This window comes from Labrys sp. 22185 (assembly GCF_052045555.1).
Classification (GTDB): Bacteria; Pseudomonadota; Alphaproteobacteria; order Rhizobiales; family Labraceae; genus Labrys; species Labrys neptuniae.
Genome location: NZ_JBQEPH010000002.1, coordinates 506,823 through 562,967, shown reverse-complemented (window position 1 = coordinate 562,967; position 56,145 = coordinate 506,823). Strand labels below are relative to the sequence as shown.

Annotated in this window: 54 protein-coding genes and 2 tRNA genes (2 of these 56 running past the window's edge); 45 read left to right on the top strand and 11 right to left on the bottom strand. The window is 63.1% G+C overall.

The genetic code is table 11. The features are described 5' to 3' along the window. Window positions 1-362: the beginning of a glycerol-3-phosphate dehydrogenase gene (gene glpD / locus ACTJKX_RS07245; protein ID WP_440724842.1), read on the bottom strand. Its footprint begins 1,168 nt before the window's first position; the window shows 362 of its 1,530 coding nt (coding positions 1-362); the start codon lies at window positions 360-362; the stop codon falls past the left edge of the window. A gap of 66 nt (window positions 363-428) precedes the next feature. Here glpD and ACTJKX_RS07240 point away from each other — a divergent pair, with 66 nt between their 5' ends. Next, window positions 429-623: a hypothetical protein gene (locus tag ACTJKX_RS07240; RefSeq protein WP_440724841.1), complete on the top strand. Its 195-nt coding sequence runs from the start codon at window positions 429-431 to the stop codon at window positions 621-623. Between the two features lie 231 nt (window positions 624-854). On the opposite strand, the gene ACTJKX_RS07235 is transcribed toward ACTJKX_RS07240, so the two are convergent. Both ACTJKX_RS07235 and mazG read right to left on the bottom strand, forming a co-directional pair. Beyond that, window positions 855-1,658: a DeoR/GlpR family DNA-binding transcription regulator gene (locus tag ACTJKX_RS07235; RefSeq protein WP_311938122.1), complete on the bottom strand. Its 804-nt coding sequence runs from the start codon at window positions 1,656-1,658 to the stop codon at window positions 855-857. Window positions 1,659-1,799: 141 nt separating this feature from the next. Beyond that, complete coding sequence (mazG, locus tag ACTJKX_RS07230) at window positions 1,800-2,612, bottom strand: nucleoside triphosphate pyrophosphohydrolase (protein ID WP_367623414.1); 813 nt, start codon at window positions 2,610-2,612, stop codon at window positions 1,800-1,802. Between the two features lie 311 nt (window positions 2,613-2,923). Between mazG and ACTJKX_RS07225 the strand changes: the two genes are divergently transcribed. Next, a tRNA-Ser gene (locus ACTJKX_RS07225) sits at window positions 2,924-3,014 on the top strand. A gap of 857 nt (window positions 3,015-3,871) precedes the next feature. Here ACTJKX_RS07225 and ACTJKX_RS07220 read toward each other — a convergent pair. Then, window positions 3,872-4,000, bottom strand: a complete 129-nt coding sequence (locus ACTJKX_RS07220; RefSeq protein ID WP_245197435.1) for a YgdI/YgdR family lipoprotein — start codon at window positions 3,998-4,000, stop codon at window positions 3,872-3,874. A gap of 531 nt (window positions 4,001-4,531) precedes the next feature. Between ACTJKX_RS07220 and ACTJKX_RS07215 the strand changes: the two genes are divergently transcribed. After that, the gene (locus ACTJKX_RS07215; RefSeq protein WP_440724840.1) at window positions 4,532-6,067 is read left to right on the top strand and encodes a hypothetical protein; all 1,536 of its coding nucleotides are present in this window, start codon (window positions 4,532-4,534) and stop codon (window positions 6,065-6,067) included. A 206-nt stretch (window positions 6,068-6,273) separates the two neighbouring features. On the opposite strand, the gene ACTJKX_RS07210 is transcribed toward ACTJKX_RS07215, so the two are convergent. Beyond that, window positions 6,274-6,714, bottom strand: coding sequence for a hypothetical protein (locus ACTJKX_RS07210; protein WP_311938128.1), 441 nt, complete (start codon window positions 6,712-6,714; stop codon window positions 6,274-6,276). Between the two features lie 420 nt (window positions 6,715-7,134). Here ACTJKX_RS07210 and ssb point away from each other — a divergent pair, with 420 nt between their 5' ends. Further along, entirely contained in the window at window positions 7,135-7,623 is a 489-nt protein-coding gene (gene ssb / locus ACTJKX_RS07205; protein WP_068290831.1) for a single-stranded DNA-binding protein, read from the top strand. 140 nt (window positions 7,624-7,763) lie between these two features. Here ssb and ACTJKX_RS07200 read toward each other — a convergent pair whose 3' ends face one another. After that, a complete protein-coding gene (locus ACTJKX_RS07200) occupies window positions 7,764-8,399 on the bottom strand; it encodes a MarC family protein (RefSeq protein WP_440724839.1) in 636 nt (211 codons plus the stop codon). A 155-nt stretch (window positions 8,400-8,554) separates the two neighbouring features. Here ACTJKX_RS07200 and ACTJKX_RS07195 point away from each other — a divergent pair, with 155 nt between their 5' ends. From ACTJKX_RS07195 to kdsA, 5 genes are all read left to right on the top strand, one after another. Further along, window positions 8,555-10,252, top strand: a complete 1,698-nt coding sequence (locus ACTJKX_RS07195) for a lysine--tRNA ligase (protein ID WP_311938131.1) — start codon at window positions 8,555-8,557, stop codon at window positions 10,250-10,252. Between the two features lie 122 nt (window positions 10,253-10,374). Beyond that, a complete protein-coding gene (gene secG, locus ACTJKX_RS07190; RefSeq protein WP_440724838.1) occupies window positions 10,375-10,770 on the top strand; it encodes a preprotein translocase subunit SecG in 396 nt (131 codons plus the stop codon). Between the two features lie 225 nt (window positions 10,771-10,995). Beyond that, a complete protein-coding gene (locus ACTJKX_RS07185) occupies window positions 10,996-12,624 on the top strand; it encodes a CTP synthase (protein ID WP_311938135.1) in 1,629 nt (542 codons plus the stop codon). An 88-nt stretch (window positions 12,625-12,712) separates the two neighbouring features. Then, a complete protein-coding gene (locus ACTJKX_RS07180) occupies window positions 12,713-13,588 on the top strand; it encodes a VOC family protein (RefSeq protein WP_440724837.1) in 876 nt (291 codons plus the stop codon). A gap of 94 nt (window positions 13,589-13,682) precedes the next feature. Continuing rightward, window positions 13,683-14,516: a 3-deoxy-8-phosphooctulonate synthase gene (kdsA, locus tag ACTJKX_RS07175; protein ID WP_440724836.1), complete on the top strand. Its 834-nt coding sequence runs from the start codon at window positions 13,683-13,685 to the stop codon at window positions 14,514-14,516. A gap of 90 nt (window positions 14,517-14,606) precedes the next feature. Here the strand turns inward: kdsA and queF are convergent, their stop codons facing one another. After that, the gene (gene queF / locus ACTJKX_RS07170) at window positions 14,607-15,068 is read right to left on the bottom strand and encodes a preQ(1) synthase (protein WP_068290819.1); all 462 of its coding nucleotides are present in this window, start codon (window positions 15,066-15,068) and stop codon (window positions 14,607-14,609) included. Window positions 15,069-15,310: 242 nt separating this feature from the next. Between queF and ACTJKX_RS07165 the strand changes: the two genes are divergently transcribed. The 9 genes from ACTJKX_RS07165 (at window position 15,311) to lipA (ending at window position 25,116) form a co-directional block, all read left to right on the top strand. After that, on the top strand, window positions 15,311-15,841 hold the full coding sequence (locus ACTJKX_RS07165) for a hypothetical protein (RefSeq protein ID WP_440724835.1): 531 nt from the start codon (window positions 15,311-15,313) through the stop codon (window positions 15,839-15,841). A 97-nt stretch (window positions 15,842-15,938) separates the two neighbouring features. Continuing rightward, window positions 15,939-17,219: a phosphopyruvate hydratase gene (eno, locus tag ACTJKX_RS07160; protein WP_440724834.1), complete on the top strand. Its 1,281-nt coding sequence runs from the start codon at window positions 15,939-15,941 to the stop codon at window positions 17,217-17,219. 187 nt (window positions 17,220-17,406) lie between these two features. After that, window positions 17,407-17,721 (top strand): FtsB family cell division protein, encoded by a 315-nt coding sequence (locus ACTJKX_RS07155; RefSeq protein WP_068290812.1) that lies wholly within the window; start codon window positions 17,407-17,409, stop codon window positions 17,719-17,721. A gap of 264 nt (window positions 17,722-17,985) precedes the next feature. Next, window positions 17,986-19,044 carry a pyruvate dehydrogenase (acetyl-transferring) E1 component subunit alpha gene (gene pdhA / locus ACTJKX_RS07150; protein ID WP_311938146.1) on the top strand — a complete coding sequence of 353 codons (1,059 nt, stop codon included), beginning with the start codon at window positions 17,986-17,988 and terminating at the stop codon, window positions 19,042-19,044. A 57-nt stretch (window positions 19,045-19,101) separates the two neighbouring features. Next, on the top strand, window positions 19,102-20,472 hold the full coding sequence (locus ACTJKX_RS07145) for a pyruvate dehydrogenase complex E1 component subunit beta (protein WP_440724833.1): 1,371 nt from the start codon (window positions 19,102-19,104) through the stop codon (window positions 20,470-20,472). 10 nt (window positions 20,473-20,482) lie between these two features. Continuing rightward, a complete protein-coding gene (locus ACTJKX_RS07140; RefSeq protein ID WP_440724832.1) occupies window positions 20,483-21,850 on the top strand; it encodes a pyruvate dehydrogenase complex dihydrolipoamide acetyltransferase in 1,368 nt (455 codons plus the stop codon). Then, on the top strand, window positions 21,847-22,398 hold the full coding sequence (locus ACTJKX_RS07135) for a hypothetical protein (protein WP_440724831.1): 552 nt from the start codon (window positions 21,847-21,849) through the stop codon (window positions 22,396-22,398). Before ACTJKX_RS07140 ends, ACTJKX_RS07135 begins: the two co-directional genes overlap by 4 nt. Window positions 22,399-22,582: 184 nt before the next feature. Continuing rightward, window positions 22,583-24,022, top strand: coding sequence for a dihydrolipoyl dehydrogenase (gene lpdA, locus ACTJKX_RS07130; protein WP_440724830.1), 1,440 nt, complete (start codon window positions 22,583-22,585; stop codon window positions 24,020-24,022). Between the two features lie 134 nt (window positions 24,023-24,156). Beyond that, a complete protein-coding gene (lipA, locus tag ACTJKX_RS07125; RefSeq protein WP_440724829.1) occupies window positions 24,157-25,116 on the top strand; it encodes a lipoyl synthase in 960 nt (319 codons plus the stop codon). A 115-nt stretch (window positions 25,117-25,231) separates the two neighbouring features. Here the strand turns inward: lipA and ACTJKX_RS07120 are convergent, their stop codons facing one another. Continuing rightward, window positions 25,232-26,146, bottom strand: a complete 915-nt coding sequence (locus tag ACTJKX_RS07120; RefSeq protein ID WP_440724828.1) for a bifunctional helix-turn-helix transcriptional regulator/GNAT family N-acetyltransferase — start codon at window positions 26,144-26,146, stop codon at window positions 25,232-25,234. A gap of 158 nt (window positions 26,147-26,304) precedes the next feature. On the opposite strand from ACTJKX_RS07120, the gene ACTJKX_RS07115 reads away from it, so the two are divergent. Beyond that, window positions 26,305-26,775: a type II toxin-antitoxin system RatA family toxin gene (locus ACTJKX_RS07115; protein ID WP_440724827.1), complete on the top strand. Its 471-nt coding sequence runs from the start codon at window positions 26,305-26,307 to the stop codon at window positions 26,773-26,775. Window positions 26,776-26,922: 147 nt separating this feature from the next. Here ACTJKX_RS07115 and ACTJKX_RS07110 read toward each other — a convergent pair whose 3' ends face one another. Next, complete coding sequence (locus ACTJKX_RS07110) at window positions 26,923-27,432, bottom strand: CinA family protein (RefSeq protein ID WP_415087252.1); 510 nt, start codon at window positions 27,430-27,432, stop codon at window positions 26,923-26,925. Window positions 27,433-27,549: 117 nt separating this feature from the next. Beyond that, on the bottom strand, window positions 27,550-28,743 hold the full coding sequence (locus tag ACTJKX_RS07105) for a bifunctional 2-C-methyl-D-erythritol 4-phosphate cytidylyltransferase/2-C-methyl-D-erythritol 2,4-cyclodiphosphate synthase (protein WP_394309222.1): 1,194 nt from the start codon (window positions 28,741-28,743) through the stop codon (window positions 27,550-27,552). A gap of 22 nt (window positions 28,744-28,765) precedes the next feature. Between ACTJKX_RS07105 and ACTJKX_RS07100 the strand changes: the two genes are divergently transcribed. The 5 genes from ACTJKX_RS07100 (at window position 28,766) to ACTJKX_RS07080 (ending at window position 33,771) form a co-directional block, all read left to right on the top strand. Beyond that, window positions 28,766-29,959 (top strand): Ppx/GppA phosphatase family protein, encoded by a 1,194-nt coding sequence (locus ACTJKX_RS07100; RefSeq protein WP_394309220.1) that lies wholly within the window; start codon window positions 28,766-28,768, stop codon window positions 29,957-29,959. Then, window positions 29,956-30,705, top strand: a complete 750-nt coding sequence (locus ACTJKX_RS07095) for an RlmE family RNA methyltransferase (protein WP_311938175.1) — start codon at window positions 29,956-29,958, stop codon at window positions 30,703-30,705. The genes ACTJKX_RS07100 and ACTJKX_RS07095 overlap by 4 nt, the downstream gene beginning before the upstream one ends. Window positions 30,706-30,915: 210 nt before the next feature. Further along, entirely contained in the window at window positions 30,916-32,241 is a 1,326-nt protein-coding gene (locus ACTJKX_RS07090; RefSeq protein ID WP_440724874.1) for a homoserine dehydrogenase, read from the top strand. Window positions 32,242-32,329: 88 nt separating this feature from the next. Beyond that, a complete protein-coding gene (gene glpX, locus ACTJKX_RS07085; RefSeq protein ID WP_311938179.1) occupies window positions 32,330-33,328 on the top strand; it encodes a class II fructose-bisphosphatase in 999 nt (332 codons plus the stop codon). Then, the gene (locus tag ACTJKX_RS07080) at window positions 33,328-33,771 is read left to right on the top strand and encodes a GNAT family N-acetyltransferase (protein WP_311938180.1); all 444 of its coding nucleotides are present in this window, start codon (window positions 33,328-33,330) and stop codon (window positions 33,769-33,771) included. The genes glpX and ACTJKX_RS07080 overlap by 1 nt, the downstream gene beginning before the upstream one ends. A 24-nt stretch (window positions 33,772-33,795) precedes the next feature. Here ACTJKX_RS07080 and ACTJKX_RS07075 read toward each other — a convergent pair whose 3' ends face one another. Beyond that, window positions 33,796-34,869, bottom strand: coding sequence for a class I SAM-dependent methyltransferase (locus tag ACTJKX_RS07075; protein ID WP_440724826.1), 1,074 nt, complete (start codon window positions 34,867-34,869; stop codon window positions 33,796-33,798). Between the two features lie 410 nt (window positions 34,870-35,279). Here ACTJKX_RS07075 and ACTJKX_RS07070 point away from each other — a divergent pair, with 410 nt between their 5' ends. The 21 genes from ACTJKX_RS07070 to ACTJKX_RS06970 all read left to right on the top strand — a co-directional run. After that, complete coding sequence (locus ACTJKX_RS07070; RefSeq protein ID WP_394309215.1) at window positions 35,280-36,086, top strand: glycosyltransferase family 2 protein; 807 nt, start codon at window positions 35,280-35,282, stop codon at window positions 36,084-36,086. A gap of 75 nt (window positions 36,087-36,161) precedes the next feature. Further along, window positions 36,162-36,353, top strand: coding sequence for a DUF4089 domain-containing protein (locus ACTJKX_RS07065; RefSeq protein ID WP_394309213.1), 192 nt, complete (start codon window positions 36,162-36,164; stop codon window positions 36,351-36,353). Beyond that, window positions 36,350-37,768 carry an AtzE family amidohydrolase gene (locus tag ACTJKX_RS07060; protein ID WP_311938185.1) on the top strand — a complete coding sequence of 473 codons (1,419 nt, stop codon included), beginning with the start codon at window positions 36,350-36,352 and terminating at the stop codon, window positions 37,766-37,768. The genes ACTJKX_RS07065 and ACTJKX_RS07060 overlap by 4 nt, the downstream gene beginning before the upstream one ends. A 104-nt stretch (window positions 37,769-37,872) precedes the next feature. Next, window positions 37,873-38,574, top strand: a complete 702-nt coding sequence (locus tag ACTJKX_RS07055) for a hypothetical protein (protein WP_440724825.1) — start codon at window positions 37,873-37,875, stop codon at window positions 38,572-38,574. A 96-nt stretch (window positions 38,575-38,670) separates the two neighbouring features. Then, a tRNA-Asp gene (locus ACTJKX_RS07050) sits at window positions 38,671-38,747 on the top strand. 482 nt (window positions 38,748-39,229) lie between these two features. After that, window positions 39,230-39,595, top strand: a complete 366-nt coding sequence (locus ACTJKX_RS07045; protein WP_068282520.1) for an NADH-quinone oxidoreductase subunit A — start codon at window positions 39,230-39,232, stop codon at window positions 39,593-39,595. Further along, on the top strand, window positions 39,586-40,173 hold the full coding sequence (locus tag ACTJKX_RS07040; protein WP_068282522.1) for a NuoB/complex I 20 kDa subunit family protein: 588 nt from the start codon (window positions 39,586-39,588) through the stop codon (window positions 40,171-40,173). The genes ACTJKX_RS07045 and ACTJKX_RS07040 overlap by 10 nt, the downstream gene beginning before the upstream one ends. A gap of 11 nt (window positions 40,174-40,184) precedes the next feature. Beyond that, complete coding sequence (locus ACTJKX_RS07035; RefSeq protein ID WP_440724824.1) at window positions 40,185-40,796, top strand: NADH-quinone oxidoreductase subunit C; 612 nt, start codon at window positions 40,185-40,187, stop codon at window positions 40,794-40,796. An 86-nt stretch (window positions 40,797-40,882) separates the two neighbouring features. Next, the gene (locus ACTJKX_RS07030) at window positions 40,883-42,070 is read left to right on the top strand and encodes an NADH-quinone oxidoreductase subunit D (protein WP_311938189.1); all 1,188 of its coding nucleotides are present in this window, start codon (window positions 40,883-40,885) and stop codon (window positions 42,068-42,070) included. Between the two features lie 151 nt (window positions 42,071-42,221). Next, window positions 42,222-43,319: an NADH-quinone oxidoreductase subunit NuoE gene (gene nuoE, locus ACTJKX_RS07025; protein ID WP_311938190.1), complete on the top strand. Its 1,098-nt coding sequence runs from the start codon at window positions 42,222-42,224 to the stop codon at window positions 43,317-43,319. A gap of 75 nt (window positions 43,320-43,394) precedes the next feature. After that, on the top strand, window positions 43,395-44,696 hold the full coding sequence (gene nuoF / locus ACTJKX_RS07020) for an NADH-quinone oxidoreductase subunit NuoF (protein WP_311938192.1): 1,302 nt from the start codon (window positions 43,395-43,397) through the stop codon (window positions 44,694-44,696). Between the two features lie 178 nt (window positions 44,697-44,874). Further along, window positions 44,875-46,953, top strand: a complete 2,079-nt coding sequence (nuoG, locus tag ACTJKX_RS07015) for an NADH-quinone oxidoreductase subunit NuoG (RefSeq protein WP_440724823.1) — start codon at window positions 44,875-44,877, stop codon at window positions 46,951-46,953. Window positions 46,954-46,962: 9 nt separating this feature from the next. Further along, window positions 46,963-48,012, top strand: coding sequence for an NADH-quinone oxidoreductase subunit NuoH (gene nuoH, locus ACTJKX_RS07010; protein ID WP_068282537.1), 1,050 nt, complete (start codon window positions 46,963-46,965; stop codon window positions 48,010-48,012). Further along, window positions 48,009-48,527, top strand: coding sequence for an NADH-quinone oxidoreductase subunit NuoI (gene nuoI / locus ACTJKX_RS07005; RefSeq protein ID WP_311938196.1), 519 nt, complete (start codon window positions 48,009-48,011; stop codon window positions 48,525-48,527). The genes nuoH and nuoI overlap by 4 nt, the downstream gene beginning before the upstream one ends. 105 nt (window positions 48,528-48,632) lie before the next feature. Then, window positions 48,633-49,241 carry an NADH-quinone oxidoreductase subunit J gene (locus ACTJKX_RS07000; RefSeq protein ID WP_068282540.1) on the top strand — a complete coding sequence of 203 codons (609 nt, stop codon included), beginning with the start codon at window positions 48,633-48,635 and terminating at the stop codon, window positions 49,239-49,241. Window positions 49,242-49,244: 3 nt separating this feature from the next. Beyond that, window positions 49,245-49,553: an NADH-quinone oxidoreductase subunit NuoK gene (gene nuoK / locus ACTJKX_RS06995; protein ID WP_068282543.1), complete on the top strand. Its 309-nt coding sequence runs from the start codon at window positions 49,245-49,247 to the stop codon at window positions 49,551-49,553. 4 nt (window positions 49,554-49,557) lie between these two features. After that, window positions 49,558-51,687: an NADH-quinone oxidoreductase subunit L gene (nuoL, locus tag ACTJKX_RS06990; RefSeq protein WP_440724822.1), complete on the top strand. Its 2,130-nt coding sequence runs from the start codon at window positions 49,558-49,560 to the stop codon at window positions 51,685-51,687. Next, the gene (locus tag ACTJKX_RS06985) at window positions 51,687-53,186 is read left to right on the top strand and encodes an NADH-quinone oxidoreductase subunit M (protein WP_311938201.1); all 1,500 of its coding nucleotides are present in this window, start codon (window positions 51,687-51,689) and stop codon (window positions 53,184-53,186) included. Before nuoL ends, ACTJKX_RS06985 begins: the two co-directional genes overlap by 1 nt. A 14-nt stretch (window positions 53,187-53,200) precedes the next feature. After that, window positions 53,201-54,631 carry an NADH-quinone oxidoreductase subunit NuoN gene (gene nuoN / locus ACTJKX_RS06980; protein WP_440724821.1) on the top strand — a complete coding sequence of 477 codons (1,431 nt, stop codon included), beginning with the start codon at window positions 53,201-53,203 and terminating at the stop codon, window positions 54,629-54,631. A 28-nt stretch (window positions 54,632-54,659) separates the two neighbouring features. Beyond that, the gene (locus tag ACTJKX_RS06975) at window positions 54,660-55,415 is read left to right on the top strand and encodes a biotin--[acetyl-CoA-carboxylase] ligase (protein ID WP_440724820.1); all 756 of its coding nucleotides are present in this window, start codon (window positions 54,660-54,662) and stop codon (window positions 55,413-55,415) included. 183 nt (window positions 55,416-55,598) lie between these two features. Further along, window positions 55,599-56,145: the 5' end (the start) of a ribonuclease J gene (locus tag ACTJKX_RS06970; RefSeq protein ID WP_440724819.1), read on the top strand. The gene runs 1,124 nt beyond the window's last position; 547 of the gene's 1,671 nt are visible here — the first part of the coding sequence; its start codon is at window positions 55,599-55,601; its stop codon lies off the right edge, out of view.

The window sequence follows — 56,145 nt, the reverse complement described above, 5'->3', positions numbered from 1 at the left end:
CGGCCGCCGATATAATCGTAGAGGAACAGGCCGATCCGCAGCATCCAGGCTGGCCGCAGGCCCTTGAAATAGGGCAGCACGAAACGCAGCGGGTGGACGAGATGGGGTGCGTTGCGCCAGACGATTTCGCGTTCGGTGAGGGCTTCCCGCACCAAGCGGAACTCGTAATATTCGAGATAGCGCAGGCCGCCATGGATCAGCTTGGTAGCCTTGGACGACGTGCCGCTGGCCAGATCGTTCATCTCGGCCAGATACACAGAATAGCCACGACCAACGGCGTCCCTGGCAATGCCGCATCCATTGACGCCCCCGCCGATCACGAAGACGTCGAAAATCTCATTTGCGGAAGCCTGTTGATTCATGGGGTGTCACTCCGCGGCAGGGCAGTGGCGGGGACGGCGGTCGAGCATGGCGAGGTGGCGTGGACCATGGCGTTCCGTCTCCCTGTATTTCGATCCTTCATTGATGAAGGCGCTTGTTTCGGCGGCAATGTTGTCGCGCTTTCTTGTTTTCGCAACAGAAAGTTTTTTCTTTCGTTTCCATGGAAACGAACATTTTTGGTCGAGGTTGATTTATTCAGAAACGACATTGCAGGCGCCCAGGTTGCGCTGCAACATGAATGAATCGGTCGTCGGTTCGTCGAAAACACTGGGGTTATTTAGTGGTTTTACAAATCGAGGTACCATGGTAACGCGATTTTGCGGGGCGGCGAGAAAGATGAGCCGAGCATAGATGTAGAATGTCGCTTGCGCTTCAATGCGTCATTTTCGGAATGCAGGGATTCGAAAATGACGTGGCGGCGAATTTTAGGTGACAAACAGTGTCACAATTCTCGTCGAGGCGGTGTTGCGCAATCAGAGGTTGGCGATGTGAAGCTCCGTGCCGCTGCTCGCCAGCAATTCGGCAAGTGCCTGAGGGGGAGTCTGGTCGACGAAGACGGCGCTCACTTCGGTAATCGACGCCATGCGCAGCAGGGGTCTGCGCTGGAACTTGGTGTGGTCGGTGACGAGATAGGTCTTGCGGGCGTTGCGCAGGATGGTCTGGGCGGCGCGAATCTCGTCATAGTCGAAATCGAGCAGTGTGCCGTCGCTGTCGATGCCGCTGATGCCGATGATGCCGATATCGACGCGGAACTGGCTGATCATGTCCACGCAGGCCGGGCCGAGCACGCCGCCATCCCGGTTGCGCACGGAGCCGCCGGTGATGGTGATCTCGAAATCGGTGTGCCGCGAGAGAATCGTCGCCACGTTGAGATTGTTGGTGATCACCCGCAGATCCTGATGGTGGATCAACGCGGCGGCCACGGCCTCCGTGGTGGTGCCGATATTCATGAAGATGGAAGCGTGATCGGGGACGTGACGCGCCACCAGCTTGGCGATCTGCTCCTTTTCCGCCTGGTTCATGATCTGGCGAGCGCTGTAGTCGATATTGGCGACGCTCGAAGGCAGGCCTCCGCCGCCGCGATAGCGGGCCAGCCGTCCTTCGCCGCTCAGATCGTTGAGATCACGCCGGATGGTCTGGACGGTGACGCCGAATCGACTGGCCAGCATTTCGACGCCGACGAAGCCGTGCTGACGCACCAGATTGACGATGGCCTCGCGCCGTTCCTCCACACTGAGGGCGGCGGATGCATCGGCAGGGGGGAGGCTGGACGACATGGCGGATCACGCGGGACGAGGAAGCGGGTGCGTCCGGGGTTGTCGCACGGAATGCCGCGCACGGCCAGCGAGGCCGTGCGACGGTTGAAGGTGCCATCGAACTCGCTGGGAAAGCGATGCTCAAGGAAGGAGGAGAGGGGGTTACAGCCCGGCTCGCTTGGCCTCGTTCCACAAGCCGTCCATCTCGTCCAGGCTCGACTGGGCCGGTGTCGTGCCCTTCTCGCTCAAGCGGGCTTCGATGAAGTGAAAGCGCCTCTCGAACTTGGCATTGGCACCACGCAGGGCGCCTTCGGCATCGACATGGGCATGGCGGGCGATGTTGGCGACGGCGAAAAGCAGATCGCCGATTTCCGCCGTCAGTGCGTCCTTGTCGGCCCCTTCATCGAGTGCGGCTTCGATCTCGTCCGCTTCTTCGCGTACCTTGGCAAGCACCATGCGGATGTCGTTCCAGTCGAAGCCCACCTTGCCCGCTTTCTCTTGAAGCTTGACGGCTCGCGTCAGCGCCGGCATGGCGGCAGGCACGCCTTCGAGGGCGCTTTCCGGGCCGGCTGGGGGATGACGGCGGGCGCGTTCGGCTTTTTCCTGAGCCTTGATCTCAGCCCAGAGTTTCTTCACCTCAGCCGGCGGCAGGTTCCTGGCCTCGCCGAAGACATGCGGGTGGCGGCGGATCAGCTTGGTGGTGATCGCCTCGACGACACTGCCGAAATCGAACAGACCTTCTTCGCGCGCCATCTGGGCATGAAAAACCACCTGCAGCAGGAGGTCGCCGAGCTCGTCGGTGAGATCGGCCATGTCGCCACGCTGGATGGCATCGGCCACCTCATAGGCCTCTTCGATCGTATAGGGGGCGATGCTGGCAAAATCCTGCTCGAGATCCCAGGGGCAGCCGGTGCGGGGGGTTCTCAAGGCCGCCATGATCTCGAGCAGGCGCTCGATATCTCGGCTGGGCGTGATCGCGGAGCTGGGAATGGCGGCTTGGGACTTGGCAGTGCTGTTCATGCTGTCTCTCCTTGACGCTTCCTAGAACAAACTGCGTGTCAGTGGAAATGCTGGCTCGTCCCAGGCGCTTCATCGAGGCGATTTGCAATCTCGCGAACCCGCCCATCGCAAGATCGCCTGCGACATCCAAGGTCGGCTTGTTCTCCCGCCATGCCCTGCCGTGCCGGACGCCGGGCCGTGTCCGTGACGGTGTCCGTCACAAAGCTTGGGGGCGGTTGCGATTTTACCTTGATTGCCAGACCGGGATTGTCTATCCGGGTGGCAATGGAGACGTGGCCGAGAGGCTGAAGGCACTCGTTTGCTAAATGAGCATACCCCACAAGGGTATCCAGGGTTCGAATCCCTGCGTCTCCGCCATCCCCCTTCCGGTCAAAAGATTTAGGGTACAAGTTTGTGCCCCTGACGTTTGCGTCGACTTTTGCCGAAAAGGTTGTCGAGGGGTAGGTCCGGTCGTTTCTCTGCTCCATCTGCCCGGACAAACCGAATCCGGTCTCGATCCGGCGCGTTGCGCATCGCGGGCATTCTTGGAGTGGCCCGGTCGAGAGTGAATGGCGCCCGACCGGGCCGGAGCCAGCGACGAATTGGCACGCTGGCTTGACCGGATTGGCTCGATTGGGGAGAGGTAAAATAGGAGGCCCGGCTTAGGGCTGGGGGGCTGTCTGATTAAAGACCCGGGCCTCCAGCTTCCATTTCCAAAGAAGCCTTCGGATCGTAGAGACCGCCTCTCTTCCCAACAATCCATACCTTGGTATGGTGCCGTTGGGTGATCGCGCGCTGCCGGTCCTTTGTTGTCGTTCCACAATCCCTGTACTGCCCGTGCCTGCTGGTTGCAGCTTCCCGCCGACTTGTCCGATAATTCAAGTGCGGCGGTCGGCAGTCCCCCTTCTGACCGGCGCACTCATTGTCATGTAACTGAATACCCGGCCGTCGATGCGTGCCGGGTTTTTCTTTGAGGGGCACCACCCCATGTCTTGCAGGCGAGGCCTTGATCGGGGGGCAAGAATCAGGAGGGGCATCGCCGCCGAGCAACTTGATTGCCTACGGTAAGACCGTGCCGTGATGCTGCTCGTCCCAAAAGAAAACCCCACCGGATCGGCAGGGTGTTCATGCAGGTTCGAAACCTGATGGAAGCCGCTCGGACCTTGCAGCGTCGGGCAAAAAGCACCTTGGCCGCTCGTATGGTCGGCAAGGTACCTTTTGGCGGCGCGCAGGACTCAGCGCGGGAACGGCGTATCCGGACCGACGACGTAAGCCGGACGGCGGTCGGCCTGACCATAGTCGCTGGCGCAGGCTGCCAGGCCGGCCAGGACGAAAACGGCGGTGAGGATCTTCAGAATTGTCATTGTCGCTTCCATTTTTTCGGACGGCAGCGATGTAGGTCTAACACCGAACCATTACCGAGGGCACCTTTGTTTTCATCGCATAATGCTGCGAAACCGTAAACGTTTCTTGCTGGCAATCGCGGTTCTCGCCGTTTTTTTGACCTCTTGTCATGTATCGATTGAGCGGAGGTGCTAGGATGCCACCTTGAGTGGTGGCAATCGCCTTGCTACTCGGAAGCGCTCGCGCATCGTTGTCTGTATCGAGGAAGGTTTGTGACGTGCGGAACTGTCCGCTGCTTCATCCATAATCCATAACAGCCTCAGGATGATCCGCCCACAGCGTGATAAACGCTCCCGTCACGGAGACTATCGAATGTGTCATGTGCGTTTCGGCACCTCGTTTCCGATCCTGACGGGGCCTAGTGCTGCTGTACCGGTCCGAAGCCGGCTCTGAACGTCCACCGCTCTTTCATCGACCCAGGCGTGCGCACCTCTTGATTCTGCGTTAAGAGTGCGCCGCGAAACGGCTTACCACCCACTGAAGGAAACTCCATGCAACTTCTTCGCATGAAACGCCGCAGCCCTGCCGCCAGGCTGGCCTTTCGGAGCACGCTGCTGGCCGCGACGCTGCTGAGCGCTCCCGCCTTTGCGCAGGGCGTATCGGCGGATGGCGCCAAGCAACTGCAGGACAGCCTCGCCAAGACACTCGGCAGCGGCCTTTTCGAGAAGGGCATCCTGTCCATTACCCCGCAGGGCAGCGCCTATGCCGTGAAGCTCGACCTCGGCTCCACCCTAGCCCAGCTCAAGGGAGCCGGCGTCACTGCGAGCTTCGATCCGATCACCTATCTGGCCACGCCCAATTCGGACGGCACCTATGCGGTGACCAGCGATTCGCCGATCAACTACAATTTCAGCGGCACCCAGGGTGACAAGCCTTTCGCGATGAAGGTTACGGCGCCTTGCAAGTCGACTGGCGTGTTCGATCCCAAGATCTCGACCTTCTCGAGCTATGAAGCGACCTGCGCCTCGATGTCGATGGACATGGACGATGCGGAGAGCACCGTGACCGCGAGCATGGGCGCGATCACCTCCAAGCTGACCGGAGCCGCCGGCAGCGGTGGGGGCGTCGACGTCAGCACCACCGGTTCGGCCACCGATTTCGTCGAGAACATCGTCGGCAAGACCAAGCCCCTGACCATCAAGGTCGCGGCCAAGTCGCTGACCACCGATGGCAAGATCGACAATTTCCAGCTTTCCACGGTGCTGGAATTCATTGGCATGGCCGCCAATTCCAAGGATCCCAAGGAACTGATCGCCAAGCAGGCCGAGATCAAGCAGAAGCTGACTGCAGCCCTGCCGCTGTGGAACAACCTGTCCGGCACCACCAAGCTGAATGAAGTCACCATCGACACGCCTGTCGGTCCGGTCAAGCTTGGCAGCCTCAGCTACGGCGTCGGCATGACCGGTGCGGTCAAGGATGCCTCCTACGGCATCGACATCAAATATGATGGGCTGGTGCTGCCGCAGTCTCCGGTCATCCCAGGCTGGGTGGCTCCGCTGGTTCCGGGCCAGGGCAATATCGATGTGAAGTTCGAGGGCGTCGATCTCGAGGCCATCACCAAGCTGGCGATCGAGAATTTCGATGCGAGCAAGGATCCGCCGATCCCCAACGAGCTGACGCCGCAATTCCTGGCCCTCTTCATGGCCGGACAGCCGCATGTGACCCTGGCGCCCAGCACCTTCACCGCCCCGGCCGGCGCCGTGAGCGCTGAAGGCAAGATGAGCGTCATGCCGAGCCAGAAGGGCAAGGTGACGATTTCTGCCACCAATCTCGACCAGATCATCGCGGCGGTGAACGCAGCGCAGGTTCCCAACAAGGAATCTGCCCTGATGGGCATCGCCCTGATCAAGGGACTGGCCAAGACCGGTGCTGACGGCAAGGCTGTCTGGGATGTCGATTTCGACGCGGCGACCAAGGCGGTGAGCGTCAACGGCCAGGTGCTCAGCGCCGGCAGCGGCGGCGGTGCCGGTGGTGGCGACGAAGGCGGCAGCAGCGACGACGAAGGCGAGGGCGACAACGCTCAATAAGGGCGCTTGTCGGTCCGGATGCCGGTGTGTTGAAGGGGCAGGCGCGAGCCTGCCCCTTTCGTTTGGGGCGAGGCGTTGCGCCACGAGGCGAAATCGATCGGACGCGCCTTGCTCCCGGCAGTTCCAGAGGGGGGGGGGCGGAAGTCCAAAGAAAAACCCCCGCGGATCGCTCCGCGGGGGTGATGTTTCCGGCGACGAAGAAAGGCTTAGTCAGCCTTGGCTTCGCCAGCTGCTTCGGCCGCAGCCGGCTGCTGGGTCGTTTCGGCGGCGCGCGCATTGTGCAGCGGGCGGATCGTCTGGAAGGAGGCGCGCTCCTGGGCCGCAGGGCGGCCGGTCAGGCTGACGACGTCGCGGCGGATCGAGGCGATCAGCTCGCGAATGGAACCGCTGTCGCCGTCGGGACGATATTCCTCACCGAGCACGTCGAGCTTGGCGCAGAGCTCGACCGCGTTCTTGGCGGGAGCGCGGGAGATCGAATTGGCGATGGAGCGCAGTTCGGCGACGAGTTCGTCGCGCAGGCCCTTCTGGTCGTCGGCATCGATGATCGGGGAAGCGAGCATGCCGCGCAAAGCGGCGCGCCGCAAACCCAGAGCCGCTACCGTGTTGGCCCCGTCGCTCGCTTCGCGCTGTTGTCCTGGTCCTGCCATGTTGCTGCCCTCGTATGGAACTAAGAATTGAAGTGTGCGGCTCCCCTGCACGCCCAATGTGGCGAAAGAGCGATGACGGAAAGCGCGGCTCGGATTTTCGACCTGCTTGTTGGGCAAGTTATCGGGCAAAGGCAAGGTTTTCTTGGCCGGATACGGCAGATTCCCACATGATTCGAGGCGAAATGGCCAAGTTCGACATGGCAGGGCCTTTGGCGCGGTTTGGTAAGCGGATAGTTAAGTCGGGTGCTTGCATTGTGTGAACAAATGTGGAACAAACTAGTTGTGCATGAAGCCAATTCCTTTGCGGGTGTGGCGCCGGGAGCATGCTAGAGCAGGAATGATGGAGGCGCCCCTCGCGGCGCCATGGGGCGTGCGGGCCGGCTCGGCCGGCAGGCTGTGAAGCGAAGGAAGGAAGCCTCGATGTCGGGCTCGGTGAACAAGGTCATTCTGGTCGGTAATCTCGGCCGCGATCCGGAAGTGCGGCGGCTCAATTCGGGCGAACCGGTCGTCAATTTGCGTATCGCCACGACGGAGAGCTGGCGTGACAAGGCCACCGGCGAGCGCAAGGAGAAGACCGAGTGGCACAGCGTGGTCATCTTCAATGAAGGGCTGGCGCGCATCGCAGAGCAATATCTGAAGAAGGGTTCCAAGGTTTATCTCGAGGGCCAGCTCCAGACCCGCAAATACAACGATGCCTCGGGCGTGGAGAAATATTCCACCGAGATCGTGCTGCAGCGCTATCGCGGCGAGATGACCCTCCTGGATTCGCGTGGCGGCGGGCAAGGCGATGGCGGCCGGGACTATCAGGGCAATGATTTCGGCTCGTCGAGCCCGATGGAACGTCGCCCGGCGCCGGCCGGCTCGAGCAAGTTCTCCTCGGCCGACATGGATGACGACATCCCGTTCTGAAATCGTACGAGGCCCATCGACAGGCTATCCGAAGCGCCGGTCACGTGCTGTGGCCGGCGTTTTGCTGTCGGGCGCGTCAGGAAGCGCGATCATCGCGCCGCCCCGGTGACGGAAAAGAAGCCGGACGCGCTGCGGGCCCGCTATCCGGCCACGATCGCTCTGACCCCGTCGACGATGAACTGCACAGCCAGGGCCGACAGCACGATGCCGAGAAGCCGCGTCAGCACGACATTGCCGGTGATCCCGAGCAGCTTATTGATCACCCCGGCGAGCCGGAACGAGACGTAGCAGCAGGCCGTGACGAAGGCGATGACGAGAAACAGGGAGGCGAATTTGGCGGGCTCGCCATGGGCCTGGGCCGAGAGCAGCATCACCGCGGTGATGGCGCCGGGGCCGGCGATCAGCGGGATCGCCAGCGGGAAGGCGGCGACATTGGAGATGAAGTCCTTGGTGATGGCTGTCTCCGCGGTCTCGCTCTTACGGGTGTTGGAGCGGTCGAACACCATTTCGTAGGCGATGGCGAACAGAAGCAAGCCGCCGGCGATGCGAAAGGCCGGAGTGGTGATGCCGAGCAGCCTGAGGAAGGGTTCGCCGGCAATGGCGAAGAAGGCGAGCACGCCGAATCCGATCACGCTGGCCCGCCAGCCGACCGAATGCTGTTGCTCCTTGTTCATGCCACGCGTGACGCCCAGGAAGATCGGGCCGAGACCGGGCGGATCGACCACCACGAGCAGGGTGACGAGAGCTGCAGTCAGATAGTCCAGAAGCGGCGCCATGAAGGTCCTCGATCGATCATTTGCTTGCGCCAAGATTGACGCTGCGGCCCGGCCTGAATATGGCTGTGCCTTCCGCTTGAGGTCGAGGGAAATCAAGCCGTCTCGCACGCCGCCTGGCTTCCCCTCCACAAGCAGCAGAAAAAATCGGATCGAACATGTCAAATCTCTATCCGGCCGAGCTCGTCGCGGCCGCCAATGTCTCCGCCGCCTGGCCATTCGAGGAGGCGAGGAAGCTCGTCGCCCGTCTGCAGAAGCGGTCCGGCGACAAGAAAGAGGTCCTGTTCGAGACCGGCTATGGTCCCTCGGGCCTGCCGCATATCGGTACCTTCGGCGAGGTCGCGCGGACCACCATGGTGCGCAATGCCTTTCGCCTGTTGACGGAAGATCGCGTCCCGACCCGGCTGCTCTGCTTCTCCGACGATATGGACGGCATGCGCAAGATCCCGGACAATGTGCCGGATCCCGAAGCGCTCAAGCCCTATTTGCAGATGCCGCTGACCCGTGTTCCCAACCCGTTTGGCGGCGACTACAAGAGCTTCGGCGATCACAACAACGCCATGCTCCGCCGCTTCCTCGATACGTTCGGGTTCGACTACGAATTCGCCAGCGCGACGGAATACTACGCATCCGGCAAGCTCGATGCCGTGCTGCTGAAGGCTGCCGAAAAGTACGACGAGATCATGGCCGTCATGCTGCCGACCCTCGGCGAGGAGCGGCAGGCGACCTATTCGCCGTTCCTGCCGATCTCTCCGAGCAGTGGACGGGTGCTCTATGTGCCGCTCAAGGATGTGAATGCCAAGGCGGGTACCATTACCTTCACCGACGAGGACGGTGTTGACAAGACGCTGCCGGTCACCGGCGGCAAGGTGAAGCTGCAATGGAAGCCCGATTTCGGCGCGCGCTGGGCGGCGCTCGATGTCGACTTCGAGATGTTCGGCAAGGACCACCAGACCAACGCGCCGGTCTATGACGCCATTTGCGAGATCCTCGGCGGTACCGCCCCGGAGCACTATGTCTACGAGCTCTTCCTCGACCAGCACGGCCAGAAGATCTCGAAGTCGAAGGGCAACGGCCTGACCATCGACGAATGGCTGACCTATGCCACGCCGGAGAGCCTGGCATTGTACATGTACCAGTCGCCACGCTCGGCCAAGAAGCTGCATTTCGACGTCATTCCGCGAGCCGTCGACGAGTATCTGCAGTTTCTGGGCGGATTCGGGCGACAGGATGCCAAGAACCAGCTCGGCAACCCGGTTTGGCATATTCACGGCGGAAATCCACCGGCCCCAGAGACGATCGGCCAGGAAGGCGCGCGGACTACGATCAATTTCGCGCTGCTGCTCAATCTGGTTGCCGTCGCCAATGCGGAGAACAAGGATGTGCTGTGGGGCTTCCTGCGCCGCCATGCGCCGGATGCATCGCCGCAGACCCATCCGCAGCTCGACAGGCTGGTCGAGTACGCGATCCGCTATTTCCGGGACTTCGTGAAGCCGGCCAAGCAGTATTCGGTGCCTGATGACGCCGAGCGCGCCGCCCTCGTGGCGCTGTCCGACGCCCTCGGCGAGCTGCCGGCCGATGCCGATGCGGCGATGATACAGGACAAGGTCTATGATGTCGGCCGCAGCTTGCCGCCCTATCAGGACTTCAAGGCCAAGGGCGCCACGCCCGAGCGCCCCGGCGTCTCGCTGGAGTGGTTCAACACGCTCTATCGCATTCTCCTGGGCGAGCAGCGCGGCCCGCGCTTCGGCTCCTTTGCGGCGATCTACGGTATCCCGGAGACACGGACCCTGATTGCCAAGGCGCTGTCGGGCGAACTCGTGCGCGAGCACGAGGCGTTTGTCGCCGCCAGGTAGCCCGCCTGAGCTTCAAGAACGGGGGGGGCTGGCGCAACTCATGCCAGCTTCCCATATGACAGGGGTAGTCAGCGGCCCTCGCTTCGTGTAGGAACGCGCCCGAATTCTTTCCGGATCAGTCCATGCAAACCGTTCTCATCTCGATCCACCTGATGGTGGTCCTGGCCCTTGTTGTTGTGGTGCTGTTGCAGCGCTCCGAAGGCGGGGGGCTCGGCATCGGCGGCGGCTCGGGCGGTTTCATGACCGGACGCGGCCAGGCGAATCTGCTGACGCGGACGACGGCGGGCCTCGCGGCTGCCTTCTTCATCACCAGCCTGCTCTTGACGATTCTTGCCAATCAGCAGAGCCATCCGGGTGGTTCGCTGCTCGATCAATATCGTCCGGCCGCGCCGACCAGCCAGCCGGCCACGCCTGCCCAGCCCGCACCGGCGGCTCCGGCTCCGGCCCCGTCCAATGGCGGATCGGTGTTCGACCAGCTGCAGGGCGGTGGCGAACCGGCTGCACCGGCCAAGCCGTAATGAACAGCCCGGCAGCGTGATTGTCGGGCTCGGGACTGTAGCGTCCTAGAGCAAAGCGCGTTCAAGCTCGAACGCTTATTTGCTCTAACTCATTGTTCCGACGCGTCTTTGCGATTCTTGGTGATTCCACCAAATCGCAAAACGCTTTGCGTCACTTGAAAATAATCCTGCGGGCAGCGATTGCCCGCTCGTCGAATCATTGTGTTTTTGTCTAAGTGGGGGTCCATGACGCGGTACATTTTCATCACCGGCGGCGTGGTCTCCTCGCTTGGAAAAGGGTTGGCATCAGCCGCCCTCGGCGCCCTTTTGCAGGCGCGCGGCTACAAAGTCCGCCTTCGCAAACTCGATCCCTATCTCAATGTCGATCCGGGCACGATGAGCCCGTATGAGCATGGCGAGGTCTTCGTCACCGACGACGGGGCCGAAACCGACCTCGACCTCGGCCATTACGAGCGCTTCACCGGGCGTCCGGCCTCCAAGGACGACAACATCACCACGGGCCGGATCTATCTCGACATCATCACCAAGGAACGGCGCGGCGACTATCTCGGCGCCACCATCCAGGTCATCCCGCATGTCACCAATGCCATCAAGGACTTCGTCCTCAAGGGCAATGACGGCGTGGATTTCGTGCTGGTCGAGATCGGCGGCACCGTCGGCGACATCGAGGGGCTGCCCTTCTTCGAGGCGATCCGTCAGATCAAGTCCGATTTGCCGCGCGGCGCCTGTATCTACACCCATCTGACGCTGCTGCCCTTCATTCCCTCGGCCGGCGAGCTCAAGACCAAGCCGACGCAGCATTCGGTGGCCGAACTGCGCTCGATCGGCATCCAGCCCGATATCCTGCTCTGCCGTTCCGACCGGGAGATCCCCAAGGAGGAGCGCCGCAAGCTTGCTCTGTTCTGCAATGTGCGCGAGACCGCGGTGATCGAGGCGCGCGACGTCGCGTCGATCTATGACGTGCCGATCGCCTATCACGAGCAGGGGCTGGACACCGAGGTGCTGGCCGCCTTTGGCATCGAGGATGCGCCCAAGCCGGACCTGTCGCGCTGGCGCAAGATCTCCCAGACCATCCACAATCCCGAGGGCGAGGTTACCATCGCCATCGTCGGTAAATATACCGGCCTGAAGGATGCCTATAAGTCGCTTACCGAGGCGCTGACCCATGGCGGCATCGCCAATGGCGTCAAGGTCAAGCTGGACTGGATCGAGAGCGAGATCTTCGAGCAGGATGATCCGGCTCCGCATCTGGAGCACGTCCATGGCATCCTGGTGCCCGGTGGCTTCGGCCAGCGCGGCGCCGAGGGCAAGATCAAGGCGGTGACCTTCGCCCGCGAGCGCAAGGTGCCTTATTTCGGCATCTGCTTCGGCATGCAGATGGCGGTGATCGAGGGCGCCCGTTCGCTCGCCGGCATCAAGAATGCCAATTCGACCGAGTTCGGCGCAACGAAGGAGCCGGTCGTCGGCCTGATGACCGAGTGGATGAAGGGCAACGAGCTCGAGCAGCGCGCCCAGGGCGGCGATCTCGGCGGCACCATGCGGCTCGGCGCCTATCAGGCGACGCTGAAGCCGGGTTCCAAGATCGCCGGTATCTATGACAATGTCTCGATCTCCGAGCGCCATCGCCATCGCTACGAAGTGAATATGAGCTATCGCGAGCGCCTGGAAGACAAGGGCATGGTGTTCTGCGGCACCTCGCCGGACGGCCTGCTGCCGGAGACGATCGAATATGCCGACCACCCCTGGTTCATCGGCGTGCAGTACCATCCCGAACTGAAGTCGCGTCCCTTCGAGCCGCATCCCTTGTTCTCGAGCTTCATCGCGGCTGCCGTCGAACAGAGCCGCCTGGTGTGATCGGGGGGGCGGGTCTTCAGACCCGCCTGATGGGCCGGTTCGTTTCCAAGCGGGTCTGAAGACCCGCCCCCCCATCCGGAGTTGCGTCATGTCACGCGGTCTCGACCATCTCGTTCTTGCCGTTCGCGACCTCGAGGCCGCTGCCTCGCATTACCGGGCGCTTGGCTTCACGGTCGGCGCCCGCAACCGCCACCCCTGGGGCACCGAGAACCATGTGGTGCAGTTCCCGGGCACTTTCCTGGAGCTGATCACGGTTGGTAGCGAAGGCATCACCGATGCTGTCTGGGCCGATCGCTCGCGTTTTGCCACCTTCTCCCGAGATTATCTTGATCGCTATGGCGACGGCTTCGCCATGCTGGTGGTCGAGGCGCAGGATGCCGCTGCCGACAGGCTGGCCTTCGACGAGGCCGGTATCGGTGGTTTCGAGCCGTTCTTTTTCGAACGCCAGGCGAGGCGGCCCGATGGTTCGGAGGTCCGCGTCGCCTTCACGCTCGCCTTCGCCGCCGACGCAGCCATGCCGGCGTCAGGCTTTTTTGCCACGCAGCAGCACGAGCCGCAGAATTTCTGGAATCCCGACTTCCAGCGCCATGCAAACGGGGCCGTCAAGCTTGGCGGTATCGTCATGCTGGCCGCCGAGCCGGCGGCAACCGTGCCCTTCTTCGAAGCCTTCACCGGATCGAGGGCGGTCTGCGCCAGCGCCCGGAACATGGCGATCGTCACGCCCCGCGGGACGGTGGAGGCAATGTCGCCCGACTGCTACCGTGACGTGCTCGGCCTCGAGCCGACGCTATCGCTGGCCGATGGTCCGCGCCTTGCCGCTTTCAAGGTGACGGCGCCCCTCGATGGCATGGCTGCCCGCCTCGATCAGGCAGGCATCCCCTTCGTCCGCCATCGCAAGCACCTGGCAGTAGCGGCCGCCGACAATTTCGGCACAGCCCTGATTTTCGAAGAGCCCAGGGCCTGAGCGGAGAGAGAACCGCTCCACGAGGGGAGTCGAACTTGCCTTCGCGCGCCTGCAGCCTTATCTCCGGCATGACCTCTCAGTTCCAGGATCGCCCATGACCGTCGCCCACTCCGTCGTTTCCCTTGGCAAGCTCCGCATCGGTAACGCGCTGCCGCTCACCGTGATCGCAGGCCCCTGCCAGATGGAGAGCCGCGACCACGCGATGGAAATGGCGACTGGCATCAAGGCGATCACCGACAGGCTCGGCATGGGCCTGATCTACAAGAGCTCTTTCGACAAGGCCAACCGCACCTCGGCCAAGGGGGCTCGCGGCGTCGGCCTGGACAAGGCGTTGCCGATCTTTGCTGAGATCCGCGAGAAGTTCGGCGTGCCCGTCATTACCGACGTCCATGAGAACGACCAATGCGCCAAGGTCGCCGAGGTCGTCGACGTGCTGCAGATTCCAGCCTTCCTCTCGCGCCAGACCGATCTCCTGATGGCGGCCGCCCGTACCGGCCGGGTCGTCAACGTCAAGAAGGGGCAGTTCCTGGCGCCGTGGGACATGAAGAACGTCGTCGCCAAGATCACCGAGGCCGGCAATCCCAACGTGCTGGTGACCGAGCGCGGCGCCTCCTTTGGCTACAATACGCTGGTGACCGACATGCGCGCGCTGCCGATCATGGCCGAGCAGATCGGTGCGCCGGTGGTGTTTGATGCCACCCATTCGGTCCAGCAGCCGGGCGGGCAGGGGACCTCGACCGGTGGCCAGCGCGAATTCGTGCCGGTGCTCGCCCGCGCCGCCGTGGCTGTCGGTGTGGCCGCTGTCTTCATCGAGACCCACCAGGATCCCGATCACGCGCCGTCCGACGGTCCCAACATGGTGCCGCTCGACCAGCTCGAGGCGCTGCTGGCACGCCTGAAGCAGTTCGACGCGATCGCCAAGGGCTGAGGGGCCGGGCCTCCGGCCTCCCGGTCGGCTCTTGGAAACGCGGTGCTTGCCTGTGAGGAAGAGCCGGCCGACGGGCCGGCGGCCCCGGATTCAGCCCCGGCCGCGATAGGTCGGTACGCCCTGGTCGGGCAGCCAGAGTTCTTCGGGCGGCTTGCCGGTCTGCCAGAACACGTCGATGGGAATGCCGCCACGCGGATACCAATAACCGCCTATGCGCAGCCAGCGCGGCTCCAACAGTTCGACGAGGCGGCGGCCGACGGCCACGGTGCAATCCTCGTGGAAGGCTCCGTGATTGCGGAAGCTGGTTAGATAGAGCTTGAGCGACTTGGACTCGACCAGCCAGTCCTTCGGCGCATAGTCGATGACGAGATGGGCGAAATCGGGCTGCCCCGTCACCGGGCACAACGAGGTGAATTCAGGACAAGTGAAGCGGGCGAGATAGAGCGTGTCGGCCTGCGGATTGGGAACTCGGTCGAGCCGGGCTTCCTCGGGCGAGGCGGGGATCTTGCTTTCGCTGCCAAGCTGCAGCGTGGAAGGGTCGAAACTGGGCATGTCTGTCTCCCATGCACGGATAATCGGCTCGCCAATCGGCGATTTTCAACAGCCATGCAAGCTGTTTCCCAGGGCATTTTGCGATTTGCCGTCATCGACAAGGATCATGAAGGCAGGCCGAAACAGGCTGTGAGCGCAAACAGGTGTTCCTGCGCGAACATGCTTTGCGCGGCTCAATGTCGGCTGTCGTGACAATGTGACTATTTCGTGGCAAGACCTCCATACTAACGCTGGGGAATACTATGCCGGTCATTGCTTTGATCCTGAGTGCCTTTATGGGCTGGTTCGTCTTTTGGCTGATCCGCTTTGACGGGCATGAAGTCATCGCCTCCTATTTCAGCGCGGCGGCGCGCCAGCGACGCATGCAGCGGGCTCGGGATGCGGAAGCAAAGGCGGCGGTGCGCTCCGTAACGGAAGCGCGCGATGGCGCTCTCGCCCTGCTGATCAAGCTGGGCAGCGTCGATCACGCTGTGCTGCCAGCTGCGGAAAAGCTGATCGACGAAGCCGCTCGCAATGTGTTCGGCTATGGCGATAAGCTGGTCGAACATCGCACCTTTGCGGAATATGTCGCCCGCAACACCCCGAGCTTCTCGGTGCTGTTCCGAGAATTGGCACCGCTCTTCGACAAACAGCTTGCGGCAGACGAGCGCAAGGATCTGATCGATCTCATGCATAAGGTAGCCGAAGCTGCAGGCGGTATGACACCGACGCGGCAGGAAATGCTCGACGAAGTACAGGCCCGTCTATTGCCGTCCAAGGCTGCACGTGTCTGAGATGGCAGTTTGGTGACGTTGTTTTGCTCTTTCGCCATGGCCGTTCATCCGCTATGAGCGCGACGAACAATCCGTCATCGCAAACAGGAGCAGCCCCATGACCGCCATCAGCGACATCATCGCCCGCGAAATTCTGGACAGCCGTGGCAATCCGACGGTCGAGGTCGATGTCTTGCTGGAGGACGGTTCGACGGGCCGTGCGGCTGTGCCTTCCGGTGCCTCGACCGGTGCACATGAGGCGGTCGAGTTGCGCGATGGCGGCAAGCGCTATAGCGGCAAGGGCGTCGAAAAGGCGGTCGAAGCCGTGAATGGCGAAATCTATGAGGCGCTCGGCGGTCTGGACGCCGAAGACCAGATCCAGATCGACCAGGCCATGATCGATCTCGACGGCACGCCGAACAAGTCGCGTCTCGGCGCTAACGCCATTCTCGGCGTCTCCCTCGCCGTCGCCAAGGCGGCGGCCCAGTCGGCTGGCCTGCCGCTGTGGCGCTATCTCGGCGGTCCCGCCGCGCGCGTCCTGCCGGTGCCGATGATGAACATCGTCAATGGCGGCGTGCATGCCGACAATCCCATCGACTTCCAGGAATTCATGGTGATGCCGGTCGGTGCTCCGACCTTCGCCGAAGGCCTGCGCATGGGTGCCGAGATCTTCCACACCCTGAAGAAGGGCCTGAAGGATGCCGGCCACAACACCAATGTCGGCGATGAGGGCGGTTTCGCCCCCAACCTGCCGTCGGCCAAGGCTGCGCTCGATTTCGTGATGAGCGCCATCGAGAAGGCCGGCTACAAGCCGGGCGAGGACGTGATGCTCGCCCTCGACTGCGCCGCCACCGAGTTCTTCAAGGACGGCGTCTATGATTACAGCGGCGAGGGCGTGAAGCGCTCCATCGCAGAACAGGCGGACTATCTCGCCCAGCTGACGGCGGACTATCCGATCGTGTCGATCGAAGACGGGCTGTCCGAGGACGATTTCGAGGGCTGGAAGTTGCTCACCGACAAGGTCGGCTCCAAGGTGCAGCTCGTCGGAGACGACTTGTTCGTGACCAACACCGAGCGCCTGTCCATGGGCATCAAGAAGGGCCTGGGCAATGCGATCCTGGTCAAGGTCAACCAGATCGGCACCCTGACCGAGACGCTCGCCGCCGTGGAAATGGCCCACAAGGCCGGCTATCGCGCCGTGATGTCCCACCGCTCCGGCGAGACCGAGGATTCCACCATCGCCGACCTCGCCGTCGCCACCAATTGCGGGCAGATCAAGACGGGCTCGCTGGCCCGCTCGGATCGTACGGCCAAGTACAACCAGCTCCTGCGCATCGAAGAGGCCCTTGGCACCCAGGCGCTCTATGGCGGCCGCGCTGCCCTGAAGGCACTCGCCTGAGGCCGATTCACGCGATGTAAAAACGAAAGCCGGGGGGGCTTCTGCTCCCCGGCTTTTTATTTGGGCCGCATTTTTGCATGGCGGTCCTGCCGGCCCAGCATGCGGAAGGGGACGAAACGCCGTAGATTTTGCGCTGCAGCAAGCGGCGTCAACGGAATATCAACCATCCGGACTTAACCATGCCCTCATGGTCATTCGCACACGCATCCGCGCCATCCTGAACCAGCTCGCGCTCCTGGCGGGAGCGGCCGCAGCCATCGCTTATTTCTCCTATCAGGCCTTCAATGGCGAGCATGGCATCCAGGCACAGCACCAATTCGACCAGCAGAAGCAGGATCTGGGCAACGAACTGGTTCTGTTGCAGAAGGAACATGCTGCTCTCGATCGGCGTGTGAACCTGCTCAGGTCGCAGGCGATCGATCCGGACATGCTGGACGAGAAAGCGCGTGACGTGCTGGGCCTCGTTCACCCCAATGACGAAGTAGTCTTGCTGACCAAGTAGGGGCGGCTTTCCACTTGTTGCGGCCTCCCGCCGCTAAATCGATTTCTGTTTCGCGGCGGCTGTTTGCCCGTCCCGAAGTTTGACGAAAATGTGTAAAAGAATAACAGGAATTGAGTTCATTATTGAATGAACTGAATTTAAGTTAATTCATAATTGTGTTGCATGTTCAATATGTTGCACTGCAGCATTTGGGTGTGGCTCTCGCTTTTTGATATTGGATGCGCTAGCACTTCCTCAGCTTAGCCACCAATAATCGGAGGGTTCATGGCCGCTACAGCCGCAAAGGCCGCTGCTACCGCTAGCAAGGCTTCGAAGACTGCCGCCCGCTCGGGCAAGGCAGCGGGGGCAACCAAGACGGCATCGTCGTTCTCCCGCGAACAGGAGCTCAACGCTTATCGCGAGATGCTGCTGATCCGCCGCTTCGAGGAGAAGGCGGGGCAGATGTACGGCATGGGCCTGATCGGTGGTTTCTGCCATCTCTATATCGGGCAGGAGGCCGTCGTGGTCGGGCTGCAGATGGCTTCGCGCGAAGGCGACCAGGTCATTACCGGCTATCGTGACCATGGGCACATGATCGCAGCCGGCATGGCTCCCCGCGGCGTCATGGCCGAGCTGACGGGACGCCGGGGCGGCTATTCGCACGGCAAGGGCGGCTCCATGCACATGTTCTCGGTGGAGAAGGCCTTCTATGGCGGGCATGGCATCGTCGGCGGCCAGGTGTCGCTTGGCACGGGCCTGGCCTTTGCCAATGCCTATCGCTCCGACGGCAAGGTGAGCCTGACCTATTTCGGCGACGGCGCCGCCAATCAGGGCCAGGTCTATGAGAGCTTCAACATGGCGGCCCTGTGGAAGCTGCCGGTCGTCTATGTGATCGAGAACAACAAATATGCCATGGGCACCTCGGTCAACCGCGCCTCGGCCCAGACCGATTTCTCCCGTCGCGGCCTGTCCTTCAACATCCCCGGCGAGCAGGTCGACGGCATGGATGTGCGCGCCATCTATGCGGCGGGCCAGAAGGCGATCGAATATGCCCGCTCCGGCAAGGGCCCCTATATCCTGGAGATGCTGACCTACCGCTATCGCGGCCACTCGATGTCGGACCCGGCGAAGTACCGCACGAAGGACGAAGTCCAGAAGATGCGGACCGAGCATGATCCGATCGAGCAGAGCCGCGCACGCCTGCTCGGCGAGCACGGCATCAGCGAGGAAGAATTGAAGAAGATCGATTCCGAGATCCGCGACATCGTCAACGATTCCGCCGATTTCGCCACCAACGATCCCGAGCCCGATCCCTCGGAGCTGTGGACCGACGTCCTGAAGTGACGGTCGGCCGTCCCGGCCTGCTCGCGTAAATCCCATTCTCCAGACTTCGAGGCACCCATGCCTGATATCCTGATGCCGGCCCTCTCTCCCACCATGGAGCAGGGCAAGCTCTCCAAATGGCTCAAAAAGGAAGGCGATACCATCAAGTCCGGCGACGTGATCGCCGAGATCGAGACGGACAAGGCGACGATGGAAGTCGAAGCCGTCGATGAGGGCGTGCTCACCCAGATCCTGGTGCCCGAAGGCACCGACAATGTCGCCGTGAACACCAAGATCGCCTTCATCCAGGGTGAAGGCGAAGCCGCCGCCCCGGCAGCCTCGGCACCGGCCCAGCCGGCCGCCGCGCCCGTGGCGGCTCCCGCCGTCGCCGCACCCACCGTGGTGCAGTCGGCTCCAGCACCGGTGGATGCCCACGACGCTTCCGGGGAGGTTCCGGCCGGCACCGAATTCGTCACCCAGACCGTGCGCGAAGCGTTGCGCGACGCGATGGCCGAGGAAATGCGTCGCGACGAGAACGTGTTCGTGATCGGCGAGGAAGTCGCCGAATATCAGGGCGCCTACAAGATCACGCAAGGGTTGCTGCAGGAGTTCAGCGCCCGCCGCGTGGTCGATACGCCGATCACCGAACATGGCTTCGCCGGCATTGCCGTCGGCGCGGCCATGACGGGCCTGCGGCCGATCGTGGAGTTCATGACCTTCAACTTCGCCATGCAGGCGATCGACCACCTCATCAATTCCGCCGCCAAGACGCTCTATATGTCCGGCGGCCAGATGGGCTGCCCGATCGTGTTCCGCGGCCCCAACGGCGCCGCGGCGCGCGTGGGTGCCCAGCACAGCCAGGACTACGGTTCGTGGTATTCGCATGTCCCGGGCCTGAAGGTGGTGGCGCCCTATTCGGCCGCCGATGCCAAGGGCCTGCTCAAGGCCGCCATCCGCGATCCCAATCCGGTGATCTTCCTCGAGAACGAGATCCTCTACGGCCACAGCCATCCCGTGCCCAAGCTCGACGACTTCGTCCTGCCGATCGGCAAGGCCAAGGTGGTCAAGCCGGGCAAGGACATCACCCTGGTTGCCTGGTCGATCGGCATGACCTATGTGCTGAAGGCGGCCGAGGCGCTGGCGGGCGAGGGGATCGATGCCGAGATCATCGACATGCGCTCGCTGCGCCCGCTCGACACCGCCACGGTGATCGCCTCGGTGCAGAAGACAGGCCGCTGCGTGGTGGTCGAGGAGGGCTGGCAGCAGTCGGGCGTGGGGTCGGAGATCGCGGCTCGCGTCAACGAGCAGGCCTTCGACTATCTCGACGCGCCGGTCCTGCGCGTCTCGGGCAAGGACGTGCCGATGCCTTATGCCGCCAACCTCGAAAAGCTGGCTCTGCCGAGCGTGGCCGAAGTCGTCGGAGCGGCCAAAGCCGTTCTCTATCGCTGAGGAGTTGCCGATGCCCGTGAATGTATTGATGCCGGCTCTGTCTCCCACGATGGAGAAGGGCAACCTGGCCAAATGGTTGAAGAAGGAAGGCGACACCATCAAGTCCGGTGACGTGCTGGCCGAAATCGAGACCGATAAGGCGACGATGGAAGTCGAGGCCGTCGACGAGGGCGTGCTGGCCAAGATCGTGGTGCCGGAGGGTACCGCCGACGTACCGGTCAACGAACTCATCGCGGTGATTGCCGGCGAGGGCGAGGACGCCAAGGCGGTTGCTGCCGCCGGCGGTGCCCCGGCTCCCAAGGCGGCTGCTCAGGCTCCTGCTGCTGAGGCACCTGCTGCTCCGGTTCCCGCCGCTTCGAGTGCTCCTGCGCCAGCCGCCGCTCCTGCTTCGGCGCCTGTAACGGCTCCGGTTCAGGCCGGTGCGCGGATCTTCGCTTCGCCTCTGGCCAAGCGCCTCGCCAAGGAGGCCGGCCTCGACCTCGGTGCCATCCAGGGCTCCGGGCCGCATGGCCGCATCGTCGAGAAGGACGTGAAGGCGGCCATCGCCGGCGGCGGTGCCAAGGCGGCTCCCGCTGCGGCACCTGCCCAGGCAGCGACGGCTCCCCAGGCCGCGCCTGCTCCGGCTGCGCCGGCCGGCACCTCCGACGAGACCACCAAGAAGCTGTTCGCTCCCGGTTCCTTCGAAGAAATTCCGCATGACGGCATGCGCAAGACCATTGCGCGCCGCCTGACCGAGGCCAAGTCGACCATCCCGCATTTCTACCTGACGGTGGAAGTCGAGATCGATGCCCTGCTGGCCCTGCGCGAACAGATCAACCACGGTGCGCCGCTGACCAAGGAAGGCAAGCCCGCCTTCAAGGTCTCGGTCAACGACATGGTGATCAAGGCCTATGCGCTGGCGCTCAAGGCCGTGCCGGATGCCAATGTCTCCTGGACCGACGGCGCCATGCTCAAGCACAAGCATGCCGATGTCGGCGTCGCCGTCTCCATCCCGGGCGGCCTGATCACGCCGATCATCCGCGCGGCGGAAAGCAAGACGCTGTCGGCCATCTCCAACGAGATGAAGGACCTTGCAGCGCGAGCCAAGAGCCGCAAGCTCAAGCCCGAGGAATATCAGGGCGGCACCGGCTCGGTCTCCAATCTCGGCATGTTCGGGGTGAAGTCGTTCGCGGCCATCGTCAATCCGCCGCACGCCACCATCCTGGCGGTCGGTGCCGGTATCAAGCAGCCGGTGGTGCAGGGTGGCGAGGTCAAGGTGGCGACCATCATGTCGCTGACGCTTTCCACCGATCATCGCGCCGTCGACGGCGCACTGGGCGCCGAACTGATGCAGGCCTTCAAGGGCTATATCGAAAAGCCCATGGGGATGCTGGTTTGAACGGCAGGACCGCAGGACGGGCTTTGGCGCCAGGTATCGCAATCCTGGTGCTGGCGGCAGGCCTCGGGGGCTGCAATACCCCCGGCCTAGCCGGCAAGCCCATCGTTGCGGCTCCGCCCAAGCCTGAGCCGACCATGGATCAGGCGCGCGAGATCGCCATGTCCGGCATTGCCTCCATTGGCGACGGCTATCGCGTCACGCTTGACCCGGACGGATCGGGCCGGGCCTGGCGGGATGGTGTTCCTGGCGTCGTTCCGGTGGCCTGGAGCGTGCTGGATTCGAGCAAAACCACGCTTGATCGCCCGCCGGCACCCGGCCGGCCCGCCGCCGCGCCGGCGATCGATCCTGCGACCGGACAGCCGCTGCCCCAGCAAGGAACGGGCAAGCCGGTGATCTGTGTGGAGCTGCCGCGAACCCTTAATATCGCGACGGGGTATTACAAATGCGCCTTTGCTCGCGATTGGAAGACCCAGCCCCGGAACTCGCCGGCGGGGGCAGCTCCGGCCGGAACGCCCCCAATGTCGGCGCCTGCCGCCGATGCAGGCTAGAGAAGTGCGATTTTTTGGAATTGCACCTTCTCCCTAACTCTTTGTTTTGACGCGTTTTCTTGATCGAAAAGTCTATCGGTTTTTCTGGAAAACACTCTAGCAATCGGACGATCTGAGACCTGATTTCCGGCCCCGTGCCCAGACGAAGAGCGTTCCCGGCGCCAGGCCCAAGAGGAGACCCCAAATGAGTTCCTACGACGTCATCGTGATCGGCTCCGGCCCCGGCGGTTACGTCACCGCCATTCGTGCCGCCCAGCTCGGGCTGAAGACGGCTGTGGTGGAGCGCGAACATCTGGGCGGTATCTGCCTCAATTGGGGCTGCATCCCGACCAAGGCGCTGCTGCGCTCGGCCGAGGTGCTGCACAATTCCCAGCACGCCAAGGACTTCGGCCTCGTGCTCAACGGTTCGGTCTCGGCCGATGTCGGTGCCGTGGTCAAGCGTTCTCGTGGGGTCTCCGCTCAGCTCGCCACCGGTGTCGGTTTCCTCCTGAAAAAGAACAAGGTCGACGTGATCTGGGGCGAGGCCGAGATCACCAAGCCCGGCGAGATCGTAGTCAAGGCTTCGATCAAGTCGGTGCAGGGGCCTGCCATCCCGGCGCCGAAGGGCGCCCAGGGGCCGGGAACCTACCAGGCCAAGAACATCATCGTCGCCACCGGCGCCCGCCCACGCGTGCTGCCGGGCCTCGAACCGGACAAGAAGCTGATCTGGACCTATTTCGATGCCATGGTGCCGCCGGACATGCCCAAATCGCTGATCGTGGTCGGCTCAGGCGCCATCGGCATCGAATTCGCCTCCTTCTATCGCACGCTCGGCGCCGAGGTGACGGTGGTCGAGGTGCTGCCGCAGATCCTGCCGGTCGAGGACGAGGAAATCGCCGCCCATGCGCGCAAGCGTTTCGAGAAGGCCGGCATGAAGATCCTTTCCAACGCCAAGGTGACCAAGGTCGAGAAGACCGCCAATTCGGTCAAGGCGACGGTGGAGACTGCTGACGGCAAGTCCCAGGTGATCGAGGCGGACCGCATGATCTCGGCCGTCGGCGTGGTCGGCAATATCGAGAATCTCGGCCTGGAAAAGCTCGGCGTGAAGACCGATCGCGGCTGCGTGGTGGTCGACGGCTTCGGCAAGACCAACGTGCCCGGCATCTTCGCGATTGGCGATGTCGCCGGCCCTCCGATGCTGGCACACAAGGCCGAGCATGAGGGCGTGGTCTGCGTCGAGGCGATCGCCGGCAAGAATCCGCATGCCTTCGAGAAGGACAAGATCCCCGGCTGCACCTATTGCACGCCGCAGATCGCCAGCGTCGGCCTGACCGAGAAGAAGGCCAAGGAGGCGGGCTTTGCCGTCAAGGTCGGCCGCTTCCCCTTCATCGGCAATGGCAAGGCCATTGCGCTTGGCGAGCCCGAAGGCCTGGTCAAGACGGTGTTCGATGCCAAGACCGGCAAGCTCCTGGGAGCTCATATGGTGGGTGCCGAGGTGACCGAGCTGATCCAGGGCTTCGTGATCGCCATGAACCTGGAGACCACCGAGGAAGAGCTGATGCATGCGGTGTTCCCGCATCCGACCCTGTCGGAAATGATGCATGAGAGCGTCCTGGACGCCTATGGCCGCGCCATCCATATGTAATCGGATATCGCGGCATGCACGCATGCCTGCGGCGACGTAGGCATGCGTGTGCGAGGGATTTGCCGAGCTTGTCCGGCAATGGTGAAACGCGAGCTTTCCTGATATATCGGCCTCAATGAACCGAAGGGCTTGTCATGGCTGTCGTCCTCGATCTCCTCAATAATGACAACCGGCCGCGCCATCCCGAGAAGGCGCACCGGCCGGATCAGCCCATGCTGCGCAAGCCGGACTGGATCCGCGTGAAGGCGCCGGGCTCGCCGGGCTGGCGCGACACCCAGGCGATCGTCAAGGAGAACAAGCTCGTCACCGTCTGCGAGGAGGCGGGTTGCCCCAATATCGGTGAGTGCTGGGACAAGAAGCACGCCACCTTCATGATCATGGGCGACACCTGCACGCGGGCCTGCGCCTTCTGCAACGTCAAGACCGGCATGCCCGGCCCGCTCGATCCCAAGGAGCCCGAGCACACCGGCATCGCCGTGGCCAAGCTCGGCCTCAGCCATGTGGTGATCACCTCGGTCGACCGCGACGACCTCAAGGATGGCGGCGCCCAGCATTTCGCCGAAGTGATCAAGGCGATCCGCCACCATTCGCCCGGCACCACCATCGAGATCCTGACGCCGGACTTCCTGCGCAAGGAAGGCGCGCTCGAGATCGTGGTGGCGGCCAAGCCGGACGTGTTCAATCACAATATGGAAACGGTCGCTTCCAATTACCTCACTGTCCGCCCCGGCGCGCGTTACTTCCATTCGATGCGCCTGCTGCAGCGGGTGAAGGAGCTCGACCCCTCCATCTTCACCAAGTCCGGCATCATGGTCGGGCTCGGCGAGAAGCGGAACGAGGTCCTGCAGCTGATGGACGATCTGCGCTCGGCCAATGTCGACTTCATCACCATCGGCCAGTATCTGGCGCCCTCGCGCAAGCACCATCCGGTGGTCGCCTATATCACGCCGGACGAGTTCAAGAGCTATGAGACGGTGGCCTACACCAAGGGCTTCCTGATGGTTTCCTCCTCGCCGCTGACACGCTCGTCTCACCATGCTGGCGACGACTTCGCCCGGCTGAAAGCCAATCGGGCAGCCAAGCTAGGGCGCTGATGGCACAGAGGGCCGGTCTGCGACCGACATCTGCCTCCAGCCGCAAGCGCGGTTGCTCCGATGTGGTTGATCCCGCCCGGTCTTTCGATGCGGCTAGGGAAATCGACCCTCCCTGTCACAAATCCAGCGTCCAGGTCTGGCCAACGAGGTCCTTGCCGAAGGAATGATGGCGGTTCTCCGCCACCAGTTCGAAACCCTCGGTCTGATAGATCTTCCTTGCCGCACTCAGGACGTCGTTGGTCCATAGCGTGAGGGAGGCATAGCCGAGGGCTCGGGCGCGCTCGATGCAGGCGCGCACCAACCTCTTGCCCAGTCCATGTCCGCGGGCGCTGGGATCGACATACAGCAGGCGCAGCTTGGCAACGGAGGGGGCATCGCTCTTCATCAGGAAGATCGAGCCGACGATGCATCCATCGAGTTCGGCGATCCAGGCGTCCTCGCGCGCCGGATCGAAGTTGGCGGCAAAATCACCCAGGATGGTGGCGACCAGCCCTTCATAGGTCCAGTCCCAATCATATTCCTGGTGGTAGAGCTGGGCCTGGCGATGGATGACCCAGCCAAGATCCCCGGGCCGGGGCTTGCGGAGAATGACAGGCTGTGGCGAACGCTCCTTTACGTCGAGCAGCTTCTTGATCTCCTGCATCGCGCCGACGAGTTGGCCGCGATCTCCGTCCCCGAGAGGGGAGAGCAGGGTGTCGAGCTGCGCGGTGGTACCGGCTTCGAGCTCGGCAAAGGCATGGCGTCCCGCAGGCGACAGCGACAGCAGATCGCGGCGGGCATGAGCAGGGTCGGTGCGGCTTTCCACCAGCCGGTGGGCCTTCAGGCGCGCGACGATCCGGCTGAGATGTGCCTTGTCCATGTCGAGGCGCCGGCCGATGTCGGCGGCCGTCTGTTCCCCGGCGGTGGCGAGCTCGTAGAGCACGCGCGCTTCCGGCAAAGGGAAGGGGCTGGCAGGCATGTGCCGATCGAGCAGACGCAGTTTATGGGTGTAGAAGCGGTTGAAGTCACGGATATCGTCGATGACGGACATGGGAGGAGCCATTGAATGTTGACTTAGTCAACATTGGAATCAAGTGTCGATTTGTCAAACGAAATCGTGGGCCGACTCCGCTCTTTGCCGTCCGGACCCCGCGATTAAACTGTTTTGCCTGCTGGCCGATCCCTATATGAAGGCATCGGAGTTTGATCATGCCTTCTTTCCGTACCACGCGCCGCGTGAAGCATTCGCCTGCCGACATGTTCGATCTGGTGGCCGATGTCGAAAAATACCCGCTCTTCGTGCCGCTCTGCTCGGCGCTGCGGGTGCGCAGCCGCCAGCCGCAGGACGATGGACTGCTCGTCATGGTCGCCGACATGACGGTAGCCTACAAGCTGATCCGTGAAACCTTCGGCAGCCGCGTGACCATGGACCGGGACAAGCTGCAGATCCTGGTCGAATATCTCGACGGCCCCTTCAGCCATCTGGAGAATCGCTGGTCCTTCAAGGAGGATGGGGCAGGGGGCTGCGTCGTCGAGTTCTTCATCGACTATAGTTTCCGCTCCCGCACGCTCGGCATGCTGATGGGGGCGATGTTCGAGGCCGCCTTCCGTCGTTTCGCCGAGGCCTTCGAGAAAAGGGCGGATGTCGTCTATGGCCGCAAGGCGATCGCGGCGTCTTAGCGCTATGGTTGCGTTCGCGTGAGGGAGCAGGAGCATCGGTTGGGGGGAGTGGCTGACAGCCCGCTTGCCGGCAAGCGCTTCCTTTCACGACGTCAGCCGGGAGGCCGACACTCCGGGTCCCCTTAGCATGAAAACACAACTGGAATGTTAGACGGTCACCCTGATCTCGCCGGCAAGTCTCAGCAGGAGGTCGAGAGCCTGCTCCACCGCGTGCCTGCGGATCTGTGAGCGCGACAGGTCGCCAAAGCGGCGCTCGACATGCAGGCGCGGCCCTTGACGGCTCCAGGCCGCAAAATGCACGAGGCCGACGGGCTTGGCGGCCGTGCCGCCGCCAGGGCCGGCAACGCCCGTGATCGCCACGGCCAGACCGGCGCGCGAATGGAGCACCGCTCCTTCCGCCATGGCGAAGGCGACGCTTTCGCTCACCGCGCCGTCGCGTTCGATCAGGTCCGGCGAGACGCCGAGCATCTGCGCTTTCGCCTCGTTGGAATAGGTGACGAAGCCGCGATCGACCACGTCGGAGGAGCCTGGAATAGCGGTGAGGGCGCCGGCGACCAGTCCGCCGGTGCATGATTCCGCCGTTGCGGCCATGAGGCCCTTGGCGCGGCAAGCCGCGAGCACCTTGGTGGCTTGTTCGAAGAAGATCTCGTCATTCATGGCCGGTATCCTCACTCGGAGCGCGGACATCCCGTCCGCTCTTGAAAGCATAAAGTTGGAGGCAAAGAGGCGGAGATCGCGACATGCCTCCATGCCGCTGAGATGTCCGTGCCCCGATCAGCTCCAGGGCAACCTTACGGTCGCCGATGCCATGGCGGCGATGCCTTCGCGCCGGCCGGTAAAGCCCAGGCCTTCGGTGGTGGTCGCCTTGACGCCCACCCGGTCGACGGCAATTCCGGCGATCTCGGCGATGCGCGCCCGCATGGCGTCCCGATGCGGACCGACCTTGGGCGCTTCGCACAGCAGCGTGACGTCGAGATGGGCGATCGCGCCGCCTCGCGCTCGCACCAGGCCGACGGCGTGCGCCAGGAAGCGATCGGACGAGGCGCCCTTCCATTGCGGGTCGGAAGGCGGAAAATGCGAACCGATGTCGCCGTCGCCGATCGCACCGAGAATGGCGTCCGTCAGGGCATGAAGACCGACATCGGCATCCGAATGTCCCTTCAGCGCGCGCTCATGCGGGATCTTCACGCCGTTGAGCCAGACATGGTCGCCTTCGTCGAAGGCATGGACGTCGAAGCCGGTTCCGGTTCGGATGTCGCCGAGGGCCGCCAGGTCGTTGGCCGCCTGTTCCGCCCGCTGGAAGTCGCTTTCCGTCGTCAGTTTCATGTTGGTCGCTTCGCCTTCGAAGATGTGGAGAGGATGGCCGGCCCATTCGGCGACGGCGCCATCGTCGGTCAGGGTCTCGATGCCGGCTTCGGCTGCCGCGAGATGGGAGGACAGGATCAGGTCGAAGCCAAAGGCCTGCGGCGTCTGGACGGCGCGCAGGAGGTTGCGTTCCGGGGTCGCCTTGACCCGGCCGTCCATGTCGATCTGCTTGATGGTATCGGTAACCGCCAGCCCTGGCACGGCCGCCCCGTGCGCGCGCGCCGCCTCGATCGCCCGGTCGATCAAAGCGGGGCTCGCGAAGGGGCGTGCTGCGTCATGCAGCAGCACGATATCAGGCCTGTCGCCAATCAGTGCCTTCAGCCCGGCGAGGCAGGACGTCTGCCGGGTGCTGCCGCCGGGAACGGAGCCCGCCTGCTTGCTGATTCCCGCCGAGCATGCGGCAAACAGGTCCTCGTCTCCCGCGCCGATCACCGTGACGATGCTGTCGATGGCGGGATGCTGCTCGAAAAGGGCGAGGGTGCGGGCGAGGACGCTTTGCCCTCCCAGAAGTCGATACTGCTTGGGAACGGCGCCGCCGACCCGCGATCCGCGTCCCGCCGCGACGATCAGCGCCGCCACACGCAATTTGGCTGGAGCCTTCATGATCTTGATAACACGAACATAGATGGAATTCTTTCTCGCCACCGGCGCGGAACTTGTTACACTCGCAGACGAAGTGGCGAAATGCCTGTGGCGCAGGAAAATTGCGACCGGGCACGGTCAAGGTAGTATTTTGGTGGATCGAAGTTTGGAGGCACAAGCGCCTCGGTCGAGTGATGGTGCACATCTATCCGTGCCGCAATTACGGCAAGGAGAGCAGGCGCGCCGTCACCACACCTATGCGGCGCTTGATCTCGGCACGAATAATTGCCGCCTTCTGGTTGCGCGCCCGACGGGAGAGGGATTTCGCGTCATCGACGCCTTTTCGCGCATCGTTCGGCTCGGCGAGGGACTGGGTGCCAGCGGCAGCCTGCATATCAATGCCATGGGGCGGGCTGTCGACGCCTTGGCCGTCTGTGCGCAGAAGATGCGGGACCGGCGCGTCGATCGGGCGCGGCTGATCGCCACGGAGGCCTGCCGCGCGGCCGATAACGGATTGCTCTTCGTCGAGCGCGTGCTGAAGGAAACCGGGCTCGATCTCGAGATCGTCGACCGGGAGACAGAGGCCCGGCTGGCCGCCGCCGGCTGCATCCCGCTGATCGACCGCAATCTCGACGGCGTGGTGCTTTTCGATATCGGCGGCGGGTCTTCGGAGATCGTCTGGCTCGACATCGATCCGGCCGACCGGAATCGACAGCCCAGGGTGCGCGGCTGGACGTCGCTTCCCGTCGGGGTGGTGACACTCTCCGAACGCCATGGCGGCGTCAGGGTGACGCGCGAGAGTTTCGAGCGCATGGTGGACGATGTATCGGGCATGCTGGCCTCGTTCGCGCACCGCGAAGCGATCGCCAAGCGTGTCAAGCGCCTGCATCTGCTGGGCACTTCCGGCACGGTGACCACCATGGCCGGTATTCATCTCGATCTTCCCCGCTATGACCGGCGCCGGGTGGACGGCTTGTGGATGTCGCGCGGCGAGATCGACAACGTGCTCGAACGCCTCCTGGACATGACCTATGAGGAGCGCGTCGCCAATGCCTGTATCGGACCGGAGCGGGCTGATCTGGTGATGGCCGGATGTGCCATTTTCGAAGCCATACGGCGGGCTTTTCCCTGTGAACGATTGCGCGTGGCCGATAGGGGCCTGCGCGAAGGATTATTGGTGCAGATGATGCAGGAGGATCGCGTCTGGCGTCACAATGGTGCGGGGCGCAACCCGTGAGTGGCGGAGCAGGCAAGGGTGGTTCCGGCAAGGGCAAGAACAGTTCGGGTCGGGGCAGCGGTGCGCGCGAACTGGGTGTGCGGCTGAAGACGGCGCGGGGGCGGACCCATTCCTCGCAGCTCTGGCTCGAGCGCCAGCTCAACGATCCCTATGTCGCCCGCGCCAAGCGCGAGGGACGGCGTTCGCGCGCGATCTACAAGCTGATCGAGATCAACGACAAGGCCAAGCTGCTCAAGCCCGGCCAGCGCGTGCTCGACCTCGGCGCGGCCCCCGGTGGCTGGTCGCAATTGGCGGCGGAGATCACCGATTCCGTCAACGGCCGCGGCAAAGTGGTGGCAATCGACCTCCTGCCGATCGATCCCATTCCCGGTGTCGATTTCGAGCAGATGGACTTCATGGACGATGCGGCGCCCGATCGGTTGAAGGCGATGCTCGGCGGCCCCGCCGATCTCGTGCTGTCCGACATGGCCGCCAATACGGTGGGCCATCGTGCCACTGACCATCTGCGCATCATCGCGCTGGTCGAGGCCGCGGCCTATTTCGCTGTGGAAGTGCTGGCTCCGGGCGGAGCCTTTCTCGCCAAGGTCTTCCAGGGGGGCACCGAAGGCGATGTCCTCACCTTGCTCAAGCGTGACTTCGCTGTGGTGAAGCACTTGAAGCCGGCGGCGAGCCGCGCAGGTTCCAGCGAAATGTATGTGCTTGCCACGGGATTCCGGGGCCGGAAGGAAACCGATTCCGCCGATTGAAGCTCGATTCCCGGAAGTGCGGGCATCCGGCCCGCCTTTTCCGCTTCTCTTCGCACCGCTTCCGGGAGCAGGCGGGATGCCTTGCGGCGCCCTGGAAACGCGCTCTATCCACCAAAGTTGGAAAGTTCATCGCGAGAAATCCCTGTCCGGATGACTTGATCCCGGCAGCGCGCCATTGCACAAGTGCGCAATCTCAAGTTCGGACTGATGATGGCTGATCCTCTTAAAATCGGTATTGCCGGCCTTGGCACCGTCGGTGCCTCCACCATTCGCCTTCTCGATCGTCGTGCCAATGCGCTTGCCGCCAGTTGCGGCCGGGCCGTGACGGTGACCGCCGTTTCCGCCCGCTCGCGAACGCGCGACCGCGGCCTGCCGATGGAGCGTTTCCGCTGGTTCGATGACCCCGTCGAACTGGCCCGCGATCCCGGGATCGACGTCTTCGTCGAATTGATGGGCGGTGAGGAGGGGGCGGCGCACGAGGCGGTGAAGGCGGCCCTCGATGCCGGCAAGCCGGTGGTCACCGCCAACAAGGCTCTGCTGGCGCGCCACGGCGTCGATCTCGCCAGGCGGGCCGAGAAGGCCGGCGTCGCGCTCAATTTCGAGGCGGCCGTCGCCGGCGGCGTGCCGATCATCAAGACGCTGCGCGAAGCCCTGATCGGCAACAATATCGATCGCGTCTATGGCATCCTGAACGGTACCTGCAACTACATCCTAACCAAGATGGAGGCCGAGGGCCTGTCCTTCGATGCCTGCCTGAAGGAGGCGCAACGCCTGGGTTATGCCGAAGCCGATCCCACTTTCGACATTGGCGGCTTCGATACCGCCCATAAGCTTGCTTTGCTTACCAGCCTCGCCTTCGGCACGCAGGTGAACGCGGATGCCATCCATGTCGAGGGCATCGAGCGCATCACCACCGAGGATCTGCTGGCCGCCGACGAGCTCGGCTACCGCGTCAAGCTTCTGGGCGTCGCTACGCGCTCCGAAGCCGGCGTGGAGCAGCGCGTCCACCCGACCATGGTGCCGAAATCGACCCCGATCGCTCAGGTCAACGGCGTCACCAACGCGGTGGCGGTCGATGCCGATGCCGTGCCGGAACTGACCCTGGTCGGCCCGGGCGCCGGTGGAGAAGCCACGGCCTCCGCCGTGATCGGCGACATCGCCGATATCGCGCGCGGCCAGGCCGGAGCGCCGTTCGGGCGCAAGACCAGCGATCTCGAGCCCCTGCCGGCCGCCGCCATGCAGGCCCATAAGGGCGGGTATTATGTCCGCCTTTCGGTGGCGGACAGGCCGGGCGCCGCAGCTGGCATCGCCACGCGTATGGCCGAGCGGGGGATCTCGCTGGAATCGATCGTGCAGAAGCATCGGGGCGGCAAGGTCTATGGCGGCGACGATCCGAGCAAAGTCGCTGGCGCCGTGCCCGTCATCCTCATCACCTATGCCACCACCGAGGCCGATATTCGCGGGGCCGTCGATGCCATGGTTGCCGATGGCTACATCGTGGAAACGCCGCAATTGATCCGCATCGAGCGCGAGTAAGCAGCATCTCAGGGCGTGTCGCGGGGCAGGTTTGCTGCCTCGAACGCCAAGCCGTAACTGACGACACACTCTAACAACGGAGGAAGCCATGTCGGAGATTATTCAGGTCAAGCCGACGGATGTCATCGAGCGCATCCTTTCCCTTGAACTGGTCCGTGTGACCGAACGCGCCGCCGTTGCCTCGGCATTGCTGCGTGGACGAGGGGATGAAAAGGCCGCCGACAAGGCGGCGGTCGACGCCATGCGGCGTGAGCTCAACAAGATGCCGATCGACGGCACCGTGGTGATCGGCGAGGGTGAGCGCGACGAGGCGCCGATGCTGTTCATTGGCGAGAAGGTCGGCAACGGCCTGGGCCCCAAGGTCGACATCGCCGTCGATCCGCTGGAAGGCACCACCCTCTGCGCCAAGGATATGCCGGGTTCGATTGCCGTGATGGCGATGGCCTCTGCCGGCTCGCTCCTCAACGCCCCGGACGTCTATATGGACAAGATAGCCATTGGGCCTGGTTACGCCGAGGGTGTCGTCGATCTCGATGCCAGCGTGGAGGACAATCTGCATGCCCTGGCCAAGGCCAAGGGCGTCAAGCCGCGCGAACTGACCGCCCTGGTGCTCGATCGTCCACGCCACGCCCCGATCATCGAGGCGATCCGCAAGGTCGGCGCTTCGATCCGCGTCATCACCGACGGCGACGTCGCGGGCGTGATCTTCACCACCAATGCCCATGAGACCGGCATCGACATCTATCTGGGCATTGGCGGCGCTCCGGAGGGCGTGCTGGCGGCTGCGGCTCTGCGCTGCGTCGGCGGCCAGATGCAGGGACGCCTCATCCTCGACACCGAGGCCAAGCGCGAACGCGCGCTGAAGATGGGCGTCACCGATCCGACCCGCAAATACAAGATGGAAGAGCTCGCTTCCGGCGACGTGATCGTCGCGGCGACCGGTGTCACCGACGGGGCTTTGCTCCAGGGCGTGAAGTTCCGCGGGCCCGTGATCACCACCGAGACGGTGATCTATCGTTCGCTCAACGGCACGGTGCGCCGTATCCACGGCGAGCATCGCCAGATGTCGAAGTTCAATCTCGACTGATGGAGATCCGTGCGCTCACGGCCGAGGATCGCCCTGCCTGGGAACCGCTCTGGCAGGGCTACCTCACTTTTTACAAGGCATCGGTGCCGGAGGAGACGACGGCGCTGACCTGGGCGCGGTTCCACGATCCTGCCGAGCCGATGTCCGCCTATGGCGCCTTCATCGATGGCCGGCTTGCCGGCATCGTGCACCTGATCCTGCATCGCTCGACCTGGACGCCGGGCCCTTATTGCTATCTGCAGGACCTGTTCACCGCCGAATGGGCCCGCCGCCGAGGTGTCGCCCGCGCCCTGATCGAATGGTCCTATCAGGAGGCCACGCGCTGGGGAGCCAGCCGCATCTACTGGCTGACCCACGAGAGCAATGTCGAGGCCCAGGCCGTCTACGACCAGGTGGCATCCCGTTCGGGCTTCATCCAATATCGCAAGATGCTGCCGGCCTGAACGGCCGGCAAGGACGTCGTCGCATCACGGCCTCGCTTCGAGGATGAGATTGAACGGTGTCTCCGTCGCGCGGCGGAACCGGGTGAAACCCGCTTCATTGGCCACCTTGCGCAGGCGGGCCTCGCCGGCCTGTGCGCCGAGGGCCAGACCGACCTCCTGATCGAGCGAGGCTGGCGTGCAGATCACGGTCGAGGCGGCGTAATAGACGCGTCCGACCGGGTTGAAATTATCCTCGAGCCGGTCGTTGGCGAAGGGCTCGACCAGCATGCAGGTTCCTTCGGGCGCCATCGTGGACCTGACATGGCGCATGGCCCCGACGGGGTCGCCCATATCGTGCAGGCAATCGAAGAAGCAGACGAGATCGTAGCCGCGCGCCGGCACCGTCTTGGCGGTGCTCACCTCGAACGTGACGCGGTCGGCCATTCCCGCGGCCTCGGCGGCGCTTCTGGCGTCGTCGATCGAACCCGGATGATAGTCGAAGCCGTAGAAGCGCGAATTGGGGAAGGCCCGGGCCATGATCATGGTCGAAACGCCATGCCCACAGCCGATATCGGCAACGGTTGCGCCTTGCTCCAATTTCTCCATCACGCCCTCCAGGGCAGGCAGCCATTCCTGCACGAGATGATGGCGATAGGCGGTGCGGAAGAAACGGGCCGTACCGCAGAACAGGCATTTGTCGCGCTTGTCCCAACCGACCCCCTTGCCGGTGCGGAACGCATCGGCGATGGCGGGTTCGTCTCGCAGGGTCGCGGCGACGAGATCGCCCACGGCGCCCAGGAAGACCGGGCTGTCCTCGTCGGCGAAGACCGCCGCCTGTTCCGGTTGCATGGAAAAGTGACCCGTCCCCGGATCGTAGACCACATAGTCCGATGCTGCCTGCGCGGCGAGCCATTCGCGGATGTAGCGCTCGGATGTCCCGGTCTTCTCGGCGAGCTGCTGGGAGGTCATCGGCCCGGCCTCGGCGAGGGCCTTGTAGAGGCCGAGCTTGTCCCCGATGAGGAGCAGCGATGCGTTCATCGCGGCCCCGACGTCGCTGAGCATCTTGCCCATGAAGGCGTTGAGTTTGTCCGGGTCTATCGTTGCATTCTGTAAGGCCATCGCTGTTCTCCTGTCGTCGAATGCGGCCTGCCGCCGCCGGCACCGGACTCCCTTGGCGATGCGATCCTTGCGTCCTTCGTTTCGAGACACGCGTGAGGTATCGCTGTCTGATGACAGCGATCCGCAACTTGAACCGTGAAAATTGACGACGCTTGAACTGGCTCGATCACGAGACGAAAGCGGAAGGCTTGCATGACGCCCGCGCCGGGAACCCATGCCGGCAACGATGACATCTTCGTCCTTGCTGGATCTTTCGTTACAACCCTGATTTGTGCGCAGCGAATACTACCACAGCAGGATGGGCACTGCTCTTGGCCTTTAGGCGGATGCCGCAGCGTCGTTACGGACAAAATCTCCGGCTTGCGGCCGATGGGCTGGCCATTTTTCGAGGCTTCGATTAGATCACCGGCATGTCGCCACCCGCACCAGCATCCGGACAGCCCGGCCCGCAGCCCTTGTCCGTCTTCATCATCGCCTTCAACGAGGCCGATCGCATCGGTGCGACGATCGAGGCCGCACGTGGCCTGACGGATGACCTGATCGTGGTCGATTCAGGCTCCACCGACGGCACGCAGGCGATCGCCGAAAAGCTCGGCGCCAGGGTGATCCACAATCCCTGGCCCGGTTATGGTCCGCAAAAGCGCTTTGCCGAGACGCAGTGCCGGCACAACTGGATTCTCAATATCGATGCCGACGAGGTGATATCGCCGCAGCTGGCGGCCGAGATCCGTGACCTGTTCTCGGGCGACGGGCCTCAGGCCGATGGTTACGAGATCGACATCGCCGAGATCTTTCCGGGGGAAAGGGAGCCCCATCCCTGGGGATACACGCTGGCACCGGTGCGGCTCTATCGATTCGATCGCGGCCGTTATGCCGATTCGACCGTGCATGATCGGGTGCATTTCAACGCTCAACCGCGGATCGCACGGCTGAAGGGACGCATTCATCATTATTCGATCCGTTCGCTCGGCGATGAAATTGCCAAGTTGAACGCCTATACCGAGCAGCAGGCGGAAGATCTCGACAAGAGAGGCAAGACACTCAGCAGCTGGCGAATTCTGACCGAATTCCCCCTCAACTTCCTGAAGGCCTATATTGGGCGTCGTCATTTCGTACGCGGCCTCTACGGCATCGCGACGGCGACGAACTATGCCTATTTCCGTTTTCTTCGCCTGGCCAAGCATATGGAGCGACGTCGCCTGCGCAAACTTCGGTGATGCCATATCATTTGGCTTGTCTTCGGGAGGCGAAGGAGGGACAGTCCGCCTACATCATTCTCGAGGGGCGATGCGATGAGCGGCAAACCCGAATTCGATGCGCAGGCGGTCATCGATGCGATGGCACCGATGATCGGAATCGAAGTGGATCCCGATTTTCGCGAGGGCGTCGCCGCCAATCTGAAACTGACCGCCGATCTGGCACAAGAGGTGCTGTCCTTCCCGATCGAGGATGGCAATCAGCCCGCTGCGGTCTTCGCAGCATGACCAGCCTGCTCGATCAGGGCTGCTCGCCGCAACTGGGCATTCTGGAAATCTCCACCGGCATCCGCAGCGGCCGCTTCACGGCCCGCGCGGCGATCGAGCACACGCTCGCGCGCATCGAGCGGCTGGACGGCAAAGTCGGGGCCTTTACGGCGCTGCTCACCGAGCGCGCGCTGGCACGGGCCGACGCCATCGATGCCCGCCATGCCGCCGGCAAACCGGTCGGGGCCCTGGCCGGCGTGCCCTTCGCCGTGAAGAACCTCTACGATATCGCCGGTCTCGTCACCCTTGCCGGCTCCCGGATCAATCGGGACAATCCGCCCGCCACGCGGGACGCGACGTTGATCGAGCGCCTGGAAGGGCAGGGGGCGATCTGCGTGGGGGCGCTCAATATGAGCGAATACGCCTATGATTTCACCGGCCAGAACCCGCACGAGGCTCCCTCGCGAAACCCCCATGCCCTCGACCACCTGGCGGGAGGATCTTCCAGCGGTCCGGCAAGTGCGGTGGCAGCGGGCTTCGTGCCCCTGGCCCTCGGCAGCGACACCAATGGCGCCATCCGCGTGCCAGCCTCGCTGTGCGGATTGTTCGGCCTGAAGCCGACCTTCGGGCGGCTCAGCCGCGCACGAAGCTTTCCGTTCGTCGCCAGTCTCGATCACATGGGGCCTCTGGCCCGTTCGGCGCGTGACCTGGCTTTCGCCTATGATGCCATGCAGGGGCCCGATCCCGACGATCCGAGTTGTGCCCAGCGCCCGGTGCAGCCGGCCCTGTTCGAACTCGGCCGCGGCATCGAGGGGCTGCGCATCGCCGTGGCGGATGGTTACTTCCGCCCGGAGGGCAATCGCGACGCTTTGGAGGCCGTACGGCGCTGCGCCAAGGCGCTCGACGCCAGCGAGGTCGTGGAGATCCCCCAGGCGGCCGTCGCCCGGGCAGCGGCCTTCCTGATCACCATAACCGAAGCTGGAGCCCTGCACCGCGACCGGTTGCGCGCCCGTGCCAAGGATTTCGCGCCAGGTGTCCGGGACCGGTTGATTGCGGGCAACATGGTGCCGGCGACCTGGGTAAGCGCGGCGCATCGCTTTCGTCATTGGTTCCAGGCGGAGATGCATCGCATCTTCGAGCGAATCGATCTGATTCTGGCGCCGGCGACACCCTGTCGTGCCCCCGGAATCGACGCTACCACCATCGAGGTCGGCGGTCAGGCCGTGCCTGTTCGCGCGAATCTGGGGCTGTTCACCCAGCCGATTTCCTTTATTGGACTGCCTGTGGTCACGGTACCGCTCTGGAACGAGGGCGAGAGGCTCCCCATCGGCGTACAGATCATCGCCCCCGCCTGGCGGGAGGATCTGGCCTTGCGGGCCGCCTGGGCGCTGGAAACGGCGGGAGTGGTGCGGGCACCGGTTGCCGATATCGAATGATGCCCGGTCCGCCAGGCAACAGCCTTTTGCGATTTGGTACGATCGCCAGGAACGCAATGCCCCGTGGAACCAAAGAGTGAGAGTAGGCAAACGCCAAACGCGCTTTGCTCGAAGGAAAAGCAGACATAATGGTGAGTTCTTTGTTGCGTGCCATCGGGCTGGGGGCGCTTGCGGTAGGGTTGTGCTGGAGCGCCTTGCCGCAGACGGCCCTTGCTGCCGCCATGGATTTCAAGGTGGTGAGCCTGTCCCTCGGCACCAGATGCGGCAAGCGCTGCCCCAGCCTGATGGTTGCCAATGGCGAGATGACCAGCGGCACGGTGGAGCGTTTCATCGACTTCGCTCAGCAGGCCTCGAAACTCGGCACCAGCAATGTGTTGATCATTGATTCGCCCGGTGGCCATCTGGTCGAGGGGGTCAATCTGGGCCATGTGCTGCGCAAATTGCGCACGAGCGTCTTCGTCGGGCGGGTTATCACGCTGGGCGGGCAGCCGGTTGCCGTCAACGGCTCCTGCATGTCGGCCTGCGTCTATGCGCTGATGGGGGGCAACAAGCGATTCGTCCCCGCAGGATCGCGAGTCGGCGTTCATCGCGAATATCTGCCCAACAGTTCCGGCAGTGATCCGCTCTCGGTTCTGCGCAGTATGCGGCGATTCCCCGAAGTGACCCAAATGCTGCGCACCTATTCGAAAAAGATGGGCGTGAACCCCGCTTTGATCGATCTAGCCGAGCAATATGGGGTCGGAAGCATCCGAATTCTGACGCCCGAGGACATCAAACGCTTTCGGCTGGCCCGCATCGCGAACTGAATTTCGAGTGCGTTGCGAATTGACGCTTGACACTGTGCGGGAGGCCCTCTAATCACCGCGCCACGCCAGCACGGTTCGCCGCCGCTGGCGAGAGACGGGGGTGTAGCTCAGTTGGTTAGAGCGTCGGCCTGTCACGCCGAAGGTCGCGGGTTCAAGTCCCGTCACTCTCGCCATTTTGTGACAAAAAGCCAGCCTTCGGGCTGGCTTTTGCATTTTCAGCCCGACCATTTGCGAATGTGTTCGGTTGCAAGCAGGCAGTGTCTTGCAACTCATAACGGCTATGCGCCAAGATCATGCCAGAATCGCCCGATATTCTGCCGCAGTGCGGTAGGAATCTCTTGGCTGGAACGCTTCCAAGCTTGCGCCTCCCATAGCCGTGGTTTAAGGCTCGCTGCAGGTCGTCCACGACGCAGCGTGAAGGTGGTTTTCCAAAGCGCTGTAGAGGGATGACCGGCGTGAGCGCCGCTGTCGAAGCGCGCCCATGCCCGTATCGTCCAAACGTGGCGACCCCGAGTTCAAGCGCTCCCGGTCGATCACAGCTGGAGCAAAGCGCGTTTCAGCGACAACGCCGCAATGTTCCAACTCTTTGTCTCGACGCGTCTTTGCGATTCTCGGTGAGCTCACCGGATCGCAAAACGCTATAGGGTTCGTGCTGATGGACAACCTTCTCGCCGGCTATCTGCCGCTTATCATCTTCATCGGGGTCTCGGCCGTCATCGGCCTGGCGCTTCTGGTGGCGCCCTTCCTCGTGGCGTATCAGCGCCCGGATCCGGAAAAACTCTCCGCCTATGAATGCGGGTTCAACGCCTTCGACGACGCACGCATGAAGTTCGACGTGCGCTTCTATCTGGTGTCGATCCTGTTCATCATCTTCGATCTCGAAGTGGCATTCCTGTTCCCCTGGGCGATCACGTTCAAGGAAGTCGGCCTGTTCGGCTTCACCTCGATGATGATTTTCCTGGCCGTGCTGACCATCGGCTTCGTTTATGAGTGGAAGAAGGGCGCGCTCGAATGGGATTGAACCTGGAGACATCAGGCGGCACGCTGGTGGCGCCGGCACCCAAGGGCATCATCGATCCGAATACCGGCAAGCCGGTCGGGTCGACCGATCCGTTTTTCGTCGACATCAATGCCGAGCTGGCTGATCGCGGCTTCCTCGTCACTTCCGCCGACAATCTGATCAACTGGGCTCGCACCGGCTCTCTGATGTGGATGACCTTCGGCCTCGCCTGCTGTGCGGTCGAGATGATGCAGGTGTCGATGCCGCGCTACGACGTCGAGCGCTTCGGCTTCGCCCCGCGCGCTTCCCCGCGCCAGTCGGACGTAATGATCGTCGCGGGCACGCTGACCAACAAGATGGCGCCGGCCCTGCGCAAGGTCTACGACCAGATGCCCGAGCCGCGCTACGTCATCTCGATGGGCTCCTGCGCCAATGGCGGCGGCTATTACCACTATTCCTATGCGGTCGTGCGTGGCTGCGACCGCATCGTGCCGGTCGACATCTACGTGCCCGGCTGCCCGCCCACGGCCGAAGCGCTGCTCTATGGCGTGCTGCTGCTGCAGAAGAAGATTCGCCGTACCGGCACCATCGAGCGTTGAGCGGAGCTGACATGGCAAACTCTGAAACTCTGCAGGGGATCGGCGAGGCGCTTCAGGCTGCCTTTCCGCAGGCCGTCTCCAATGTCGTGCATGCTTTTGGCGAACTGACCGTCACCACCGATCCCGATAATATCCTGGCGGTGCTCAAGCACCTCAGGGACGATGCCGGCACGCGCTTCGTTTCGATCATCGATGTCTGCGGGGCCGATTATCCGGCGCGTGAAAAGCGCTTCGACGTGGTCTATCACCTGCTGTCGCCGACCAGGAACGTGCGCATCCGCGTGAAGGTGGAAACCGACGAGGCGACCCCGGTTCCCTCGGCTGTGGCACTGTTCCCCGGCGTGCTCTGGTTCGAGCGCGAAGCCTACGATCTCTACGGCATCCTGTTCACCGGCCATCCAGACCTGCGCCGGCTGCTGACCGACTACGGCTTCGACGGCCATCCCTTGCGCAAGGACTTCCCGATGACCGGGTTCGTCGAGGTGCGCTGGGACGACGAGGCCAAGCGCGTGGTCTACGAACCTGTCAGGCTCAATCAGGAATTCCGCAACTTCGATTTCCTGTCGCCATGGGAAGGGACGGATTATGTCCTGCCCGGCGACGAGAAGGCGAAGGCGAGCTGACGCGCTCCCGCGCGCCGGATCAGGACTAGCAAGACTCTCGAAATGGCTCCGAACCAGCTGGCCAACTCGGAAAGTTTGGAAACGACATGAACGACCAACCGCATCTACGCAATTTTGCGATCAATTTCGGCCCGCAGCATCCGGCGGCCCATGGCGTGTTGCGTCTGGTCATGGAGCTCGACGGCGAAGTGGTCGAGCGTGTCGATCCCCATATCGGCTTGCTGCATCGCGGTACCGAGAAGCTGATCGAAGCCAAGACCTTCATGCAGGCCATTCCCTATTTCGATCGGCTCGATTACGTCGCGCCGATGAACCAGGAGCATGCCTATTGCCTGGCCATCGAGCGTTTGCTTGGTATCGAGGTACCCAAGCGCGGGCAGCTCATCCGCGTGCTCTATTCCGAGATCGGACGCCTGCTTTCGCATCTGCTCAACGTCACCACCCAGGCCATGGACGTCGGCGCGCTGACCCCGCCGCTGTGGGGCTTCGAAGAGCGCGAGAAGCTGATGATCTTCTACGAGCGTGCTTCGGGCAGCCGCATGCATGCCGCCTATTTCCGCACCGGCGGTGTTCACCAGGACCTGCCGCCTGAACTGATCGACGATATCGAAGCCTTCTGCGATCCCTTCCTCAAGGTCTGCGACGATCTGGAAGGCCTGCTCACCGACAACCGCATCTTCAAGCAGCGCAATGTCGATATCGGCATCGTGTCGCTCGACGATGCCTGGGCCTGGGGCTATTCGGGCGTGATGGTGCGCGGTTCGGGCGCTGCCTGGGATTTGCGCAAGTCGCAGCCCTATGAATGCTATGCAGAGCTCGATTTCGACATTCCAATCGGCAAGAACGGTGACAATTACGACCGCTACTGCATCCGCATGGAAGAGATGCGCCAGTCGATCCGCATCATGAAGCAGTGCTGCGCGCTGCTGCGTGCAACGAGTGGGCCGGTTTCGGCCGCCGACAACAAAGTCGTGCCGCCCAAGCGCGGCGAGATGAAGCGTTCGATGGAAGCGCTCATCCACCATTTTAAGCTCTACACCGAGGGCTATCACGTGCCCGCCGGCGAGGTTTACGCGGCCGTTGAAGCGCCAAAGGGCGAATTCGGCGTCTATCTGGTCTCGGATGGCGGCAACAAGCCCTATCGCTGCAAGATCCGCGCGCCGGGATTTGCGCATCTGCAGTCGATGGACTGGCTGTGCCGCGGCTACATGCTGGCAGACGTCTCCGCCATTCTCGGTTCTCTCGACATCGTGTTCGGCGAAGTCGATCGTTGATTTGGGTCGCAGCCGGCGTTGAACCGGTTGCAAAAGCGTCTTGCGATTTGAGGGGATCACCACGAATCGCAAGACGCGTCGAAACCAGGAGTGAGAGCAACAGTGCGTTTGCCAAGACGCGCCTTGCTCTAGCAGTTAAAGAGGAATGCGCATGTCCGTCCGCAGGCTCGCGCCCCAGGAACTCCAGCCGGCAAGCTTTGCCTTCACGTCCGAAAACGAGGCGTGGGTGGAAAAGCAGATTGCCAAATACCCGCCCGGCCGGCAGGCCTCGGCGGTGATACCGCTGTTGTGGAAGGCGCAGGAACAGGCCGGTGGCTGGGTGTCCCAGGCAGCGATCGAGGTGATCGCGGCGCGTCTGGGCATGGCGAAGATCCGCGTTCTGGAGATCGCAACCTTCTACACCATGTTCAACCTGGAGCCGGTGGGCAAATATTTCATCCAGCTCTGCGGTACCACGCCCTGCCAGCTGCGCGGCGCCGAGGCGATCCGCGACGTGGTCAAGAAACGCGTCGGTCCGGAACGTCACGTGACCGCCGATGGCAATTTCTCATGGCTGGAGGTCGAGTGCCTCGGGGCTTGCTGCAATGCGCCGATGGTGCAGATCAACGCCGATTTCTATGAAGATCTCACGCCCGAGATCATGGAACGCATCATCGACGATCTCGCTGCCGGCAAGGAAGTGAAGCCGGGGCCACAGAACGGCCGCTTCTCGTCCGAGCCGGAAGGAGGCGCCCAGACCCTGAACGATCCGGCGCTCTATGACGGCTCGGTCATCGGCTCCTGGAAAAAGCGCTTCGAGGAAGAAAAGGCTAAGCTGGAAGCCGCGAAGGCAGAGGCAGCCAAGGCGGAAGCTGCAAAGGCTGCCGGTACACCTCCTCCTCCTGCTCCCGCTACGACGGCGGCACCGGTAGCTGCAGCTCCGGCGGCAGCGCCAGCCCCCGCCGCACCGGTGCCCGCTCCCGTTTCCGATGACCACAAGCCGGTCCTGCTGAAGGCCGCTCGCGAGGGCGGGCCTGACGATCTCAAGCTGATCCACGGCGTTGGTCCCAAGCTCGAGGAAATGCTGCACCAGATGGGTGTCTATCACTTCGATCAGATCGCCGCCTGGAACGACAGCAACCTTGCCTGGGTCGACCAGAATCTCGGGGCTTTCAAGGGCAGGGCCCTGCGGGACGGCTGGATCGAGCAGGCCAAGAAACTCGCGACCGGCTGGCGTCCCGAAAACCCGGCCGGCGAGAAGTTGGATTGAAGTGGGCGGGAAGGGGCATGACGCCATCCTTCCCACCTGAGCGTTTTAAGAAGTTTCATTATTGACAGGTTCGCCATGCTTGCTGATCGCGACCGCATCTTCACCAATCTCTACGGCCTCCAGTCACCCGGACTGCAGGCGGCCATCAAGCGTGGCTCGTGGGACGGTACCAAGCAGATCCTCGAGATGGGCCAGGACTGGATCATCAACGAGATGAAGGCTTCGGGCCTGCGGGGACGCGGCGGCGCCGGCTTCCCCACCGGCCTGAAATGGTCCTTCATGCCGAAGAAATCGGATGGCCGGCCGAGTTATCTCGTCGTCAATGCCGACGAGTCCGAGCCGGGCACCTGCAAGGATCGCGAGATCATGCGGCATGATCCGCAGCATCTGGTCGAAGGCTGCCTGATCGCCTCCTTCGCCATGAATGCGCATGCCTGCTATATCTATATCCGCGGCGAATATATCCGTGAGCGCGAGGCCCTGCAGCGCGCCGTCGACGAGGCCTACGAAGCCGGCCTGATCGGCAAGAACAACAAGCACGGCTGGGATTTCGATCTCTACGTCCACCATGGCGCCGGTGCCTATATCTGCGGCGAGGAGACCGCGCTGCTCGAAAGCCTCGAGGGCAAGAAGGGCATGCCGCGCATGAAGCCGCCCTTCCCGGCGAATATGGGCCTTTATGGTTGCCCGACCACGGTGAACAACGTCGAGTCGATCGCCGTCGCCCCCACCATCCTGCGGCGCGGGGCCGGCTGGTTCGCCGGCATCGGCAACCCCAACAATGTCGGCACCAAGCTCTTCTGCGTGTCGGGGCATGTGAACAAGCCCTGCAACGTCGAAGAGGCAATGGGCATTCCCTTCCGCGAACTGATTGAGCGCCATTGCGGCGGCATCCGGGGCGGCTGGGACAATCTGAAGGCGGTCATTCCGGGCGGATCGTCGGTGCGCATGGTGCCGGCCGAACAGATCATCGACACGCCGATGGATTTCGACTCGCTCTCGAAATTGCGCTCGGGTCTGGGCACCGCCGCCGTCATCGTGATGGACAAGTCCACCGACGTGGTGCGTACGATCGCCCGGCTTGCCTATTTCTACAAGCATGAGAGCTGCGGCCAGTGCACGCCCTGCCGCGAAGGTACGGGCTGGATGTGGCGCGTGCTCACCCGCATGGCGGAAGGACGTGCCCAGAAGCGCGAGATCGACATGCTGCTCGACGTCACCAAGCAGGTCGAAGGGCATACGATCTGCGCACTGGGTGACGCAGCGGCCTGGCCGATCCAGGGCCTGATCACCCATTTCCGTCATGAGATCGAAGCGCGCATCGATCAATATGCCGCCAACCCCCATTCCACCCCTGTCCTGCAGGCGGCGGAATAGCAGGCCGGCTCCCGCCGGTTGCAACTTATCAGGGCCGGGATCGCCTCCCGTTTCCGGCCTTTCAGAGCGCTGAATTTTCGCTTCGCGATGTTGATCGCGGCACGGAATTTTGCGAAGTCGAGTTTGGAAAGAGTCTGGATTGCGTCTTGCAGTCCAGGCCTGATCGTCAAGGTTATCCATGGCCAAGTTGATCGTCGACGGACAGGAAATCGAGGTCCCGGCGGAGTACACACTCCTCCAGGCCTGTGAGGTCGCGGGTGCTGAGATCCCGCGTTTCTGCTTCCACGAGCGCCTGTCGATTGCCGGCAATTGCCGCATGTGTCTGGTCGAGGTGAAGGGCGGTCCGCCCAAGCCCACGGCTTCCTGCGCCATGGCGGTACGCGACCTGCGCCCAGGCCCGAACGGCGAGCCGCCGGTGGTGCTCACCAAGAGCCCGATGGTCAAGAAGGCGCGTGAAGGGGTGATGGAGTTCCTGCTCATCAACCATCCGCTGGACTGCCCGATCTGCGACCAGGGCGGCGAGTGCGACCTGCAGGACCAGGCCATGGCCTACGGCGTCGACAAGAACCGCTATGCCGAGAACAAGCGCGCGGTCGAAGACAAATATATCGGTCCGCTGGTCAAGACGGTGATGAACCGCTGCATCCATTGCACGCGCTGCGTCCGCTTCACCACGGAGGTCGCCGGCGTCTCCGAGCTCGGCGCCATCGGCCGTGGCGAGGATATGGAGATCACCACCTATCTCGAAAAGGCGATGAGCTCCGAACTGCAGGGCAATGTCATCGACCTCTGCCCGGTCGGCGCCCTGACCTCCAAGCCCTACGAATTCCATGCCCGTCCCTGGGAGCTCTCCAAGACTGAATCCGTCGATGTGATGGATGCGGTGGGCTCAGCCATCCGCATCGATGCGCGCGGCCGGGAAGTGCTGCGCATCGTGCCGCGCACCAATGAACTGGTGAACGAGGAGTGGATCTCCGACAAGACCCGCTTCATCTGGGACGGCCTGCGGACCCAGCGTCTCGACCGACCCTATCTGCGTGTCGATGGCCGCCTCAAGCCGGTCACCTGGCAGGAGGCTTTTGCCGCCATAGCGACCAAGGTGAAGGCTGCCAAGCCGGAACGCATCGGCGCCATCGCCGGCGATCTCGCGGCGGTGGAGGAACTGTTCGCGCTGAAGGATCTCATCGGCAAGCTCGGCTCCAAGAACCTCGACGCCCGCCAGGACGGCGCCAAGATCGATCCTGCCCTGGGCCGCGCCGGCTACCTGTTCAACCCGACCATCGCCGGCCTCGAAGAGGCCGATGCGATCCTGCTGGTGGGCACCAATCCGCGCAAGGAAGCCTCGGTGCTCAATGCCCGCATCCGCAAGCGTTGGTTGCGCGGCGCCAAGATCGGCCTGATCGGCGAGCAGGCCGATCTGACCTATACCTATGATTATCTCGGCGCCGGCCCCGATACTTTGGCCGATCTCGCGGCCGGCAAGGGCGCCTTCGCCGATCTGCTGAAGGGGGCGGCCAAGCCCGTCATCATCGTGGGTGGCGGTGTCTATGCTCGTCCGGACGGCGCAGCCCTGCTGTCGCTGGCCGCCAAGGCCGCCCAGGCCCTCGGCGTGGTCAAGGAGGGCTGGAACGGCTTCGGCGTGCTGCACAATGCGGCCTCGCGTGTCGGTGCGCTCGATGTCGGTTTCGTGCCGGGCGAGGGCGGCCTCGATGCCGCCGGCATGGCCAAGGCCGGCGCGCTCGACGTGCTCTTCCTGCTGGGCGCCGACGAGATCACCATCGAGCCGGGTGCCTTCGTGGTCTATCAGGGCAGCCATGGCGACCGCGGCGCGCATCGTGCCGACGTCATCCTGCCGGCCGCCGCCTATCCCGAGCGTTCGGGCCTGTTCGTCAACACCGAAGGCCGGGTCCAGCTCGCCAACCGCGCGGCGTTCCCGCCCGGCGAGGCACGTGAGGATTGGGCGATCCTGCGGGCCCTGTCGGAAGCCGTCGGTGCCAAGCTCGGCTATGACTCGCTCGCTGCCTTGCGCAAGGCCCTGTTTGCCGCCATTCCCCATCTCGGCCAGATCGGCCAGGTTGCCGCGGCCGATGTCGCCGGCATCTCGGCTCTGGCGAATGTCGGTGGCGACTTCGACAGGGCGGCTTTCGCGGCTGCGATCAGCGATTTCTATTTGACCAACCCCATCGCGCGCGCTTCGGCCGTGATGGCGCAGTGTTCGCAGCTCGCCTCGGGCGCGCTGCCGCTGGCGGCGGAGTAAGGACGGGCCATGACGATCTGGGAAACACTCCTGTGGAAGGTAGGCCTGCCGGCGCTGCAAAGCGTGGTTCTGCTGGTCTGCCTGCTTGTCTTCATCGCCTATTACCTGCTGGCCGACCGCAAGGTCTGGGCAGCCGTACAGCTGCGCCGCGGTCCCAACGTCGTCGGGCCGTTCGGGCTGTTCCAGTCCTTCGCCGACCTGCTCAAATTCGTGCTCAAGGAGCCGGTGATCCCGGCGGGCGCGAACAAGGGCGTCTTCCTGCTCGCTCCCTTCGTCACCTGCGTGCTGGCGCTGGCCGGTTGGGCCGTGCTGCCGGTGGCGGCCGGCACGATGATCGCCGACATCAATGTCGGCATCCTCTATGTCTTCGCCATCTCCTCTCTTGGTGTCTACGGCACCATCATGGCGGGCTGGGCCTCAAACTCGAAATATCCCTTCCTGTCGGCCCTGCGCGCCGCGGCCCAGATGGTGTCCTATGAAGTCTCGATCGGCTTCGTCATCATCACCGTGCTGCTTTGCGCCGGCTCGCTGAACCTGACGGCCATCGTCGACGCTCAGCACAGCCGCGGTCTTGCCAGCCTGATCGGTCTGCCCTGGCTGACCTTCCTGAACTGGTACTGGCTGCCGCTCTTCCCGATGTTCATCATCTTCTTCATCTCGGCCTTGGCCGAGACGAACCGGCCGCCCTTCGATCTGGCCGAAGCCGAGTCCGAACTCGTGGCCGGCTTCATGGTCGAATACGCCTCCACGCCCTACCTGCTGTTCATGCTGGGCGAGTATGTGGCGATCATGACCATGTGCGCCCTGACCACCATCCTGTTCATGGGTGGCTGGAGCGCGCCGATCGATCTGCCGCCCTTCACCTGGATCCCGGGGTTCATCTGGTTCCTGGTCAAGGTGACCTTCGTCTTCTTCATGTTCGCGATGGTGAAGGCCTTCGTGCCGCGCTACCGCTATGACCAGCTGATGCGTCTCGGCTGGAAAGTTTTCCTGCCGCTGTCGATCGCCATGGTCGTGATCGTCGCAGGCTTCCTCCAGATCACCGGATGGGCACCATGACCGCCGCCAATCCCAGCCGGCCGCGCGTCGGTCTCGATCAGGCCGCCAAGGCGCTGTTCCTGAAGGAATTCGTTTCGGCCTTCTTCCTGTCGATGCGCTATTTCTTCAAGCCGAAGGCCACGTTGAACTATCCCTTCGAAAAGGGCCGGCTGTCGCCGCGCTTCCGGGGCGAGCACGCCCTGCGCCGTTATCCCAACGGCGAGGAGCGTTGCATCGCCTGCAAATTGTGCGAAGCGATCTGCCCGGCCCAGGCCATCACCATCGAGGCCGGACCGCGCGGCAATGACGGCACGCGGCGGACGACCCGCTACGACATCGACATGGTCAAGTGCATCTATTGCGGCTTCTGCCAGGAAGCCTGCCCGGTGGATGCCATCGTCGAGGGGCCGAACTTCGAGTTCGCCGTCGAGACGCGCGAAGAGCTGTTCTACGACAAGGACCGTCTTCTGAGCAATGGCGACCGCTGGGAGCGGGAAATCGCCAAGAACATTGCCAAGGACGCACCTTATCGCTAGGCGCCGAGCGGACCTGACGGACCGAGTTTGTTTGTATGTGCTTCAGCCAGGCTGAAGCGGTTTGAGACTAGACGGCACGGAAACGGGCCGGAGAGGGGTTTGAACATGAATGTGGCGACAGCCTTCTTCTACCTGTTCGCCTTTGTTTGCGTGGCATCGGCCTTGATGGTCATCCTGTCGCGCAACCCTGTGCATTCGGTGCTCTATCTGATCCTGGCCTTCGTCAATGCGGCCGGCCTGTTCATGCTCACCGGGGCCGAGTTCCTCGCGTTGATCCTGATCGTGGTCTATGTCGGCGCCGTCGCCGTGCTCTTCCTCTTCGTGGTGATGATGCTCGACGTCGATTTCACCGAGCTGCGCCAGGGCTTCCTGCAATATCTGCCCATCGGTTTCCTGGTCGGCCTGATCGTGTTGATCGAACTGCTGATGGTGGTGGTCGGCTGGGCTATCTCTCCCGGCATCGTCGTCAATCCGCAGACGCAGATCGATACTTCCGTTACCAACACCGAGGCGCTCGGCCGCGTGCTCTACACGCAATATGCCTTCTTCTTCCAGGGCGCCGGCCTGGTGCTGCTGGTGGCCATGATCGGCGCCATCGTGCTGACACTGCGCCACAAGGAAGGCGTCAAGCGCCAGAATCCGGCCCTGCAGTCGGCGCGCACCAAGGCGCAGTCGGTCGAGGTCATCAAAGTTCAGCCAGGGCAGGGGATCTGACACATGGCCGTCGATCTTTCCCATTTTCTCGCCGTCGCCGCCGTTCTCTTCACCATCGGCGTGCTCGGGATTTTCATCAACCGCAAGAACGTCATCGTCATCCTGATGTCGGTGGAACTCATCCTGCTTGCGGTGAACATCAATATGGTCGCCTTCTCCGCGGCGCTGCACGACATTACGGGCCAGGTCTTCACCCTGCTGATCCTGACGGTCGCCGCCGCCGAGGCCGCGATCGGTCTGGCCATTCTGGTGGCGTTCTACCGTAATCGCGGTTCGATCGCCGTCGAAGATATCAACGTGATGAAGGGCTGAGGGCGTGTATAACGCAATTGTCTTCCTGCCGCTCCTCGGCTTCCTGATTGCCGGCATCGCCAACATGCTGACCTGGCGCCTGGCGCCGGCCGATGCTGCCGAGACCTCCGGGCATGGCCACGGCGACCATGGCCATGGTGCCCACGGGCACGACGCGAATGGTCATGACGATCACGGCCATGACTCCGATGGTCACGACGATCATCACGCCGTCGAGGAATCCCCCCATTCGCCCGGCAAGATCCGCTTTGCCGAATATGTCACGACCGGCCTGCTGTTCGTGTCCTGCCTGCTGTCCTGGGTTGCCTTCATCAATGTCGGCTTCAACGGCGCCACCGCTTCGGTTCCGGTGCTCGACTGGATCCATGTCGGCAAGTTGCAGATCGACTGGGCCCTGCGCGTCGATACGCTGACGGCCGTGATGCTGGTGGTGGTCACCACCGTGTCTTCGCTCGTTCACCTCTATTCCATCGGCTACATGGAAGAGGATCCCGCACGGCCGCGCTTCTTCGCCTATCTGTCGCTGTTCACCTTCGCCATGCTGATGCTGGTGACCTCCGACAATCTGGTTCAGATGTTCTTCGGCTGGGAAGGCGTGGGCCTGGCCTCGTATCTCCTGATCGGCTTCTGGTACAAGAAGCCCTCGGCCAACGCCGCCGCCATCAAGGCCTTCGTGGTCAACCGCGTCGGCGATTTTGGCTTCCAGCTCGGCATCTTCGCGGTGTTCGTGATCTTCGGTCAGGTCGGTTTCGAAGGCATCTTCAAGGAAGCCGCCAGCAAGGCCGAGACCAGCATCCACTTCCTCGGTTATACGCTGCCAGCGCTCGAGGTGGCCTGCGTGCTGCTGTTCATAGGGGCCATGGGCAAGTCCGCGCAGTTCCTGCTGCACACCTGGCTGCCGGACGCGATGGAAGGCCCGACGCCGGTCTCCGCGCTCATCCATGCCGCTACCATGGTAACGGCGGGCATCGTGATGGTGGCGCGCCTGTCGCCGCTGTTCCAGCACGCCCCGAATGCGCTGGCCTTCGTCACCTTCATCGGTGCCACCACGGCCTTCTTCGCCGCCACGGTTGGCCTGGTCCAGAACGACATCAAGCGTGTCATCGCCTACTCGACCTGTTCGCAGCTCGGCTACATGTTCGTGGCGCTGGGCGTCGGCGCCTACAATGTCGGCGTGTTCCACCTGTTCACCCACGCCTTTTTCAAGGCGCTGCTGTTCCTCGGTGCCGGCTCGGTCATCCATGCCATGCATCATGAGCAGGACATGCGGCACATGGGCGGCCTGAAGTCGAAGATCCCGCTGACCTATTGGGCGATGATTATCGGCACCCTGGCGCTCACCGGCTTCGGCGTTCCCTTCACCCAGATCGGCTTCGCCGGCTTCAATTCCAAGGACGGCATCATCGAGGCGGCCTGGGCTGCCTATGCCGAAGGCGGCCACCTGATCCCGCTTTATGCCTTCTGCATGACGGTGATCGCGGCCCTGATGACCTCCTTCTATTCCTGGCGCCTGATCTACATGACCTTCCATGGGCAGACCCGGGCCGATGCGCATACCTATGACCATGCGCATGAATCGCCGATGCCGATGATGATCCCGCTGGCAGTGCTGTCGGTCGGCGCGGTGATCGCGGGCATGGTGTTCCACCATTCCTTCGCCACCGAGGAAGGGCTGGAGCATTTCTGGCGCGAGGCCGTGTCACTGGGCGAGGGGACCAAGATCCTCGAGGGCATGGAGCATGTTCCATGGCTCGTTCATCTGGCACCTTTCGCGATGATGGCCATCGGCTGGGCCACGGCCTATTACATGTACATCGTCAAGCCTTCGGTGCCGGCGGCCATCGCTGCCCGCAATCCGCTGCTCTACAACTTCCTGCTCAACAAGTGGTATTTCGACGAGCTGTATGACTGGGCCTTCGTCCGCCCGGCCAAGTGGCTCGGCCGCTTCCTGTGGAAGAAGGGGGATGGCGCCGTCATCGACGGCCTTGGCCCGGATGGTGTCTCGGCCCGCGTCGTCGACGTCACCCGCGGTGTCGTCAAGCTGCAGACCGGCTATCTCTATCACTATGCCTTCGCCATGCTGATCGGCATCGCGGCCTTGTTCACCTGGTCCATGCTCGGAGGCACGCACTGATGTCCTGGCCGGTTCTTTCCGTCACGACCTTCCTGCCCCTGGTGGGCGTGGTGCTGATGCTCGTGCTTCGGGGTGACTCCGAAAGCGTGAAGCGCAATTCGCGCATCATCTCGCTGTGGACCACCATCGCGACCTTCGTCGTCTCGCTCTTCCCGTTGTTTGCCTTCGATCCGGCAAACACCAGCTTCCAGTTCGTGGAGAACACCAACTGGCTCGGCGGCACCACGGGCGGGGCGATCAACTATCGCATGGGCGTCGACGGCATTTCGCTGCCCTTCGTCATCCTGACCACCTTCCTGATGCCGTTCTGCATCCTCGCCTCCTGGCGCTCGATCCAGAACCGCGTGCGCGAATACATGATCGCCTTCCTCGTGCTGGAGACGCTGATGATCGGCGTGTTCTGCGCGCAGGACATCGTGCTGTTCTACCTGTTCTTCGAAGGCGGCCTGATCCCGATGTTCCTGATCATCGGCATCTGGGGCGGACAGCGGCGCATCTATGCCAGCTTCAAGTTCTTCCTCTACACGCTGCTCGGCTCGGTGCTGATGCTGATCGCCATCATGGCGATGTATTGGAATGCCGGCTCTTCGGACATCGCCGTGCTGCTCAAGCACCCGTTCCCGGTGCAGATGCAGACCTATCTGTGGCTGGCCTTCTTCGCGTCCTTCGCCGTGAAGATGCCGATGTGGCCGGTGCACACCTGGCTGCCCGACGCCCATGTCGAGGCGCCGACGGCGGGTTCGGTCATCCTGGCCGGCATCCTGCTGAAGATGGGCGGCTACGGCTTCATCCGCTTCTCGCTGCCGATGTTCCCTGCGGCGTCCGAATATTTCGCGCCACTGGTGTTCACGCTCTCGGTCATCGCCATCGTCTACACCTCGCTGGTGGCGCTGATGCAGGAGGATATCAAGAAGCTGATCGCCTACTCGTCGGTCGCCCATATGGGCTTCGTCACCATGGGCCTGTTCTCGATGAACGAGCAGGGCGTGCAGGGCGCGATCTTCCAGATGATCTCCCATGGCATCGTCTCGGGTGCGCTGTTCCTGTGCGTCGGCGTGGTCTACGACCGCATGCATACCCGCGAGATCGCGGCTTATGGCGGCCTGGTCAACCGCATGCCCTGGTATGCGCTGGCGCTGATGGTCTTCACCATGGCCAATGTCGGCCTGCCCGGCACCTCAGGCTTCGTCGGCGAGTTCCTCACGCTGGTGGGCGCTTTCTCGACCAACACCTGGGTGGCTTTCTTCGCCACCTTCGGCGTGATCCTGTCGGCGGCCTATGCACTCTGGCTCTATCGCCGCGTCGTCTACGGCGCGCTGGAAAAGCCGAGCCTGGCCGGCATCGCCGATCTCACCGGCCGGGAGTTCATCATCCTGGCCCCGCTGGTGCTGCTCACGATCTATTTCGGCGTCTATCCCAAGCCGATCCTGAACATGAGCGAAGCCGCCGTCACCCATCTCATCCAGGCGGCGAAAGCTGCCAGCGTTGCGCTTAACTGATCCGAAGGCGAGCCATGTCTGCTTCTGAAATTGCAACGGCGCTTCCGGAAATCGTTCTGGTCCTCGGCGCCATCGCTCTGCTGATGATCGGTGTCTTCTCGGCGCCGCGCGGCTACGGCATGGTCACCACCCTTTCGGTGGTGTTGCTGGCCGTGGTCGCGGTGCTGGTGGCCATGAGCACCGATGGCAAGGCCTTCAACGGTTCCTTCAGCGTCGATGCCTTCGCCCGCTTCACCAAGATCCTGGTCCTGATCGGCTCTGGAACGGCGATCGTGATGTCGAGCGACTTCCTGCGTTCGCGCGGCATCGAGAAGTTCGAATATCCGGTGATGATCCTGCTGGCCACCACCGGCATGATGATGATGCTGTCGGCCAACGACCTCATCGCCCTCTATATCGGGCTGGAACTGCAGTCGCTGGCCCTCTACGTCATCGCTTCCATCCATCGCGACGACCTGAAGTCCACCGAGGCGGGCCTGAAATATTTCGTCCTCGGTGCGCTCTCCTCGGGCATGCTGCTCTATGGCGCATCGCTGATCTACGGTTTCGCCGGCACCGTGTCGTTCACCGGCATCGCTGCTGCGGTGCAGGGGCATGTCGGCCTCGGCCTCGTCTTCGGCATCGTCTTCCTGCTGGCCGGCCTGGCCTTCAAGATCTCGGCCGTGCCCTTCCATATGTGGACGCCCGACGTCTATGAGGGCGCGCCCACGCCGGTGACCACCCTGTTTGCCGGTGCGCCGAAGATTGCCGCCATGGGGCTGCTGGTCCGCGTGATCATCACCTCCTTCCCGGCAGCGCTTGCCCAGTGGCAGCAGATCGTGGTGTTCATCGCCATCGCCTCGATGGCCCTTGGTTCCTTCGCGGCGATCGGCCAGAGCAACATCAAGCGCCTCATGGCCTATTCGTCCATCGGCCATATGGGCTTTGCCCTGGTCGGCTTGGCTGCAGGGACCTCGGAGGGCGTGCAGGGCGTGCTGATCTATCTGGCGCTCTATCTGGCCATGACCATCGGCACCTTTGCCGTGATCCTGTCGATGAAGCGCAGGGGCGCCTATGTCGAGAGTGTCAGCGATCTCGCCGGCCTGTCGAGCAAGCAGCCGATCATGGCCTATGCGCTCGCCGCGCTGATGTTCTCGCTGGCGGGCATTCCTCCGCTCTCCGGTTTCTGGGCCAAGTGGTATGTGTTCGTCGCCGCCGTGCATCAGGGCCTGTGGCCTCTGGCAATCCTCGGCGTGCTCTCCAGCGTGGTGGGGGCCTTCTATTACCTGCGCATCATCAAGGTGATGTTCTTCGACGAGCCCGCCGAGGAGTTCGAGCCGATGTCGGTTTCGCTCGCAGGGGTGCTTGCCATCGCTACCATCGTGACGGTGTTCTTCATTGTCTGGCCGACTCTGGTGACCGGACCGGCCGCGGCTGCGGCCGCCTCGCTCCTGCCCTCGGGCTGATGCAAGCAGGGGCAATGAAACGCGGCCGATGAAACTTGGAGTTCAGGCACAGGCGGCAGGCTTCCGTCATCTACATTTCGACTCGATTGGTTCGACCAATGTCGAAGCCCTGCAGCGCGGACAGGACCGCCTGTGGGTGACGGCCGGCGAGCAGGTCTCCGGCAAGGGGCGGCGCGGCCGCCCCTGGAGCTCTCCGCAGGGCAATCTCTATGCCTCGCTGCTGCTGGTCGATCCCGCCGAACCGCGGCGGGCGGCCGATCTTTGTTTCGTTGCCGCCCTGGCGCTCAGCGATGCGGTGCTCGCCACCGCGCCGCGTGCCGCCGCGGCGCTGGCCCTGAAATGGCCCAATGACGTCTTGATCGGCGGCGCCAAGCTCGCCGGTATCCTGGTCGAAGGCGCCCATGCCGGCGGTGGTTTTTCGGCGGTGATAGGCTGCGGGGTCAACATCGCCAGCCATCCCGGAGGCACGCCCTATCCGGCCACGCATCTTGCGGCGAGCGATGCCGCCATCAATGTCGAGAGCTTTTTCGTAGCGCTGACGGACGGCTTTGCCCGGCGTCTGGAGCAATGGCAGCGCGGTGCCGGCTTTGCCGCCATCCGTGAGGCTTGGCTGCAGCGCGCTGCCGGGCTCGGACGCCGCATCGTCGTGCGCCTGCCCTCGGGCGACATCGATGGCGTGTTCGAGGCTCTCGACGCCGAAGGCGTACTGATCCTGCGCGACGATGCCGGGGCGCGACGTGAAATTTCGGCGGGCGAGATCTTCTTTCCGGGCCTGGTCCCTTGAGCAAAGCGCGTTTGGGGGAAACGCTCTTTTGCTCGAACTCTTTCGTACGACGCGTCTTTGCGATTCTTGGTGATTCCGCCGGATCGCAAAACGCTTTAATTCATCCGATTCATGAAGAGTTTGGCTGCCTTCGTTGCAGCCTGATGCGAATAATGGGGCCAACGCGCCCGTAAGGAACCAAACATGGCACGCGATACCTCCGACCTCGTCTTCTGCGCCCTCGGCGGCATTGGCGAGATCGGCATGAACATGGCGCTTTACGGCTATGGCCCGGCGAACAAGCGTCAATGGCTGATGGTCGATTGCGGCGTGTCGTTTGCCGACGACAACCTGCCGGGCGTCGACCTCGTCATGCCCGATACCCGCTTCATCGAGGCGCAGCGCAAGAATTTGACGGGCATCGTGATCACCCATGCGCATGAGGACCATTTCGGCGCACTCATCCATCTTTGGCCGAAACTGCAGGTGCCGGTCTATGCCACCAAGTTCACCGCGGCCCTGCTGGAGGCCAAGCGCCTGCACGATCCCGATGCGCCCAAGATCGATCTGCGCATCATCCCCTCCCAGGCGCGATTCACGCTGGGGCAGTTCGACATCGAATTGATCAATGTCGCCCATTCCATTCCAGAGTCGAATGCGCTGGCGATCCGCACCCCTGCGGGCATGGTCGTCCACACCGGTGACTGGAAGATCGACGAGACGCCGGTGATCCCGCCCACGACCGATGCCG

Bases quoted from the DNA above. Each gene is read 5' to 3' on its own strand.
- ACTJKX_RS07240 (WP_440724841.1), top strand. From the start codon at position 429: ATGGCGTTCCGTCTCCCTGTATTTCGATCCTTCATTGATGAAGGCGCT.
- ACTJKX_RS07235 (WP_311938122.1), bottom strand. From the start codon at position 1,658: ATGTCGTCCAGCCTCCCCCCTGCCGATGCATCCGCCGCCCTCAGTGTG.
- ACTJKX_RS07220 (WP_245197435.1), bottom strand. From the start codon at position 4,000: ATGACAATTCTGAAGATCCTCACCGCCGTTTTCGTCCTGGCCGGCCTG.
- ACTJKX_RS07215 (WP_440724840.1), top strand. From the start codon at position 4,532: ATGCAACTTCTTCGCATGAAACGCCGCAGCCCTGCCGCCAGGCTGGCC.
- ACTJKX_RS07210 (WP_311938128.1), bottom strand. From the start codon at position 6,714: ATGGCAGGACCAGGACAACAGCGCGAAGCGAGCGACGGGGCCAACACG.
- ssb (WP_068290831.1), top strand. From the start codon at position 7,135: ATGTCGGGCTCGGTGAACAAGGTCATTCTGGTCGGTAATCTCGGCCGC.
- ACTJKX_RS07200 (WP_440724839.1), bottom strand. From the start codon at position 8,399: ATGGCGCCGCTTCTGGACTATCTGACTGCAGCTCTCGTCACCCTGCTC.
- ACTJKX_RS07195 (WP_311938131.1), top strand. From the start codon at position 8,555: ATGTCAAATCTCTATCCGGCCGAGCTCGTCGCGGCCGCCAATGTCTCC.
- secG (WP_440724838.1), top strand. From the start codon at position 10,375: ATGCAAACCGTTCTCATCTCGATCCACCTGATGGTGGTCCTGGCCCTT.
- ACTJKX_RS07185 (WP_311938135.1), top strand. From the start codon at position 10,996: ATGACGCGGTACATTTTCATCACCGGCGGCGTGGTCTCCTCGCTTGGA.
- ACTJKX_RS07180 (WP_440724837.1), top strand. From the start codon at position 12,713: ATGTCACGCGGTCTCGACCATCTCGTTCTTGCCGTTCGCGACCTCGAG.
- kdsA (WP_440724836.1), top strand. From the start codon at position 13,683: ATGACCGTCGCCCACTCCGTCGTTTCCCTTGGCAAGCTCCGCATCGGT.
- queF (WP_068290819.1), bottom strand. From the start codon at position 15,068: ATGCCCAGTTTCGACCCTTCCACGCTGCAGCTTGGCAGCGAAAGCAAG.
- ACTJKX_RS07165 (WP_440724835.1), top strand. From the start codon at position 15,311: ATGCCGGTCATTGCTTTGATCCTGAGTGCCTTTATGGGCTGGTTCGTC.
- eno (WP_440724834.1), top strand. From the start codon at position 15,939: ATGACCGCCATCAGCGACATCATCGCCCGCGAAATTCTGGACAGCCGT.
- ACTJKX_RS07155 (WP_068290812.1), top strand. From the start codon at position 17,407: ATGGTCATTCGCACACGCATCCGCGCCATCCTGAACCAGCTCGCGCTC.
- pdhA (WP_311938146.1), top strand. From the start codon at position 17,986: ATGGCCGCTACAGCCGCAAAGGCCGCTGCTACCGCTAGCAAGGCTTCG.
- ACTJKX_RS07145 (WP_440724833.1), top strand. From the start codon at position 19,102: ATGCCTGATATCCTGATGCCGGCCCTCTCTCCCACCATGGAGCAGGGC.
- ACTJKX_RS07140 (WP_440724832.1), top strand. From the start codon at position 20,483: ATGCCCGTGAATGTATTGATGCCGGCTCTGTCTCCCACGATGGAGAAG.
- lpdA (WP_440724830.1), top strand. From the start codon at position 22,583: ATGAGTTCCTACGACGTCATCGTGATCGGCTCCGGCCCCGGCGGTTAC.
- lipA (WP_440724829.1), top strand. From the start codon at position 24,157: ATGGCTGTCGTCCTCGATCTCCTCAATAATGACAACCGGCCGCGCCAT.
- ACTJKX_RS07120 (WP_440724828.1), bottom strand. From the start codon at position 26,146: ATGTCCGTCATCGACGATATCCGTGACTTCAACCGCTTCTACACCCAT.
- ACTJKX_RS07115 (WP_440724827.1), top strand. From the start codon at position 26,305: ATGCCTTCTTTCCGTACCACGCGCCGCGTGAAGCATTCGCCTGCCGAC.
- ACTJKX_RS07110 (WP_415087252.1), bottom strand. From the start codon at position 27,432: ATGAATGACGAGATCTTCTTCGAACAAGCCACCAAGGTGCTCGCGGCT.
- ACTJKX_RS07105 (WP_394309222.1), bottom strand. From the start codon at position 28,743: ATGAAGGCTCCAGCCAAATTGCGTGTGGCGGCGCTGATCGTCGCGGCG.
- ACTJKX_RS07100 (WP_394309220.1), top strand. From the start codon at position 28,766: ATGGAATTCTTTCTCGCCACCGGCGCGGAACTTGTTACACTCGCAGAC.
- ACTJKX_RS07090 (WP_440724874.1), top strand. From the start codon at position 30,916: ATGGCTGATCCTCTTAAAATCGGTATTGCCGGCCTTGGCACCGTCGGT.
- glpX (WP_311938179.1), top strand. From the start codon at position 32,330: ATGTCGGAGATTATTCAGGTCAAGCCGACGGATGTCATCGAGCGCATC.
- ACTJKX_RS07080 (WP_311938180.1), top strand. From the start codon at position 33,328: ATGGAGATCCGTGCGCTCACGGCCGAGGATCGCCCTGCCTGGGAACCG.
- ACTJKX_RS07075 (WP_440724826.1), bottom strand. From the start codon at position 34,869: ATGGCCTTACAGAATGCAACGATAGACCCGGACAAACTCAACGCCTTC.
- ACTJKX_RS07070 (WP_394309215.1), top strand. From the start codon at position 35,280: ATGTCGCCACCCGCACCAGCATCCGGACAGCCCGGCCCGCAGCCCTTG.
- ACTJKX_RS07065 (WP_394309213.1), top strand. From the start codon at position 36,162: ATGAGCGGCAAACCCGAATTCGATGCGCAGGCGGTCATCGATGCGATG.
- ACTJKX_RS07060 (WP_311938185.1), top strand. From the start codon at position 36,350: ATGACCAGCCTGCTCGATCAGGGCTGCTCGCCGCAACTGGGCATTCTG.
- ACTJKX_RS07045 (WP_068282520.1), top strand. From the start codon at position 39,230: ATGGACAACCTTCTCGCCGGCTATCTGCCGCTTATCATCTTCATCGGG.
- ACTJKX_RS07040 (WP_068282522.1), top strand. From the start codon at position 39,586: ATGGGATTGAACCTGGAGACATCAGGCGGCACGCTGGTGGCGCCGGCA.
- ACTJKX_RS07035 (WP_440724824.1), top strand. From the start codon at position 40,185: ATGGCAAACTCTGAAACTCTGCAGGGGATCGGCGAGGCGCTTCAGGCT.
- ACTJKX_RS07030 (WP_311938189.1), top strand. From the start codon at position 40,883: ATGAACGACCAACCGCATCTACGCAATTTTGCGATCAATTTCGGCCCG.
- nuoE (WP_311938190.1), top strand. From the start codon at position 42,222: ATGTCCGTCCGCAGGCTCGCGCCCCAGGAACTCCAGCCGGCAAGCTTT.
- nuoF (WP_311938192.1), top strand. From the start codon at position 43,395: ATGCTTGCTGATCGCGACCGCATCTTCACCAATCTCTACGGCCTCCAG.
- nuoG (WP_440724823.1), top strand. From the start codon at position 44,875: ATGGCCAAGTTGATCGTCGACGGACAGGAAATCGAGGTCCCGGCGGAG.
- nuoH (WP_068282537.1), top strand. From the start codon at position 46,963: ATGACGATCTGGGAAACACTCCTGTGGAAGGTAGGCCTGCCGGCGCTG.
- nuoI (WP_311938196.1), top strand. From the start codon at position 48,009: ATGACCGCCGCCAATCCCAGCCGGCCGCGCGTCGGTCTCGATCAGGCC.
- ACTJKX_RS07000 (WP_068282540.1), top strand. From the start codon at position 48,633: ATGAATGTGGCGACAGCCTTCTTCTACCTGTTCGCCTTTGTTTGCGTG.
- nuoK (WP_068282543.1), top strand. From the start codon at position 49,245: ATGGCCGTCGATCTTTCCCATTTTCTCGCCGTCGCCGCCGTTCTCTTC.
- ACTJKX_RS06985 (WP_311938201.1), top strand. From the start codon at position 51,687: ATGTCCTGGCCGGTTCTTTCCGTCACGACCTTCCTGCCCCTGGTGGGC.
- nuoN (WP_440724821.1), top strand. From the start codon at position 53,201: ATGTCTGCTTCTGAAATTGCAACGGCGCTTCCGGAAATCGTTCTGGTC.
- ACTJKX_RS06975 (WP_440724820.1), top strand. From the start codon at position 54,660: ATGAAACTTGGAGTTCAGGCACAGGCGGCAGGCTTCCGTCATCTACAT.